This window comes from Pseudomonas sp. EA_65y_Pfl1_P113, assembly GCF_963970525.1.
GTDB classification, from domain to species: Bacteria; Pseudomonadota; Gammaproteobacteria; order Pseudomonadales; family Pseudomonadaceae; genus Aquipseudomonas; species Aquipseudomonas tritici.
The window spans coordinates 113,491-168,968 of the sequence record NZ_CAXAQM010000004.1; the positions used below are offsets into that span (position 1 = coordinate 113,491).

57 protein-coding genes (1 of these 57 running past the window's edge) are annotated in these 55,478 nt (G+C 59.9%); 34 read left to right on the forward strand and 23 right to left on the reverse strand.

Translation table 11 applies throughout. The annotated features are described in order from the left end of the window. Positions 1–92: 92 nt before the first annotated feature. From livH to AACY52_RS06030, 8 genes are all read left to right on the forward strand, one after another. The gene (livH, locus tag AACY52_RS05995; protein ID WP_339415022.1) at positions 93–1,016 is read left to right on the forward strand and encodes a high-affinity branched-chain amino acid ABC transporter permease LivH; all 924 of its coding nucleotides are present in this window, start codon (positions 93–95) and stop codon (positions 1,014–1,016) included. Further along, the gene (locus AACY52_RS06000) at positions 1,013–2,266 is read left to right on the forward strand and encodes a high-affinity branched-chain amino acid ABC transporter permease LivM (protein WP_339415023.1); all 1,254 of its coding nucleotides are present in this window, start codon (positions 1,013–1,015) and stop codon (positions 2,264–2,266) included. Before livH ends, AACY52_RS06000 begins: the two co-directional genes overlap by 4 nt. Beyond that, on the forward strand, positions 2,263–3,030 hold the full coding sequence (gene livG / locus AACY52_RS06005; protein ID WP_339415024.1) for a high-affinity branched-chain amino acid ABC transporter ATP-binding protein LivG: 768 nt from the start codon (positions 2,263–2,265) through the stop codon (positions 3,028–3,030). Before AACY52_RS06000 ends, livG begins: the two co-directional genes overlap by 4 nt. 1 nt (position 3,031) lies before the next feature. Continuing rightward, entirely contained in the window at positions 3,032–3,733 is a 702-nt protein-coding gene (locus AACY52_RS06010) for an ABC transporter ATP-binding protein (protein ID WP_122540346.1), read from the forward strand. A gap of 209 nt (positions 3,734–3,942) precedes the next feature. Then, complete coding sequence (locus AACY52_RS06015; RefSeq protein ID WP_339493555.1) at positions 3,943–4,239, forward strand: DUF2282 domain-containing protein; 297 nt, start codon at positions 3,943–3,945, stop codon at positions 4,237–4,239. 22 nt (positions 4,240–4,261) lie between these two features. After that, positions 4,262–5,140 (forward strand): DUF692 domain-containing protein, encoded by an 879-nt coding sequence (locus AACY52_RS06020; protein ID WP_339415026.1) that lies wholly within the window; start codon positions 4,262–4,264, stop codon positions 5,138–5,140. Continuing rightward, positions 5,137–5,913, forward strand: coding sequence for a DNA-binding domain-containing protein (locus tag AACY52_RS06025; RefSeq protein WP_339415027.1), 777 nt, complete (start codon positions 5,137–5,139; stop codon positions 5,911–5,913). Before AACY52_RS06020 ends, AACY52_RS06025 begins: the two co-directional genes overlap by 4 nt. Further along, positions 5,910–6,395 (forward strand): DoxX family protein, encoded by a 486-nt coding sequence (locus tag AACY52_RS06030; protein WP_339435909.1) that lies wholly within the window; start codon positions 5,910–5,912, stop codon positions 6,393–6,395. The genes AACY52_RS06025 and AACY52_RS06030 overlap by 4 nt, the downstream gene beginning before the upstream one ends. Here AACY52_RS06030 and AACY52_RS06035 read toward each other — a convergent pair. Beyond that, entirely contained in the window at positions 6,392–7,300 is a 909-nt protein-coding gene (locus AACY52_RS06035) for a LysR family transcriptional regulator (RefSeq protein ID WP_339415029.1), read from the reverse strand. The genes AACY52_RS06030 and AACY52_RS06035 overlap by 4 nt on opposite strands. Positions 7,301–7,403: 103 nt before the next feature. On the opposite strand from AACY52_RS06035, the gene AACY52_RS06040 reads away from it, so the two are divergent. The 3 genes from AACY52_RS06040 (at position 7,404) to AACY52_RS06050 (ending at position 10,490) form a co-directional block, all read left to right on the forward strand. Next, complete coding sequence (locus AACY52_RS06040; RefSeq protein ID WP_339435908.1) at positions 7,404–8,003, forward strand: short chain dehydrogenase; 600 nt, start codon at positions 7,404–7,406, stop codon at positions 8,001–8,003. 95 nt (positions 8,004–8,098) lie between these two features. Continuing rightward, on the forward strand, positions 8,099–8,770 hold the full coding sequence (locus tag AACY52_RS06045) for a hypothetical protein (RefSeq protein ID WP_339415031.1): 672 nt from the start codon (positions 8,099–8,101) through the stop codon (positions 8,768–8,770). Between the two features lie 106 nt (positions 8,771–8,876). Then, positions 8,877–10,490, forward strand: coding sequence for an NAD(P)/FAD-dependent oxidoreductase (locus AACY52_RS06050; RefSeq protein ID WP_339415032.1), 1,614 nt, complete (start codon positions 8,877–8,879; stop codon positions 10,488–10,490). Positions 10,491–10,583: 93 nt separating this feature from the next. Here the strand turns inward: AACY52_RS06050 and AACY52_RS06055 are convergent, their stop codons facing one another. Beyond that, positions 10,584–11,678 carry a PLP-dependent cysteine synthase family protein gene (locus AACY52_RS06055; protein ID WP_339415033.1) on the reverse strand — a complete coding sequence of 365 codons (1,095 nt, stop codon included), beginning with the start codon at positions 11,676–11,678 and terminating at the stop codon, positions 10,584–10,586. Between the two features lie 216 nt (positions 11,679–11,894). On the opposite strand from AACY52_RS06055, the gene nhaA reads away from it, so the two are divergent. Then, positions 11,895–13,088, forward strand: coding sequence for a Na+/H+ antiporter NhaA (gene nhaA / locus AACY52_RS06060; protein ID WP_339560348.1), 1,194 nt, complete (start codon positions 11,895–11,897; stop codon positions 13,086–13,088). Between the two features lie 405 nt (positions 13,089–13,493). On the opposite strand, the gene AACY52_RS06065 is transcribed toward nhaA, so the two are convergent. Next, positions 13,494–13,958 (reverse strand): glycine zipper 2TM domain-containing protein, encoded by a 465-nt coding sequence (locus AACY52_RS06065; protein WP_003189251.1) that lies wholly within the window; start codon positions 13,956–13,958, stop codon positions 13,494–13,496. A 157-nt stretch (positions 13,959–14,115) separates the two neighbouring features. Between AACY52_RS06065 and AACY52_RS06070 the strand changes: the two genes are divergently transcribed. Further along, positions 14,116–14,376, forward strand: a complete 261-nt coding sequence (locus AACY52_RS06070) for a hypothetical protein (protein ID WP_339560349.1) — start codon at positions 14,116–14,118, stop codon at positions 14,374–14,376. Positions 14,377–14,412: 36 nt separating this feature from the next. On the opposite strand, the gene pdxH is transcribed toward AACY52_RS06070, so the two are convergent. From pdxH to dinG, 5 genes are all read right to left on the reverse strand, one after another. After that, positions 14,413–15,060, reverse strand: coding sequence for a pyridoxamine 5'-phosphate oxidase (gene pdxH / locus AACY52_RS06075; RefSeq protein ID WP_339437981.1), 648 nt, complete (start codon positions 15,058–15,060; stop codon positions 14,413–14,415). Between the two features lie 27 nt (positions 15,061–15,087). Beyond that, positions 15,088–16,209: an OmpA family protein gene (locus AACY52_RS06080; RefSeq protein WP_339560350.1), complete on the reverse strand. Its 1,122-nt coding sequence runs from the start codon at positions 16,207–16,209 to the stop codon at positions 15,088–15,090. 143 nt (positions 16,210–16,352) lie between these two features. Then, positions 16,353–17,498, reverse strand: coding sequence for a serine hydrolase domain-containing protein (locus AACY52_RS06085; protein ID WP_339560351.1), 1,146 nt, complete (start codon positions 17,496–17,498; stop codon positions 16,353–16,355). An 82-nt stretch (positions 17,499–17,580) separates the two neighbouring features. After that, complete coding sequence (locus AACY52_RS06090; RefSeq protein ID WP_339560352.1) at positions 17,581–19,878, reverse strand: beta-galactosidase; 2,298 nt, start codon at positions 19,876–19,878, stop codon at positions 17,581–17,583. A gap of 88 nt (positions 19,879–19,966) precedes the next feature. Continuing rightward, positions 19,967–22,111, reverse strand: coding sequence for an ATP-dependent DNA helicase DinG (dinG, locus tag AACY52_RS06095; RefSeq protein WP_339418082.1), 2,145 nt, complete (start codon positions 22,109–22,111; stop codon positions 19,967–19,969). 99 nt (positions 22,112–22,210) lie between these two features. On the opposite strand from dinG, the gene AACY52_RS06100 reads away from it, so the two are divergent. Further along, positions 22,211–22,675 (forward strand): CopD family protein, encoded by a 465-nt coding sequence (locus AACY52_RS06100; RefSeq protein WP_339418084.1) that lies wholly within the window; start codon positions 22,211–22,213, stop codon positions 22,673–22,675. 57 nt (positions 22,676–22,732) lie between these two features. On the opposite strand, the gene AACY52_RS06105 is transcribed toward AACY52_RS06100, so the two are convergent. Further along, on the reverse strand, positions 22,733–23,491 hold the full coding sequence (locus AACY52_RS06105; RefSeq protein WP_339418086.1) for a collagen-like protein: 759 nt from the start codon (positions 23,489–23,491) through the stop codon (positions 22,733–22,735). A gap of 169 nt (positions 23,492–23,660) precedes the next feature. Then, on the reverse strand, positions 23,661–24,356 hold the full coding sequence (locus tag AACY52_RS06110; protein WP_339418088.1) for an OmpA family protein: 696 nt from the start codon (positions 24,354–24,356) through the stop codon (positions 23,661–23,663). A gap of 190 nt (positions 24,357–24,546) precedes the next feature. On the opposite strand from AACY52_RS06110, the gene AACY52_RS06115 reads away from it, so the two are divergent. From AACY52_RS06115 to AACY52_RS06175, 13 genes are all read left to right on the forward strand, one after another. Then, positions 24,547–25,044 carry a DUF6231 family protein gene (locus AACY52_RS06115; RefSeq protein WP_339418089.1) on the forward strand — a complete coding sequence of 166 codons (498 nt, stop codon included), beginning with the start codon at positions 24,547–24,549 and terminating at the stop codon, positions 25,042–25,044. Positions 25,045–25,048: 4 nt separating this feature from the next. Continuing rightward, positions 25,049–25,519, forward strand: a complete 471-nt coding sequence (locus AACY52_RS06120) for a YchJ family protein (RefSeq protein ID WP_339418090.1) — start codon at positions 25,049–25,051, stop codon at positions 25,517–25,519. 19 nt (positions 25,520–25,538) lie between these two features. Then, positions 25,539–26,021, forward strand: coding sequence for an LEA type 2 family protein (locus AACY52_RS06125; RefSeq protein ID WP_339418091.1), 483 nt, complete (start codon positions 25,539–25,541; stop codon positions 26,019–26,021). Continuing rightward, entirely contained in the window at positions 26,018–26,218 is a 201-nt protein-coding gene (locus AACY52_RS06130) for an SEC-C metal-binding domain-containing protein (RefSeq protein ID WP_003189235.1), read from the forward strand. Before AACY52_RS06125 ends, AACY52_RS06130 begins: the two co-directional genes overlap by 4 nt. A gap of 193 nt (positions 26,219–26,411) precedes the next feature. Next, positions 26,412–27,056 carry a glutathione binding-like protein gene (locus AACY52_RS06135; protein ID WP_339418093.1) on the forward strand — a complete coding sequence of 215 codons (645 nt, stop codon included), beginning with the start codon at positions 26,412–26,414 and terminating at the stop codon, positions 27,054–27,056. Positions 27,057–27,294: 238 nt separating this feature from the next. Then, positions 27,295–29,736 (forward strand): penicillin acylase family protein, encoded by a 2,442-nt coding sequence (locus AACY52_RS06140; protein ID WP_339560353.1) that lies wholly within the window; start codon positions 27,295–27,297, stop codon positions 29,734–29,736. Positions 29,737–29,876: 140 nt separating this feature from the next. After that, positions 29,877–30,881: a ligase-associated DNA damage response exonuclease gene (locus AACY52_RS06145; protein WP_339418097.1), complete on the forward strand. Its 1,005-nt coding sequence runs from the start codon at positions 29,877–29,879 to the stop codon at positions 30,879–30,881. Then, positions 30,878–32,512, forward strand: coding sequence for an ATP-dependent DNA ligase (locus AACY52_RS06150; RefSeq protein WP_339455712.1), 1,635 nt, complete (start codon positions 30,878–30,880; stop codon positions 32,510–32,512). The genes AACY52_RS06145 and AACY52_RS06150 overlap by 4 nt, the downstream gene beginning before the upstream one ends. Before the next feature lie 249 nt (positions 32,513–32,761). After that, a complete protein-coding gene (locus tag AACY52_RS06155; RefSeq protein ID WP_339418100.1) occupies positions 32,762–33,541 on the forward strand; it encodes a transporter substrate-binding domain-containing protein in 780 nt (259 codons plus the stop codon). Positions 33,542–33,597: 56 nt separating this feature from the next. Further along, positions 33,598–34,326, forward strand: a complete 729-nt coding sequence (locus AACY52_RS06160) for an ABC transporter permease (protein WP_339435899.1) — start codon at positions 33,598–33,600, stop codon at positions 34,324–34,326. After that, positions 34,323–35,033, forward strand: coding sequence for an ABC transporter permease (locus AACY52_RS06165; protein WP_065872420.1), 711 nt, complete (start codon positions 34,323–34,325; stop codon positions 35,031–35,033). The genes AACY52_RS06160 and AACY52_RS06165 overlap by 4 nt, the downstream gene beginning before the upstream one ends. Positions 35,034–35,042: 9 nt before the next feature. Further along, positions 35,043–36,161: a succinylglutamate desuccinylase/aspartoacylase family protein gene (locus AACY52_RS06170; protein WP_339427095.1), complete on the forward strand. Its 1,119-nt coding sequence runs from the start codon at positions 35,043–35,045 to the stop codon at positions 36,159–36,161. 13 nt (positions 36,162–36,174) lie between these two features. Further along, positions 36,175–36,939, forward strand: coding sequence for an ATP-binding cassette domain-containing protein (locus tag AACY52_RS06175; protein WP_339418106.1), 765 nt, complete (start codon positions 36,175–36,177; stop codon positions 36,937–36,939). Here the strand turns inward: AACY52_RS06175 and AACY52_RS06180 are convergent. Both AACY52_RS06180 and AACY52_RS06185 read right to left on the reverse strand, forming a co-directional pair. Further along, a complete protein-coding gene (locus tag AACY52_RS06180) occupies positions 36,932–38,080 on the reverse strand; it encodes a HAMP domain-containing sensor histidine kinase (protein ID WP_339418108.1) in 1,149 nt (382 codons plus the stop codon). The genes AACY52_RS06175 and AACY52_RS06180 overlap by 8 nt on opposite strands. 40 nt (positions 38,081–38,120) lie before the next feature. Then, positions 38,121–38,798 carry a response regulator transcription factor gene (locus AACY52_RS06185; protein ID WP_339418109.1) on the reverse strand — a complete coding sequence of 226 codons (678 nt, stop codon included), beginning with the start codon at positions 38,796–38,798 and terminating at the stop codon, positions 38,121–38,123. 125 nt (positions 38,799–38,923) lie between these two features. Here AACY52_RS06185 and AACY52_RS06190 point away from each other — a divergent pair, with 125 nt between their 5' ends. The 5 genes from AACY52_RS06190 to pdeM are packed head-to-tail and all read left to right on the forward strand — an operon-like array spanning position 38,924 to position 44,820. Further along, positions 38,924–39,310, forward strand: coding sequence for a GtrA family protein (locus AACY52_RS06190; RefSeq protein WP_339560354.1), 387 nt, complete (start codon positions 38,924–38,926; stop codon positions 39,308–39,310). Next, entirely contained in the window at positions 39,282–40,217 is a 936-nt protein-coding gene (locus tag AACY52_RS06195) for a glycosyltransferase family 2 protein (RefSeq protein WP_339560355.1), read from the forward strand. Before AACY52_RS06190 ends, AACY52_RS06195 begins: the two co-directional genes overlap by 29 nt. Positions 40,218–40,240: 23 nt before the next feature. After that, positions 40,241–41,632 carry a phospholipid carrier-dependent glycosyltransferase gene (locus tag AACY52_RS06200; RefSeq protein WP_339560356.1) on the forward strand — a complete coding sequence of 464 codons (1,392 nt, stop codon included), beginning with the start codon at positions 40,241–40,243 and terminating at the stop codon, positions 41,630–41,632. A gap of 57 nt (positions 41,633–41,689) precedes the next feature. Further along, on the forward strand, positions 41,690–44,170 hold the full coding sequence (locus AACY52_RS06205) for a ligase-associated DNA damage response DEXH box helicase (RefSeq protein WP_339560357.1): 2,481 nt from the start codon (positions 41,690–41,692) through the stop codon (positions 44,168–44,170). Then, complete coding sequence (gene pdeM / locus AACY52_RS06210) at positions 44,170–44,820, forward strand: ligase-associated DNA damage response endonuclease PdeM (protein ID WP_339435893.1); 651 nt, start codon at positions 44,170–44,172, stop codon at positions 44,818–44,820. Before AACY52_RS06205 ends, pdeM begins: the two co-directional genes overlap by 1 nt. Positions 44,821–44,835: 15 nt before the next feature. Here the strand turns inward: pdeM and AACY52_RS06215 are convergent, their stop codons facing one another. Then, positions 44,836–45,036 carry a hypothetical protein gene (locus AACY52_RS06215; RefSeq protein WP_049709645.1) on the reverse strand — a complete coding sequence of 67 codons (201 nt, stop codon included), beginning with the start codon at positions 45,034–45,036 and terminating at the stop codon, positions 44,836–44,838. Between the two features lie 108 nt (positions 45,037–45,144). Continuing rightward, a complete protein-coding gene (gene dcd, locus AACY52_RS06220) occupies positions 45,145–45,711 on the reverse strand; it encodes a dCTP deaminase (RefSeq protein ID WP_010212421.1) in 567 nt (188 codons plus the stop codon). A gap of 386 nt (positions 45,712–46,097) precedes the next feature. Here dcd and AACY52_RS06225 point away from each other — a divergent pair, with 386 nt between their 5' ends. Further along, positions 46,098–46,307: a cold-shock protein gene (locus AACY52_RS06225; RefSeq protein WP_002554837.1), complete on the forward strand. Its 210-nt coding sequence runs from the start codon at positions 46,098–46,100 to the stop codon at positions 46,305–46,307. A 221-nt stretch (positions 46,308–46,528) separates the two neighbouring features. On the opposite strand, the gene rpoS is transcribed toward AACY52_RS06225, so the two are convergent. The 8 genes from rpoS to AACY52_RS06265 form a co-directional block, all read right to left on the reverse strand. Next, the gene (rpoS, locus tag AACY52_RS06230; RefSeq protein WP_339418116.1) at positions 46,529–47,533 is read right to left on the reverse strand and encodes an RNA polymerase sigma factor RpoS; all 1,005 of its coding nucleotides are present in this window, start codon (positions 47,531–47,533) and stop codon (positions 46,529–46,531) included. 106 nt (positions 47,534–47,639) lie between these two features. Next, positions 47,640–48,476: a peptidoglycan DD-metalloendopeptidase family protein gene (locus AACY52_RS06235; RefSeq protein ID WP_339560360.1), complete on the reverse strand. Its 837-nt coding sequence runs from the start codon at positions 48,474–48,476 to the stop codon at positions 47,640–47,642. A gap of 207 nt (positions 48,477–48,683) precedes the next feature. Then, positions 48,684–49,319 (reverse strand): protein-L-isoaspartate(D-aspartate) O-methyltransferase, encoded by a 636-nt coding sequence (locus AACY52_RS06240; protein WP_010563544.1) that lies wholly within the window; start codon positions 49,317–49,319, stop codon positions 48,684–48,686. A gap of 41 nt (positions 49,320–49,360) precedes the next feature. After that, the gene (gene surE / locus AACY52_RS06245; RefSeq protein ID WP_339418117.1) at positions 49,361–50,110 is read right to left on the reverse strand and encodes a 5'/3'-nucleotidase SurE; all 750 of its coding nucleotides are present in this window, start codon (positions 50,108–50,110) and stop codon (positions 49,361–49,363) included. Then, a complete protein-coding gene (gene truD, locus AACY52_RS06250; RefSeq protein ID WP_339418119.1) occupies positions 50,098–51,156 on the reverse strand; it encodes a tRNA pseudouridine(13) synthase TruD in 1,059 nt (352 codons plus the stop codon). Before truD ends, surE begins: the two co-directional genes overlap by 13 nt. Then, positions 51,153–51,626, reverse strand: a complete 474-nt coding sequence (gene ispF, locus AACY52_RS06255; RefSeq protein ID WP_025855145.1) for a 2-C-methyl-D-erythritol 2,4-cyclodiphosphate synthase — start codon at positions 51,624–51,626, stop codon at positions 51,153–51,155. The genes truD and ispF overlap by 4 nt, the downstream gene beginning before the upstream one ends. 54 nt (positions 51,627–51,680) lie before the next feature. Next, on the reverse strand, positions 51,681–52,526 hold the full coding sequence (fghA, locus tag AACY52_RS06260) for an S-formylglutathione hydrolase (RefSeq protein WP_370468013.1): 846 nt from the start codon (positions 52,524–52,526) through the stop codon (positions 51,681–51,683). Between the two features lie 88 nt (positions 52,527–52,614). Then, positions 52,615–53,727: an S-(hydroxymethyl)glutathione dehydrogenase/class III alcohol dehydrogenase gene (locus tag AACY52_RS06265; protein WP_065880066.1), complete on the reverse strand. Its 1,113-nt coding sequence runs from the start codon at positions 53,725–53,727 to the stop codon at positions 52,615–52,617. A 109-nt stretch (positions 53,728–53,836) separates the two neighbouring features. Here AACY52_RS06265 and AACY52_RS06270 point away from each other — a divergent pair, with 109 nt between their 5' ends. After that, positions 53,837–54,733, forward strand: coding sequence for a LysR substrate-binding domain-containing protein (locus AACY52_RS06270; RefSeq protein ID WP_339418121.1), 897 nt, complete (start codon positions 53,837–53,839; stop codon positions 54,731–54,733). Between the two features lie 122 nt (positions 54,734–54,855). Here the strand turns inward: AACY52_RS06270 and ispD are convergent, their stop codons facing one another. Beyond that, positions 54,856–55,478 carry the 3' portion of a 2-C-methyl-D-erythritol 4-phosphate cytidylyltransferase gene (gene ispD / locus AACY52_RS06275; protein ID WP_339418124.1) on the reverse strand. 85 nt of this gene lie beyond the right edge of the window, so the window shows 623 of its 708 coding nt (coding positions 86–708); its start codon lies beyond the right edge, outside the window — the gene reads right to left on this strand; the stop codon is at positions 54,856–54,858.

The following is a 55,478-nucleotide window of genomic DNA, read 5'->3' on the forward strand; positions in this document are numbered from 1 at the left end:
CAAACGCTTTGTGCAACCTGCTCACAGAACAGGGCACGGGCCGGAAATGACTCCACCAGTGAAATGCGTATCGGGTTTTTAGGAGCGCTGTAATGCCTGAGATCTATCATTTTTTCCAAACGCTGGTTAACGGCATGACCGTTGGCAGCACCTATGCCTTGATAGCCATTGGCTACACAATGGTTTACGGCATCATTGGAATGATTAACTTCGCCCATGGCGAGGTCTACATGATTGGTTCCTACGTGGCCTTCATCGCCCTTGCCGGGCTGGCCATGCTGGGTATCCACTCCCTGCCGCTGTTGATGACCGCCGCGTTCCTGGCGTCGATCGTCGTGACCAGTGCCTATGGCTACAGTATCGAGCGCGTTGCCTACCGTCCCTTGCGTGGCAGCAACCGTTTGATCCCGCTGATTTCTGCTATCGGCATGTCGATTTTCCTGCAGAACACCGTATTGCTGTCCCAGGACTCCAAGGACAAGTCCATTCCCAACCTGATCCCGGGGAGCTTCTCCTTCGGCCCAGGCGGCGCACAAGAAGTGCTGATTTCGTACATGCAGGTCCTGGTCTTCGTCGTTACCCTAGTGGCCATGCTGGGCCTGACCCTGTTCATCTCCCGTTCCCGTCTGGGGCGCGCCTGCCGGGCCTGTGCCGAAGACATCAAGATGGCCAACCTGTTGGGCATCAACACCAACAACATCATCGCCCTGACCTTCGTGATCGGCGCCGCATTGGCGGCCGTCGCGGCCGTGCTGCTGAGCATGCAGTACGGCGTGATCAACCCCAACGCCGGTTTCCTGGTAGGTCTCAAAGCCTTTACCGCAGCGGTATTGGGCGGCATCGGCAGCATTCCGGGCGCCATGCTCGGTGGCCTGGTGCTGGGTGTGGCCGAAGCCTTTGGTGCCGATATCTTCGGCGACCAGTACAAGGACGTCGTAGCGTTCAGCCTGTTGGTTCTGGTCCTGTTGTTCCGTCCGACCGGCATCCTGGGCCGTCCGGAGGTTGAGAAAGTATGAGCAAATATCTTAAATCGGCGTTTTTCAGCGCCTTGCTGGTATGGGCAGTGGCCTTCCCGGTACTCGGCCTCAAGCTGAGCATTGTCGGCATCAACCTGGAAGTGCATGGTACCGGTCCCGTGACCCTCACCATCATCGCCCTGTGTTCGGTACTGTTGTTCCTGCGCGTGCTGTTCACCCAGCAGGTCAGCGCCTTGCTCAAGGGCAACCGTGGTCCGTTGGTGTCGCCTAAGGTCAGTCAATTCCTGACCCTTCCACGCACCCAGCGCTACATCATCATCGGCCTGATCGTGGCCGCGTTGATCTGGCCGTTCTTTGGCTCGCGCGGCGCGGTCGACATCGCCACCCTGATCCTGATCTACGTGTTGCTGGGCCTTGGCCTGAACATCGTGGTGGGCCTGGCCGGCCTGCTCGACCTGGGTTATGTGGGCTTTTACGCAGTGGGTGCCTACACCTACGCGCTGCTCTCGCACTACCTGGGTTGGGGCTTCTGGATCTGCCTGCCGTTGGCGGGCATGGCGGCGGCGACGTTCGGCTTCCTGCTGGGCTTCCCGGTGCTGCGTTTGCGCGGTGACTACCTGGCGATCGTGACCCTGGGCTTCGGTGAAATCATCCGTCTGTTCCTGCGTAACCTCACCGATATTACCGGCGGCCCCAACGGCATCAGCAGCATCCCCAAGCCCACCTTCTTCGGGCTGTCGTTCGACCGCACCGCAGCAGAGGGCATGCAGACCTTCCACGAATACTTCGGGATCGACTACAACCCGGTGAGCAAAGTGGTGTTCCTGTACCTGGTGGCGCTGTTGCTGGCACTGGCCGCACTGTTCGTGATCAACCGCCTGCTGCGCATGCCGATCGGCCGCGCGTGGGAAGCACTGCGCGAAGATGAAATTGCCTGCCGTGCACTGGGCATGAACCCGACAATCATCAAGCTTTCGGCCTTCACCCTCGGGGCAACATTCGCCGGTTTCGCCGGCAGCTTCTTCGCCGCTCGCCAAGGTCTGGTGACGCCGGAGTCGTTCACCTTTATCGAGTCGGCGATCATCCTCGCCATCGTGGTACTGGGTGGCATGGGCTCGCAACTGGGCGTGATCCTGGCGGCGATCGTGATGATCCTGCTGCCGGAAATGATGCGTGAGTTCAGCGAATACCGCATGTTGATGTTCGGCGCCATGATGGTGCTGATGATGATCTGGCGTCCTCAAGGCCTGCTGCCCATGCAACGTCCACACATGGAGCTGCGCAAATGAGCCGCGAGATCCTGAAAGTCGAAAATCTGAGCATGCGCTTCGGCGGCTTGCTGGCGGTCAACGGCGTGGCCCTGACCGTGAAAGAGAAACAGGTTGTGGCGCTGATTGGCCCGAACGGCGCCGGCAAGACCACGGTGTTCAACTGCCTCACCGGTTTCTACAAGCCGAGTGGTGGCAGCATCCTGCTGGATGGCCAGCCGATCCAGGGTTTGGCCGGTCACGAGATCGCCCGCAAGGGCGTGGTGCGGACCTTCCAGAACGTGCGGTTGTTCAAGGACATGACGGCGGTCGAAAACCTGCTGATTGCCCAGCACCGTCACCTGAACACCAACTTCTTCGCAGGCTTGTTCAAGACCCCGGCGTTCCGCAAAAGCGAGAGCGAGGCCATGGAATACGCGGAGTACTGGCTGGACAAGGTCAACCTCACCGAGTTTGCCAACCGCCCTGCCGGCACCTTGGCTTATGGCCAGCAACGTCGCCTGGAAATCGCCCGCTGCATGATGACCCGCCCGCGGATCCTGATGCTCGACGAACCGGCCGCGGGTCTGAACCCCAAGGAAACCGAAGACCTCAAGGCGCTGATCAGCGTGTTGCGTGAAGAAAACAACGCCACCGTGCTGTTGATCGAACACGACATGAAACTGGTCATGAGCATTTCCGACCACATCGTGGTGATCAACCAGGGCACGCCGTTGGCCAACGGCACGCCGGAGCAGATCCGCGACAATCCTGAAGTGATCAAAGCCTATTTGGGGGAAGCGTAAAATGCTGCAATTCGAAAACGTTTCCACTTTCTACGGCAAGATCCAGGCCCTGCACAGCGTCAACGTGGAAGTGCGCCAAGGCGAGATCGTTACGCTGATCGGCGCCAACGGTGCCGGTAAATCCACGCTGCTGATGACCCTGTGCGGTTCGCCCCAGGCTCACAGCGGCAGCATCCGCTACATGGGTGAGGAACTGGTGGGCCAGGCCTCTTCCGAGATCATGCGCAAGAGCATTGCCGTGGTGCCGGAAGGCCGTCGGGTGTTTGCCCGCCTGACCGTGGAAGAGAACCTCGCGATGGGCGGGTTCTTCACCGACAAGGGCGACTACCAGGAGCAGATGGACAAGGTGCTGCACCTGTTCCCACGACTCAAGGAACGCTTCAGCCAGCGCGGCGGCACCATGTCCGGCGGCGAGCAGCAAATGCTCGCCATCGGCCGGGCGCTGATGAGCAAGCCCAAGCTGTTGCTGCTGGACGAACCTTCGCTTGGCCTGGCGCCGATCATCATCCAGCAGATCTTCGACATCATCGAACAACTGCGCAAGGACGGTGTGACGGTGTTCCTGGTGGAGCAGAACGCCAACCAGGCCCTGAAGATTGCTGACCGGGCCTACGTGCTGGAAAACGGCCGGGTGGTGATGCAGGGTACGGGCGAGCAGTTGTTGACCGATCCGAAGGTGCGCGAGGCCTACCTCGGCGGTTAAAAAACGGTTGCTGGATGAACCGGATCAAAAACGTGGGAGCGGCGGTGCGAGCAAGTCGCACCGCCGCTCCCACATTTGCTTTGTGTGATCCCTGGAATTACGTTGTTTGAAACTATTTTCGGCTGATTTGTAACGAACCCCACGCCCCTCTCTCTAGTGCTACAAGCAGGCATTCAAGCCCGCCAACCCACCCCACTAGGAGATACACCATGACCACCAAACTGTCCGCTGCCACCCTCGTCCTGGCCCTCGGTTCCGCGCTGAGCCTGTCTGCCCTGACCACCACCGCCCACGCCGCCGACGACATGCAAAAGTGCTTCGGTGTCGCCGAAGCCGGCAAGAACGATTGCGCCGCAGGCGCTGGCACTTCCTGCGCCGGCACCTCGAAAACCAAGGACCAGGCCAACGCCTGGAATCTGGTTCCAACCGGCACCTGCCTCAAAACCCCAAGCTCCACCTCGCCGACCGGTTTCGGCCAGGAAGCGGCCTTCACCGCCAAGTCCTGAACCTCATAAAACCTGAGTACTGATGATGACTCTTTCATCCCTGCAAGCCGTCTCCCAGGCTCAGGCGCCCGGCCTCCCACGCCGGGTCGGGCTGGGGCTCAAGCATGAGCACTTCACTGCAGTGCTGGAGACCTCACCCGACATCGGTTTTTTTGAAGTGCACGCCGAAAACTACATGGTGGACGGCGGCCCGTTTCATCACTACCTTGGGTTGATCCGCGAACAGTACCCGCTGTCATTGCACGGCGTAGGCCTGTCCATCGGCGGAGAAGGCCCGCCGGACCGTGAGCACCTGGCGCGGTTGGCAACGCTGATCGAACGCTATCAACCCCACTCTTTTTCTGAACACCTGGCCTGGTCAAGCCACGGCCCGGTGTTTCTCAATGACCTGCTGCCCCTGGCCTATGACAGCGCGACCCTGCAACGGGTGTGCGAACACATTGACCACGTGCAAAATACCCTCAAGCGGCCAATGCTGCTGGAGAACCCGTCGACTTACCTGCAATTCCAGCGCTCAACCCTGGATGAGACCGACTTCATCAGTGAGATCATCCGCCGTACGGGCTGCGGTTTGCTGCTGGACGTGAATAACGTCTATGTGTCGTGCATCAACCATCAACGCGATCCGGTTGCCTACATCGACGGCCTGCCGATGCATGCGGTGGGCGAGATTCATCTGGCCGGTTTTGCCGAAGACACTGACAGCCTCGGTGATCGCTTGTTGATCGACGATCACGGCGCACCTATCGACAACGCCGTGTGGCAGCTCTACGAAAAAGTATTGGCGCACGTAGGCCCGATAGCCACGCTGATCGAACGGGACAACCAAGTGCCGGCGTTCAGCGTATTGCTGGCTGAGGCTCAACAGGCCGAACTGCATCTGTCGCAGGTGAGCCCATGAGCCTTCATGACGAGTTTGCCGCAGCGCTGCTGGCGCCGGACCAGGCATGCCCCAATGGCCTGTTCAGCAGCAACGGTGCCGACCCGGCCAGCCGTTTTGCGGTGTATCGCAACAATGTGCACAGTTCGTTGATCAACGCACTCGCAACGGCCTACCCCGTGACATTGCAATTGGTGGGCGAGGACTTCTTCCGTGCGATGGCCGGCCTGTTTATCCGGGCTTGCCCACCCACCAGCCCGCTGATCAGCGAGTACGGCAGTGCGCTCGCCGCATTTATCCAGGACTTTGAGCCAGCCGCCAGCGTGCCCTACCTGGCCGATATGGCGCGTTTGGAACGACTGCGTGTGCGCGCCTATCACGCGGCGGACACCCAGCCACTCGACCAACCGACTGTTCTTCAAGCACTGCAAGGCCAAACAGACCTGGGGAAATTGCGCCTGCAACTGCATCCATCCCTTGCCACCTTGAATTCTGCCTACGCGGTGGTGGCGGTATGGGCCGCGCACCAGACCGAAGGCGGCCTGGCCACCCTGAATCCCTGGCACGCCCAGAGTGCGCTGGTAGTACGTCAGGGGCTGGAGGTCAGGGTATTTGCTACCGACAGTGGCTCAGTGGCGTTTATCAACAGCCTGGCCCATGGCAATGCCTTGGAAAAAGCCGTGGAGCATGCGCTTGACGCAGCGGCCGAGTTCGACCTGCACCAATGCCTCACGCTGCTGATCAGCCACAACGCCATTACTCATTTGCATCTAGAACAAAAGGTATCGCCATGAACACTCGTCCATCAGGCCTGATCAATCGGGTCATCGCGCTTTTCGAACAAATCCCTTACAGCCTGATTGCCTTTGTCGCGCGTTTTTCGATTGCCGCAGTGTTCTGGAAATCCGGGCAAACCAAGGTCGAAGGATTCGTTATTGATTTGGTCAGCGGCACCTTCCAACTGGGCGAACCGAAACTGGCCGCCTCGACATTGCCGTTGTTTCGCAGCGAATACCACGTGCCGCTGCTATCACCGGAGGTGGCGGCGCATATGGCGGCGTTTGCCGAGCACTTCTTCCCGGTGTTGATCCTGGTAGGCTTCGCTACGCGCTTCTCGGCCTTGGCCCTGATCGGCATGACCCTGGTGATTCAGCTGTTCGTCTACCCGGACGCCTACCCGACCCATGGCACCTGGATTGCGCTGCTGTTGATACTCGTAGCGAAAGGACCGGGGCGCCTGTCCATCGATCACTTGATCGCGCGTCGCTACGCTTAGAGTCGGTCGAGGGCCTTGCCGCTGCGCTTGAACCCGTCCACCAAGTAGTCAGCCAGCACCTGGGTGCGACGCGGCAGACCGCCCTGATAGGGATGCACGAGGTACATCGGCATGCTTCGCGTCTGATAATCACGCAGGAGCCAGCGCAAGCGGCCGTCAGCCAATTCTGCGGGCAGAACGTAGGACGGCAAGCGTGCGATACCTGCGCCCACTAACGCAGCCTTTTTCAACAAGTTGTAGTGATTGGAGGCAAAGGTACCGCTCACCCGCACCCGCAGCAGTTCGTGCTGCTGGTGGTACAACCACTCTTCACGGCCGCTGTAGTGGCTGTTGAGCAGGCAGGTGTGGGCGGCCAAGTCGGCCGGTGTCTCCGGTTCGCCATGCTTCTCAAGGTACGCCGGGCTGGCGCAGGTCATTTCATGCCAGGCCAGCAGAGGCTTGACCACCAGGCGCTCGTTTTCAATCGCGCCTGAGCGTACCCCCAAGTCAAAACCATCCCGCGCCAGGTCCCGGTAACTGTTGTTGAGCTCCAGCTCGATCTGCACCTGCGGGTACTGTTTGGAAAACTCCAGCAACAAGCCATCAAAGAAGGTTTCGCCCAAGGAGACCGGAACCGTCATACGCACCGGCCCGGCCAGATCGTCCTTTAGCCGGGCCAACGCCTGACGGGCGCGATCCACCTGCACCACCAATGCCTGAGCCTGGGGCAGCAATGCCGCACCGGCTGCAGTCAGGCTGAGCTTGCGCGTCGTGCGGTGCAGCAGCACCACACAATGCTGTGCTTCCAACTGGCTGATTCGCTTGGACAACTGCCCTTTGCTACAGCCCAGTTTCTCCGCGGCCACGGTAAAACTGCCGGCGTCGATCAGCACGGCGAAGGCCGCCAAGTCATCCATTTCGCTCATGGATTGTTTCCATTTGAAAACCAAAGGTTGCCCATTAGTGCGTTTATCCGCTTAAAAAGCCACTCTACACTGAACCTTCACTTACCCTTGGAGGAACAGCACCATGAAAATCCTATTGATTGGCGCCAGTGGCACCGTCGGCTCGGCAGTCAAGGCGGAACTGGCTCAGCGCCACGAAGTGATCAGCATCGGCCGCAGCAGCGGCGACTTCCAGGTGGATATCAGCGACAGCGCGTCAATCCGCAAACTGTTCGAGCAGACCGGCACATTCGATGCCCTGGTCTGCGCAGCCGGCAGCGTGAACTTCGTCGCGCTGGGCGACATGAGCGAAAGCGATTTCGAGCTGGGCCTGCGTGACAAGCTGATGGGCCAGGTCAACCTGCTGTTGATCGGTCGTGAATACGCCAACGATGGCGCCTCGTTTACCTTCACCAGTGGCATTCTGAATCGCGACCCCATCCCCACCGGCGCCTCGGCTGCGCTGGTCAACGGCGCCATTGACGCCTTTGTCAAAGCGACGGCAATTGAATTGCCGCGCGGCCTGCGCATCAACGCCGTGAGCCCGACGGTCCTGCTCGAAGCCATGGACAGTTACGCGCCATATTTTCGCGGCTACAAACCAGCTCCAGCCGCCGACGTAGCGCTGGCCTACGCAAAAAGTGTTGAAGGTTTACAGACAGGTCAGACCTTTATGGTGGGTTGAATCGGATACCTGTCAGATTTGACTGAATCTGGCAGCCGGGGTTGTGGTGCAACGCCGGCGTGCGTAACGTGGCGGCACTTGTCTGGAGACCGATAATGCGCGCCGCCCACACCCTAACTCTACTTGCCTTGCTTCCCCTGTTCGCCGCCTGCCAGATGTTCGACAGCGACCCGGCCAAGCCGTCTCTCGCCGGGCTGACCCGTATGCAGGGCGAACTCACGGCAGTCGGCGACAAACTGCTGTTCCAGCCGTGCAACGACAAACGCAACTACGTGGTCAACGACACCGGCGGCACCAGCATCCTGCAGGAAGCGGCCTCCCTGGCCGGCCAGCAAGGCGCGTTGTTTGCCGACCTGCGCGGCAAGTTCTCGGGGGTTGCCAGCGGCACCCAAGGCAGCGTGGACCTGCAACAACTGTATCGTGTTGAACGTTCGACCTCGGCCTGCGACGATCCGGACTTCAAGCGCATGATCCTGCGCGCCAACGGCCACAAACCGGCCTGGGCAATGAACGTGACGGCCAAGGGCATGGTGCTGGAACGTGAAGGCCAGCCGCCACTGGCAGTGCCTTATGTGGAAGAGCAGATCGGTGACGGCCGCTTCAACCTGATGACTGAAGCCAACAACCAGCACGTCGAACTGTGGGTGGCCCCGCAACGTTGCATCGACAGCGTGAGCGGCAGCCTGCAACACATGACCGCCGAGTTGCGCGTCAACGGTCAGGTACAGCGCGGTTGCGCCTCGTTTGGCGGCTCGCGCGACGACTGACTCGGCACTGCGTTGTTTTAACATGACGGGAATCGGCCATTGGGGCTTATAATCGCCGGTTTGCAAAACAGCCGGCCAATCAGCCAGCCGCCTACCGGATCCTGTCATGTTACGAATCACCGAACTCAAGCTGCCTATCGACCATCCCGAAGAAGACCTGCGGCCCGCCATCGTGCAGCGCCTGGGCATCGCCAGTGATGACCTGCTCGATTTCACCCTGTTCAAGCGCAGCTACGACGCCCGCAAGAAATCGTCGGAGCTGTGTTTCATCTACACCATCGACTTGAACGTGAAGGGCGAAGCGGCGCTGTTGCTCAAGTTCGCCGATGACCGCAACGTCAACCCGGCGCCGGATGTCAGCTACACAGTGGTCGGCCAGGCGCCGGAAGGCCTGACAGAACGTCCAATCGTCGTCGGCTTTGGCCCGTGCGGCATTTTCGCCGGGCTGTTGCTGGCGCAGATGGGCTTCAAGCCGATCATCCTCGAACGCGGCAAGGAAGTGCGCCAGCGCACCAAGGACACCTGGGGCCTGTGGCGCAAAAATGTGCTCAACCCCGAATCCAACGTGCAATTCGGTGAAGGCGGCGCCGGGACCTTTTCCGATGGCAAGCTATACAGCCAGATCAAGGACTCGAAATTCCACGGCCGCAAAGTCCTGCACGAGTTCGTCAAGGCCGGTGCGCCGGCAGAAATTCTCTACGTCAGCAAGCCGCATATCGGTACGTTCCGCCTGACCGGCGTGGTGGAGAACATGCGCGAGCAGATCATCGCCCTGGGCGGTGAAGTGCGCTTCGAGCAGCGGGTTACCGACGTGCTGATCGAAGACGGCCAGTTGAACGGCGTGGTCGTCGATGGCGGCGAGCAGATCCCGTCCAGGCATGTGATCCTGGCCCTCGGCCACAGCGCCCGCGATACCTTCCGCATGCTCCACAGCCGTGGGGTTTACATGGAAGCCAAGCCGTTCTCGGTGGGATTCCGTATTGAACACCCGCAGTCGCTGATCGACGCTGCGCGCCTGGGCAAATACGCCGGGCACCCAAAACTCGGCGCCGCCGACTACAAGCTGGTGTACCACGCCAAGAACGGCCGCTCGGTCTACAGCTTCTGCATGTGTCCAGGCGGTACCGTGGTTGCTGCGACCTCCGAGCCGGGCCGCGTCGTCACCAACGGCATGAGCCAGTACTCGCGTAACGAACGTAATGCCAACTCCGGCATCGTGGTCGGCATCACGCCTGAAGTGGATTACCCAGGTGGCCCGCTGGCGGGTATCGAGTTGCAGGAACGTCTGGAGTCCCACGCCTACATCCTCGGCGGCAGCAACTACGAGGCCCCGGCGCAATTGGTGGGCGATTTCATCGCCGGCAAGCCGTCTACCGCTATCGGCAGTGTGCAACCTTCCTACAAGCCTGGCGTTGCTCTCGGTGACCTGGCCCTGGCGTTGCCGGACTTCGCCATCGAGGCGATCCGCGAAGCGTTGCCAGCGTTCGAGAAACAGATCAAGGGCTATTCGCTGCACGACGCGGTGTTGACCGGTATCGAGACGCGCACCTCGTCGCCGCTGCGGATAACCCGTAACGAATCGATGCAGAGCTTGAACGTAAAAGGCCTGTTCCCGGCCGGTGAAGGCGCCGGTTATGCCGGGGGGATTCTGTCGGCGGGTGTGGATGGGATTCGGATTGCTGAGGCGTTGGCGCGGGATATGTTGGGCAGCCAGGGCTGAAGCTTCGCGTTGTAAGCCTCAAGCTGCAAGCTAAAAGCGGATAGGTAACCTGCTTTTTCTTGTAGCTTGGCGCTTACAACTTGCCGCTGCGACTTAGATATTTGCGCGCAGGATGCTGTCCGGTAACGGCTCACCCCGCTCCACACTGGCCGCAACGGCCGCAATCAGCCCGCCCAATTCATAGCCCTGCCCCGCCAGCCACGCTTGATCGTAATAGGTGGTGGCATACCGCTCACCCCCATCACACAAGATCGCCACGATCGAGCCCGACTCCCCCGCCGCTTTCATCTGCTGGGCCGCCACCAGCGCGCCAATCAGGTTGGTCCCGCTGGAACCGCCGACCCGCCGTCCAAGCCGTGCAGCAAGGTAATGCATGGCCGCCAGCGAGAGCGCATCCGGCACCTTGACCATCGCATCAATCACCTTTGGCAAAAAGGATGCCTCGACCCGAGGCCGACCAATCCCTTCGATGCGCGAGCCACAGTCCAGGCGCAAACTCGCGTCGCCACTCTGATAGAAATCAAAGAACACGGAGCGCTCGGCATCAGCACACAACACACGGGTGCAATGCTGGCGATAGCGCACATAACGGCCGAGAGTTGCTGTGGTGCCACCAGTGCCGGGGCTGGAGATCAGCCAGTTCGGTTCCGGATGCTGCTCGAAACGCATCTGCTGGAAGATCGATTCGGCGATGTTGTTGTTCGCACGCCAGTCGGTGGCGCGCTCGGCGTAGGTGAACTGGTCCATGAAATGGCCACCGCTTTCCAGTGCCAGGCGCTCGGACTCCGCGTAGATCTGCGTCGGGTCCTGTACCAGGTGGCTTTTACCGCCGTAGAAAGCAATCTGCGCGATTTTTTCCTGGGAGGTGGTGGCCGGCATCACCGCAATAAATGGCAAGCCGAGCAGACGGGCGAAGTAAGCTTCGGAAATCGCCGTCGACCCGCTGGACGCTTCGATCACCGGCGCGCCAGGCTTGAGCCAACCGTTGCACAGCGCATACAGGAACAGCGAGCGAGCCAGCCGATGCTTGAGGCTGCCCGTGGGGTGGCTGGACTCGTCCTTGAAGTACAACTCGATACCCGGCAACCCCGGCAATGGCAAGGGAATCAGGTGCGTGTCGGCGCTGCGCTGGAAGTCTGCTTCAATGATACGAATGGCTTCGCGGGCCCAGGGACGTTGGTCGCTCATGGAGAGTTTCTCTGATGGTGTAAGCCCTGATTTTATGGGGTTTCCTACACACCACACAGATACAGTACCGGCTCAATTGAGGACACAATTGCGAGGGTTCGACGTAACGTCATCGCGAACCACCGTTTATAACAAATAAGAATATAAATTTTGTTTTAACAGCTAACGGTACGGGTTAGGGTACCCACCTATTGAACTTGGATTGGAGAGCGTCCCTTGCCTCTGCGTAGCACTTTCACCCGTTTCTTCCAGCTGGAAGCCGCCAGCGGTCTGATGTTGATCGCGGCAGCCGCCCTGGCCCTGATCATCAATAATTCGCCTTTGTCGCAACTGTACAGCGCGTTTCTCGACGTACCGGTAGTGGCGCAGATTGGCGCGTTGAAAATCGCCAAGCCCGCCTTGCTTTGGATCAACGATGGCCTGATGGCCTTGTTCTTCCTGCTGATCGGCCTTGAGGTCAAGCGCGAGCTGCTCGACGGCCACCTGTCCAAGCCCTCGCAAGTGGTGCTGCCCGGCGCAGCGGCCATCGGCGGCATGGTGGTGCCAGCGCTGATCTACTGGGCGATCAACAAGGACTATCCCGCGGCCCTTTCGGGTTGGGCGATCCCGATGGCCACCGACATTGCCTTCGCCCTCGGCGTGCTGGCCCTGCTGGGCAAACGTGTGCCGGTGTCGCTGAAGCTGTTCCTGATGACCCTGGCGATTATTGACGACCTGGGCGCGATCATCGTGATCGCCATTTTCTATTCCGCCGACCTGTCCGGCGCCGCCCTGGCAGGTGCAGGTGCCTGCTTGATCGCCTTGGTTGCGATGAACCGCTTGGGTGTTATCAAACTCGGACCGTATCTGATTATTGGCCTGATCCTGTGGGTGTGTGTACTCAAGAGCGGCGTGCACGCGACGCTCGCCGGTGTAACGTTGGCATTCTGCATCCCGATGCGCACCAAGTACGCCGAGTCGTCGCCATTGCTCACGCTGGAGCACGCCCTGCACCCGTGGGTGGCCTACGCCATCCTGCCGCTGTTCGCCTTCGCCAACGCCGGGGTCTCGCTGACGGGTGTCAGCCTGGAAAGCTTCACTCACCATGTGCCTATGGGCATCGCCACGGGCCTGTTGATCGGCAAGACCGTTGGTGTGTTCGGGCTCACTTGGCTGGCCATCAAGACCGGCATCGCTGCCCTGCCCAACGGCGCAAACTGGGGTCAGGTGTTTGGTGTGTCGATCCTGTGCGGCATCGGCTTCACCATGAGTTTGTTTGTGGGCTCGCTGGCATTCGTGCCGGGTGCCAGTGAGTTCGCGGGTGAGGACCGCATGGGGATTTTGACCGGTTCGATATTGGCGGCGTGTATTGGTTATGCGGTGACAGCGATGGCGAGTCGCAAGAAGGCCGTAACGTCAGGTTTGAACTGACAGCCCTGAAAACCAAAAAGCCGCCTCGGCTTAAACCGAGGCGGCGCCACTTCTCAGACCTACAGGTCATCGAAGCTGTCCCGCAGAAATACCCACACGTGGTAGAAACGCAGGATATTCACTACGAGGTTCCACGTACGTTGTGCAAACATCGACAGACTCGGCCCTCCTAAAGTCAGGCCTTTCCTCCAGCGCACTTAACGGAACACGTGGGCCTTTGAATGCAGGTCAATGCATCTTTGAAGTCGCAGCCCAGTCGATAATTGGGTTTGCAATAAAAAACCGCCCTACTAAGGCGGTTTTTTATTGCCTGCATTTTTTGCAGTTCAAACCGGCCACCCCCCATAAAACCAAAAAACCCCAACCGGTCACGCGGCTGGGGTTTTGTATTTCTACAACCAGCGCTTAGCGCGTAACGCGGCTAGTACCATCAACGGTCATGATGCGTACACGGTCGCCAATGCGGAAGATTTCATTCTCCTGCACAGCCTGCACATAGGCGCGCATGCTGCCGTCGTCTTCGCGTACGGTGATTTCCACACCCTGGGTGCGGGTCAGGCCTTCTTCGGTGGCCGAGCCCAGCAACCCACCAGCAACGGCACCGATCACGGCAGTCACGATGCTGCCACGACCGCCACCGATAGCGCTGCCGCCAACGCCGCCGATGACTGCGCCAGCAGCGCCGCCGATTGGGGTCTTGGTGCCTTCGATTTTCACGGGGCGCAGGGATTCGATGGTCCCCATGCGCACGGTCTGAACACGACGCGCTTCGTCGCGGGAGTACGAGTCACCGGTCAGACTCGAGGCGCAGCCACCCAGCAGCAACGACAGGGTGGTAAAGCAGGCAACCAGTAAAACGGACTTACGCATAGCATCAACTCCAAAGGACAGGTGTTCATTAAACGCTGCAGCTTGACGCCTGTCACGGCAAGCGCCGCAGAAAATTGCTTTCATTCAGCCTGAGTACAGACAGCCCGTACCAGAAAACTCGACGAACGGTAGCACTCCACGCCTAGCCAGGACCTCCATGGATTACTTCATCATTGTAGTCACAACGCTTGCCGGCCTGTATTTTCACGGCTGGCTGTACCTGCGTATCAGGCGCTGGATCGACCGTGACCTGGCGCTATTACTGGCGGGCAATGATCTGCACAAGCGCGCATTTATGCTGCGACAGCTGGAACAGGCTCGCGCGCTGAAAATCAGGCGGTCCGATTTGCCGAACTGGTTGAAAAAAGCCGCGCAGCAGCAAACGCCCGAAGCCTCTGCGATAGAGACTTCGGAGTGATCGGCAACATTCAGGTGAGGTGACGAAAGGTGCGGCTCAGGGCGCCAGGCGTTCGCGGGTCCAGTCGGTCCCTTGCAAGCGATAGTTCAAGCGGTCATGCAAGCGGCTGGCGCGACCTTGCCAGAACTCGATGCGCTCCGGCAGCAAACGATAGCCACCCCAGTGCTCGGGGCAATCGGGTTGGGAATCGCTGAAGCGTTGTTCGGTGGCCTTGAGCAGGTCCTGCAGTTCTTCGCGGTCACGGATGACCTGGCTCTGCGGGGACGCCCACGCCCCCAGGCGGCTGCCCAGCGGGCGGACCTGGTAATAAGCGTCCGACTCCTCAGGCGTGACCTTGACCACCCGACCCTCGATGCGCACTTGGCGTTCGAGGGTCGGCCAGAAAAAGGTCATGGCCGCAAACGGCCGAGCCGAGAGCTGTTCGCCCTTGGCACTCTGATAATTGGTGAAGAAGGTAAAGCCCTGCGCATCCAGGCCCTTGAGCAACAGGATGCGGCAGTGCGGGCGACCGTCCTGGTCGACCGTGGCCAAGGTCATGGCATTGGCTTCCACCGGGGGCTGCTCGGTTGTCACCGCGTCAGCAAACCACTCGTGGAACAACGCAAACGGCTCGCTCGGGGCCTGGGCCTCGCTCAAACCATCCCGTGTGTAGTCACGGCGCATATCGGCCAGTGCCTGGGTCATGCGGCTTTATCCTTCTGGTTCAACAGATCAGTTTTTCGCCTGGTCGTTTGCCGGTGCAGCGGCCTTGGCTTTGGCTGGAGCAGGCTTTTTGGCAGCAGGCTTAGCCGGTGCTTTTTTAGCGGCTGGCTTGGCAGCGGCTTTCTTGGCGGCTGTAGCCTTCTTGGCCGGAGCTTTGGCAGCCGGGGCCGGGGCTGGAACGTTGTGTACTGCAACCATTTCAGCCACCGGTGGAGTCTTGCCCGACTGATACTTGCTCAGCAAAGCCAGCATGGTGGTGCGCTGGGTAAACATGATTTCCATACGACGGTTCAGTGCGCGACCCTGAGTGCTGTCGTTGGCGGCACGTGGCATCATGTCGCCCATGCCGCGCAGCATCAGGCGGTCTTGCTTGAGGCCGCTGAGGCTGAAGATAGAGGCGATGGATTGTGCACGTTCCTTGGTCAGCACCTGGCTGGCCGGGGCGGTGCCGGTGGCATCGACGTGGCCCAATACCAGTACGGCGGTCTTCGGATCGGCTTCAACGGCCTTGGCAACGCGAGTGAACGGGCCGAGGGTGACGGGCAGCAGCATCGCTGGGCGTTTCGGGTTGTAGGAGCCGTCTACCGGTGCAATCACCACCAGCACATTGTCACGACGCTCCAGTTGCAGGTTGCTGTCCTTGATGGCGGCGCGCAGGCGTGGCTCATAGTCGTCCAGCCAGGCCTGAGTGATTTTCGGGTCGGGCATTGGTACGTTGGTCACGTCGACCTTGGCCAATGGCTTAGGTTTGCTTTCGAAAGGCCACCACCATTTGGTGTCGGTCTTGGCGACGACTGGGGCGGCGGCAGGTGCTGGCTCCGCGGCCTTGAGGTCGGCTTTCAGGTCAGCCTTGGCATCGGCAGCCTTTTCGTCGGCGCTTTTGAACGAGAACGGCCACCAACTGGAGCCGGTGTCAGCCTTTGCAGTTGGCGCTGGGGCTTGCGCAGCAGCAGCAGCGGCCGCTACCGGTGCTGCAGGCTTGGCGTCGGTTTGGGTCACTGCGTCCTTGGTAGCGGCCTTATCAGATCCAAATGACCACCAATGCCCGCCCTCGGCATCATTTTGTGGAGTTTGTGCGCAGCCGGTAATAGTGAGGCACAGCGCCAGTGCCAAGGACTTGTTCGATAACATGAGATATCCACAAAATGAGAAAAGAAACGGGGGTCTGGGTGACCCGTTAAACAGACGCTTACAGAACATTAAAGTTACATCATTTCGTTCAGCGTCTTCTTATAGTTGCCTTTGTAACAAAAAAACGTGAAACAGCAAGGGGTTTACAGACAACCGGCCAATATTCCGACCAACTTCTGTGCCCGCGGGTCCATTAGTACATAAGGCCCCAATGTATTAGTCACGAAACCAAACGCTACATCATGCTCGGGATCGGCAAACCCGACCGAGCCACCCGCACCGGGATGCCCGAAAGCACGCGGGCCAAGGCCGAAGGTGGCGTTGGGCAACTGCGGTTGGTCCAACATGCAGCCCAGGCCAAAACGGGTTTGTGTCAATAATGTTTTATCCGGCCCGATACTGTGTTCACGGGTCAATTGTTCAAGCATGTCGGCCTCCAGCAAACTACCGTCCAACAATCCACTATAAAAACCCGCCAGGCTACGTGCATTACCGTGACCATTTGCCGCTGGCTGCTGCATACGCCGCCATTCAGGTTTATTAGTGCTGGTCAGAATAGACGGAGGATTGGCAAAAGCACGTGTAGTCATGGCCTCAGGTTCACGCATCATTACTTGCAGTAAACGTTGTGCGGCCTCATCGCCCCTATTGCCTTTGCTGCGCGCTATATGTGCGACGCGATAAAACTCTTCATCGGCCAAGCCCACATGAAAGTCCAGCCCCAATGGCCGTGCAACCCGCGCCACGATGGACTCTCCCGGCCCGCGCCCATCAGCGCGACGCAGCAATTCACCCACCAACCAGCCGTAGGTGATCGCCTCGTACCCATGGCCTTGGCCCGGCGTCCACCACGGCGCTTCGGCCGCCAGTGTGTCAACCATCAGTTGCCAATCGTACAGGGCTTCAGTGGGCAGCATCTGGCGGATCGCCGGCAACCCGGCCTGGTGGCAGAGCAACTGGCGCAGGGTGATGGCTTCTTTGCCTGACGCCGCAAATTCCGGCCAGTAGTTGGCGACCGGTGCATCCAGTTGCAATTTGCCTTCAGCCACCAGTTGCAGGGCCGTAACGGCGGTAAAGGTCTTGGTGCAGGAAAACAAGTTGACGATCGTATCGCTGTGCCAGGCCTCGCTACCGTCCTTGTCGGCGGTACCGGCCCACAGGTCGACGACGGTTTCACCGCCGATCTGGATGCAGAGCCCGGCCCCGTGCTCTTGCGGGTCATCGAACAACGCGGCAAAGGCTTCACGTACCGCTTCGAACTGGAGTTCGTAATGACCCTGGATCTGCACCTGAACACCCTCGGACAACACAGCAAAAAGTGGCCGACATTGTTCCAGCCCTTGTGGGTTTTGTGAACCCGTCAGCACTCAATCAATGACCATTTCCGGAGTGCCCACCGGCATTCCCGGCGCCCTGCACCGGGCCTTTGCCTCCGTGCACGGCCCTGCCCCCTTCGCTTTCGCGCACGGCACCGGCCGCCTTGGCCTTTTCTGCCTCTTTGCCGAGTTGATCGACCGCCGCCAGGTTACTTTTGCGCACGCTTTCAACAAAACCCTGGAACGGTACGTCGGTGATGCCCACCAGGCCAAAGTGGCCATTTTCACCGTCGAGCAATCGACCGGTCACCGGCTGGTCCAGGTACTGGAACCAATGCACGCCGACAATCGACGGCTCGGCCATGGCCTGCTTCAAGAAGTTGCCGTAAGCCGTGCCACGGTCTTCTTCCTTGGCCAACTGCGTCACGCCGCCCCAGAACGGCCCACGATCGGCCGAGCCAAAGTTGAATTCGGTGATCAGCACCGGCTTGTCCAGCGCACGCAACGCGGCAAAGTCATAGCCGTCCTGTGGCTTAAGCGCGTACATGTTGAAGCTCAGCACATCGCAATACTGCGCGCAGGAGGCCACGGCTTCCGGCGTGCTGACCGCATAACGGCCACCCAACAGCAGTTGGTTGGGGGCGTGCCATTTCAGCGAGTCGGAGATGGTCTTGAAGTAGGCATCCGCAAACGTCTTCTGGAAGTATTGGAAGTCAGCTTCGATTTCCGGGTGCTCAGGGTTGGGAATCGGCGGTTCGAAGCCCGGGTCTTCCATCAATTCCCAGCCCTTCAACTCGATGCCCCAGGCTTTCGACAGGCCTCCTTCGTTACGGTATTTGTCACGCAGTTGTTTGAGGAAGGCGCGCTTGGCCGGTACGTCGGTGGTCATGCGCAAGGTGCCGTAGGCCAAGGCGTAGCGGGATTTAGCATCATCGCCGGGACCGGCCCAGGCCAGCTCGTTGTCGGCAAAAAAACCGACCAACCACGGGTCGTTACGGTGATCGCGGGCGGCGATAGCCACGGCGCGTTCGGTGGCCATGGCGAAACGCGGGTCGAACGGGTCGGGCATGCCACCCCACCAGTCGGTGCCGGTGCTGATGCTGGCGTAGTCACCGACGATCGACAGCGGCAAGGTGTAGGGCACACGATTGGCAGTGGTCAAATCCTCGTCGCTCCAGTTGCCTACGGTGTTGAAACCCCAGGCTTGCAGGCGGTCGAGGGCATGGGTGACCCAGCGTTTTTGGTCGAAACCGTCGCCGCCATAGGTGCGTTGCAAGTTGGCGCCGTAAAAGTCATACCAACGACCGGCACCAAAGCTACGCCCTTCGCCTGCACCGTTACCGGTACGGTTGTCGCCGCTGCCGTAGTACTTGTCGAAGGGTTCGCCACCTTTAGGCAGCGCCGCGAACATCCATTCACGGCCGGCCACATAAGTCTGGCTGTTGTCCGGGGCCACAGTATTGACGCCCAAGGAGTAGAACGGATGCCCCTCCGGCGTCACCAGGTACCAGCGGCCGTCGCGTTTTTCGGTGCGGAAAAACCCACTGGCGTCGAACGCCGGGCCTTTGTTCCAGCCGCCGTACTGGTCCAGGGCGGACTTATCCCGCGTGGCCAGCCAGCCCTGAAGTTGCTGTTGCTCCTTGGCCGCGGCGGCTTTGAGTTGCCCGTCGCCGCTGACTTTTTCCGGCCAGCGCGCCCGGGTGGATTGACCATAGGCATCCACCAACTCGCTGTAGGCCGCCTTCAACACCGGCTCGCTGTCCTGCACGCCAAAGCGCTCCAGCAAGATGCTCTGGGCGGCGTTAGGCTTGAGCATTGACAAGGTCACCGAAACCACCTGGCTGCGGTCAATTTCACCCACGCTGCCGGCCAGCAATACGCGCTGGCCGTCCACCGTGATCGGCATCGGCGGGCCAGCCTTCATGCCCTGGCTCAACGGCGAATTGGCTTGCAGCGGGATCAGCAAGGTCTGGGCCGGACCGGCTGGCAAGTCAATGCGACTGACCAGGGTGCGGCCATCGCTGCTCTGCACCTTGACATAGAGGGTCAACGCCCAGTCCATCGCACTCTGGATACGCAAGCTCATAGCGCTCGATTGCGACCAGTCCCAGGCGCCGCTTTGCGGGCTGAGCACCAGGCTCGGTTCGGCCGCCGGGTTGAAGGTGATGCGACGCAGCACTTCGCCTTCGGCGGTCTGTTCGGCGTTGTATTGCGGCAGGCTGGCGTCCTGGGTCGCCACCTTGACCACATCGGCAGGCCGGACGAAATTGAACAGCGTTTGTTGCCCCACAGGCGCAGCCATCAAGGGCGCTGTAAACAGCAGGGCAAAAAGAGCGGGCAGCGTGCGAATCATACGAGCAAGGTTCTCCCAGGCGGCTGGTGAATGGCCTGATGACATAATTGAGATAGACCACGAAGTGGGCGAATCCGCCCACGGTGGCTCAAGAAATTTCGCGCCTGAACGGCGGCAAGGCATTAAGGATAGCCTTGCCATAGCGTTGGGTGACCAAACGGCGGTCGAGCAAGGTGATGGTGCCCCGGTCTTCTTCGGTACGCAGCAAGCGACCGCAGGCCTGGACCAGCTTCAAGGAAGCATCCGGCACCGAGATTTCCATGAACGGATTGCCACCCCGTGCTTCGATCCATTCGGCCAGCGCCGCCTCGACCGGATCATCCGGCACCGAGAACGGGATCTTGGCGATCACCACGTGTTCGCAGTAGGCACCGGGCAAGTCCACACCCTCGGCGAAACTCGCCAGGCCGAACAGCACGCTGGAGTCTCCACCGTCGACCCGCGCCTTGTGCTTGTTCAGGGTTTCCTGCTTGGACAGGTTGCCCTGGATAAACACTTGCTTGCGCCAGTCACGGTCGAGGCCGTCGAAAACGTCCTGCATCTGCTTGCGCGACGAGAACAGCACCAGGGTGCCCCGCGAGCCTTCTACCAGCTCCGGCAGGTCGCGGATGATCGCGGCCGTGTGGGCGGGGGCATCCCGCGGGTCGGCCTTGAGGTCCGGCACCCGCAACACACCCGCGTCGGCGTGATGGAACGGGCTTGGCACTACCGCCGTAACCGCTTTTTTTGGCAGGCCGGCACGCATGCGGAAGCGATCAAAAGTACCCAGTGCGGTCAGCGTGGCCGAGGTCACCAGGCAGCCGTAGGCCACGTTCCAGAGGTTGCGCCGCAGCATTTCGGCCGCCAGGATCGGGCTGGCGTTGACCTCGATATCAAACAGTGCCCCGCTTTCGGACAGGGTCAGCCAGCGGGCCATGGGCGGGTTGTCTTCCGGGTCTTCGACGGTAAAGGCGGTCCACAACTCCCAGTTGCCTTGGGAACGGGAAAGCAGACTGCCGAACAGCGGGTACCATTCTTCGGCCTGGTTGCTGGCGATGCCAATGTTGACCTCGCCGTCCATGCCTTCCTTGAGCAGGTCAGTAAGGCGGGTGAACAGGTCGGTCAGGCGCGAGAAGCCCTTCTTTAACTCGATGCCCATTTCACGCATGTGTTCGGGGATCAACCCACCGACGAAACGATGACGGGGTCGCTCACGGCCCTCGACGTCTTCACCGGGCTTGAAGTCAGCCACCTGTTCGCAGGCGCTGAACATGAATTGCTGTTGGGTCTTGATCTCCCTCGCCAGCTCCGGCACTTGTTCGATCAGCTTGCCCAGGTCGCCGGGCAGCGGGTGCTGGGCCAGCAACTTGGTGAGGTTCTTCGCAGTGGTTTCAAGCCAGTCGGCGGTTGAGCGCAGCCGCGTATAGTGGGCGAAGTGGCCGATGGCCTTGTCGGGCAGGTGATGACCTTCGTCGAACACATAGAGGGTGTCGCGCGGGTCAGGCAGCACGGCGCCACCGCCCAGGGCCAGGTCGGCCAGGACCATGTCGTGGTTAGTGACGATGACATCGACCTTGCCCATGCCTTCGCGCGCTTTGTAGAAAGCGCACTGGCCGAAGTTGGGGCAATGGCGGTTGGTGCACTGGCTGTGGTCGGTGGTCAGGCGCGCCCAGTCGGCGTCTTCCAGCGCGGTGGGCCAGCTGTCGCGGTCGCCGTCCCATTTATTACCGGCCAGCTTCTCGATCATGCTGGTGAACAGCTTCTGGCTGACTTCATCCACTTCGATCTTGAAGCCTTCTTCTTCAAACAGCGACGCCGTGGCGGTTTGCGCGTGGCCTTCCTGCAACAGCACGTCGAGCTTGGACAGGCACATGTAGCGGCCACGGCCCTTGGCCAGGGCGAAGGTGAAGTTCAGGCCGCTGTTGCGCATCAGGTCAGGCAGGTCTTTGTAGACGATCTGCTCTTGCAGGGCGACGGTCGCGGTGGCAATCACTAAGCGTTTGCCGGCAGCCTTGGCGGTAGGAATCGCGGCCAGGCTGTAGGCCACGGTCTTGCCGGTACCGGTGCCGGCCTCAACGGCCACGATCGCCGGGTCGCCACTGCGCCGGCCTTCGTCGTCGGTGTCGATATCCCCGAGGACCTTGGCCACTTCGGCGATCATCAGGCGTTGGCCGTAGCGCGGTTTCAAGCGCTTGGCTTCGAGAAAACGCGTGTAGGCGCCCTGGATCGTAGTTTTGAGTTCAGTGCTGATCATGGATAGTCGGGCGCAAAAAACGCTGGATAAATTTTCAGTGGTTCGGATCGGCCGCTATCATACCCCGCTAATTAATCCTGCGCAGAACGGAGTACCTCAATGACTGTGTTTAGCCTCGTTTATACCCTGCATGTACTGGCTGCCCTGATCTGGGTCGGCGGCATGTTTTTCGCCTGGATGATCCTGCGCCCCGCCGCTGTGGCGGCGCTTGAAGGCCCTGCCCGGCTTAAGCTGTGGGCAAATGTATTTCAACGTTTTTTCGTTTGGGTGTGGGTCGCGGTGGCGATTTTGCCGATCAGCGGAATTGGCCTGTTGCACCTGCGCTTCAGCGGGTTTGAGACGGCACCTCGCTATGTGCAGGTGATGATGGGGTTGTATCTGGTGATGACGGCGCTGTTTATCCGTATCCAGGCGTTGAAACTCCCGGAATTGCGCACGGCAGTGGCGGCTGAGGATTGGCCGGCGGGTGCGGCGGTACTGGGTCAGATTCGCAGGTTGGTGGGGATTAACTTGATTGTGGGGTTGGTGGTGGTGGCGATCGCTTCGGCTCGGCCGATGTTCTAATAGTGTGCTTTAGGGCTTCTTCGCGGGCAAGCCCGCGAAGACGTCAGCCCCAACGACTCACAGCCGCTGAATGGTCACAGTACCCGCAGGCCCCGTCGGCCCAGGCTGCCCTTCCAACCCTGGGCGGCCCTTCTCGCCGCCATCAGCGCGGTACACCACACAGCCTTTGGATTGCCCGCCTTTGCCGGGTTTACCCGCCGTGCCCGCTAAACCACCGGCGCCACCGTCGACCCAGACCTTTATCTGCTCAGTCGGAAAACTCTGCGGCAATTCGACCCGCACCTGTGCACCCGCCGCTCCCGGAAGGCCATCCCCGCCGTTATCACCATTGAAACCCCGGCCCGCCGAACCCCAGGTGCAACCTGGGTCTTCACCATTGGCACCATCCAGCCCGGCATAACCCTGGGCACCGGCGCCGCCACGGGCGTCCACCGAGAGCTCTTCAGCGTTCAGCGAATTGATGCGCAAGATCAAATCACGCCCAGCCTTGGCAGGCTTTTCATGGGTACCGGGAGCACCGCGCGAAGTGATCTGGCTGCCGTGATCCAACTGCGCATGGCGCACCTGCAATTGCAGCGCAGTGCCGCCGGGCACGATGGCGATACGAGCGTCACGCCCCAGGTGCAACTCATCCACCGTGACTTGGCTGATGGTGGAAGGCACCAGCAAGGTGCCGTAGTCCGCCACGTCCAGGCGCTCCAGTTGCAACACGCTGGTGCTGCTGGGCAGGCGCATCAACGAGTTGGTTTCAACACTGACGCTTTGCGCCAGGGCAACGGGGCTGACCAACACGGCCAACAGTAAAACCTTACGCATATGAAGCTCCCCGGAATTATTACAAAAGCTATTTCAACTTATTCTTTGGACGCACAGTAACGACTTCTACCGGCGTTTTGCCAGTGAAGGATCAAAAAAGTTAACAAAGGGGAGACTTCAGCGAAAGTTGCCAGCAATGCCCCTGTGGAACCCACAGGGGCAAGGGCCGTCAGCGGTTGATCTGGATTTCCGTACGGCGGTTCAAGGCACGGCCTTCAGCGGTTTTATTGTCAGCCACCGGCTGGCTCTCACCCGCACCCGTCACCGCCACAAAAGCGCTGCGTGGCACACCCGAGCCGACCAGGTAATCCGTCACCGAATGCGCGCGCTTATCCGAGAGCCGTTGGTTGTAGGCGTCTTTGCCCACGCTGTCGGTATGGCCGGTGACACGCAGTTGAGCGCTTGGGGCTTCCTGTTTCAGGCGGGTGGCGATGATGTCGAGCTCGGTTTTATCCGCCGCAGTCAGCCTGGCCGAGTCGAATTCAAAGTGCACATCGCGAATCACGATGGTTTCTTCCTTGACCACCACGACCTCCTCAACCACGGCCGCTGGCGGCGCAGGCGGGCACCCATCGGCATTTACCTGCACGCCTTTTGGCGTGCCCGGGCACTTGTCGCGGCTGTCTGGCACGCCGTCGCCGTCTTCGTCGCCATCGCCGTGCACCCAGCAATAGGCGCCGGCCATGCCACCGATCAGCAGCGCACCATAGCCTGCATAGGCCGAGCTTTCAGTGGCACCGATCGCCGCGCCGGTCACACCGCCAACGGCGGCACAGGTGGGCCAGTCGGTTTTTTGCAAACCTGCGCAACCTGTCAATACTCCGGTTAGCAGAACCAAGGGTAGAGCTGTCCGCATGATGCTCATCTGATTTCTCCTGAGGGGATCGGCGGGGGCCGATGGGTGGAGTAAAGACGGCTCTTTTCATCTTCGCCACTGCGCCGTCCCCCTGTATTCATTGAGGTTCGTTGCTACTGTCGGACTTTTCGCTGCCGCCCGCTCTAGGCCCGCACGCTCAGCCGCGCTAGTCTCTACGGTCCTGATGTGAGGATCTCTGATGACCGCTGGTATTTCTGCTCGTACACCCCAGCAAGCCTTGGCCGCCTTGCTTGATCTGCACCCGCCAAAACGCCTGTTGCTGTTGGGCGCCAGCCAGTTCCCGGCGCTGGAGGCTTTTAAAAAGGCGCACCCGGATACCCAGGTGTCTATCGCGGCACCGGGAGCCTTGCCGGCGGAGCTTGCCGCACAGCGGTTTGACCTGGCGCTGGTGGTGGACTGCCTGGAGCACCTGTCAAAACCACAAGGCCTGACGCTGCTGGGCGGCATCCGCAACCTCAATGCCAGCCGCATCGCGGTACTGGTGGACCTGGGCGCCTGTGACTGGAAAGACACCGACTTCTTCTCCCTGGCCTTGCAGGCTGGTGAGCGTTTCCAGCGTGATGAGCAGGTTCTGACGCTGTTTACTTATGATCTGCTTGACTATAAACAAGTACCGGACTGGCTCAACGCCCGCTTTTGGGCCAACCCGGAAAACTTCGGAAAGTACTGGTGGTAACCCGATGAGCACACCCATTTGCCCCTGCGGCAGTGGCAACCTGCTGGATGCCTGCTGCGGCCATTATCACGCCGGGCACCCGGCACCTTGCGCCAGCGCGCTGATGCGCTCGCGCTACAGCGCCTACGTGCTGGGCCTGGTGGACTATCTGGTCGCCACCACCCTGCCCGCCCAACAGCCGGACCTGGACCGCAATGCCATCGGCGCCTGGAGCGCGCAGAGCACCTGGCTCGGCCTTGAAGTGGAAAGCTGCGAGGTGTTTGGCGGCCAGCCGGAACACGCCTTTGTGACCTTCACCGCACGCTGGCATGACAGCACCGGCGAACATAGCCACCGCGAGCAGTCCTCTTTCGTACAGAATGACGGGCGCTGGTACTTCATCGACCCGACAGTGCAAGTGAAGGCCGGACGCAACGATCCGTGCCTGTGCGGCAGTGGGCAGAAATTCAAGAAGTGTTGTTCCAGCTATCTCTAGCCACCACAGGACTCACGCCATGCTCCGGATGTACAGCTTGATGCTGGCGTTAACCCTTGGTTTGAGCGGCTGCGCGTCGTGGTTCGAAGACGACTCACCGCCGCCGCACGTGTCCCTGGTGAAAGTCGAAGTGGTGCGCGCCAAGCTGCTGGAGCAGAAGTTCAAGCTGTTCTTTCGCGTGGACAACCGTGACGACGCCGACCTGACCGTGCGCGGCCTGATCTACAAGGTCAGCCTGGGCGACTTCGTGTTGACCGAGGGCGAGTCCGACGAGTGGCTAACCGTACCGCCGCGCAGTCATAAGTTTTTCCGGGTGTCGGTACGCACCAACCTCTGGCCGCAGATCCGTGATGTGGTGCAGATGCTGAAAAACCCCAACAAGCCTGTGCCGTATCGCCTGGAAGGTGAGTTGAAAACCGGATTATTCATCGGTTATGACGTGCAGGTGAACCACAATGGCGAGATAATCCCCGGCGATTTTATTCCGGAGCGACATCAATGACTCAGCAACCCCATGTCCATGGTCCTGACTGCAACCATGATCACGATCACCATGATCACGACCACGGCCATGTCCACGGCCCGAACTGCGGCCACGCTCACCAGGAGCCTGTGCGCAATGCGTTGAAGGACGTGGGTCGCAATGACCCTTGCCCGTGCGGCAGCGAGAAGAAATTCAAGAAGTGCCACGGGGCGTAAGCCACGCTGAAGATCCAAATGTGGGAGCGGCGGTGCGACGATTCGATTTGCTCGCTCCCACATTGGGTTGGTGGATGGGGCCGTATAAATTGCTTCTAAGATTATGCGCAAATGTTTCATTGAATTTTTGCGCACTGAACATCACCTATACCTACAGGCATCCGCTCAAGCATTCCCCTTTTAGGAGAGCTTCATGATCGACCTGTATTACTGGACCACCCCCAACGGTCACAAAATATCGCTGTTCCTGGAAGAAGCCGGTCTCCCCTACGAGGTGCACCCGATCAATATCGGCCAGGGCGAACAGTTCAAGCCTGACTTCCTGAAGATAGCCCCCAACAACCGCATTCCGGCGATCGTCGATCAGAACCCTGCCGACGGCGGCGCGCCGATTTCGCTGTTTGAATCCGGTGCAATCCTGCTGTACCTCGCGGAAAAAACTGGCCAGTTCATTCCAAAAGACCTGCGCGGTCGTCAGGAAGCCTTGCAATGGCTGTTCTGGCAAATGGGCGGATTGGGGCCAATGGCCGGTCAGAATCATCACTTCAGCCAGTTCGCGCCGGAGAAGATTCCCTACGCAATCAAGCGTTATATAGATGAGACCGCCCGGCTTTACGGCGTGCTGGACCGGCGCTTGGCGGATCGGCCGTGCGTGGCAGGCGAGGCCTACAGCATCGCGGATATGGCGATCTACCCGTGGATTGTTTCCCACAAGTGGCAGAGCCAGCGGCTGGAAGATTTCCCACACCTGGAGCGCTGGTTCAACCGCATCAAGGAACGGCCGGCGACGGTCCGCGCCTATGAACTGGTGCAGAAGATCAACCCGCCCAAATCCTGATCTTAAGTCGCACTCAATCAAAATGTGTGGGGTTGCTCGCGAAAGCGGTGTATCAGTCGGTACGTGTGTGACTGACCGACCGCCTTCGCGACCAAGTCGAATCGTCACACCGCAGCCCTCACATTGGTCTGCGCAAGACTCAAGATCTCACGCTTTCCCCAAACTCCCGCTTGCGTCGTTTAGCCGCGCTCACTAACGTAGCGCCTTTACTGACGCTACCCCCCGCAGGAGCTTTGCCATGGCCTCGCCAGCCCTCTCACATTTTCTTCCCCGGTTCGGCGTTGCCGCGGCAGTGGCCAGTGCGTTAAGCCTGGCCGGTTGCCAGCTCCAGAACACCCAGGACACCCTGCCGCCGGTCGCCGGTGTGCTGCCGATCAAAGGCCTGGCTCAAAACGTTTCCGTGCGTCGCAATGCCCAGGGCATGCCGCTGATCGAAAGCAATACCTTCCATGACGCGCTGTTCAGCCTCGGTTACGTGCACGCCAGCGATCGCATCACCCAGATGGTCACCCTGCGCCTGCTGGCCCAGGGTCGCTTGGCGGAAATGGCGGGTGCTGAAGTGCTGGACGTCGACCGTTTCATGCGTGCGGTCAACCTGAAAAAAAGTGCCGGCGAGCTGTATAACGCTTCGTCGCCGCGCCTCAAACGCTTCTTTGAAGTGTATGCCCGTGGCGTCAACGCCTACCTGTTCCGCTACCGCGACAAGCTACCGCCAGACCTGGCCCAGACTGGCTACAAGCCGGAATACTGGAAGCCGGAAGATTCGGCGCTGCTGTTCTGCCTGCTGAATTTCAGCGAGTCGGCCAACCTGCAGGAAGAAATTTCATCCCTGGTGCTGGCGCAGAAAGTCGGCGTCGACAAACTCGCCTGGCTCACCCCAAGCGCGCCGGATGAAGCGGTCCCGCTGGCCGAAGCCGAGAAACTCAAGGGTGTGAGCCTGGGCCAGATCACCGGCCTGGCCGGGCTGGACGCGGTCAGCCAGCAACTGAGTCGCCTCAACTCACTGGCGGTCACCACCTCGAGCAACTGGGCAATCGGTCCGCAACGCAGCCGCAGCGGCAGAAGCCTGTTGGCCAACGACCTCGCCGCCCAGCCGCAAGCCCCGTCGCCATGGGGCTACGTGCAGATCCGTGCACCTAAATACCAGGCCGTGGGCGCCTCGATTGCCGGCTTGCCGACGCTGCTGTCCGGCTTCAACGGCAAGGTCGCGTGGAGCATGAGCACGGTAAAGGGCGACACTCAGGACCTGTTCCTGGAAAAGGTCAAACGCCAGGGCAACGCGTTGTACTACGAGAACAACGGGAAATGGCTACCGGCAGGTGTGCGTAACGAAACCTTTTTCGTGAAAGGCCAGCGCTCGATTCGTGAAGTGGTGTACGAAACCCGCCACGGTGCCCTGCTCAACAGCAGCCAGGCGCTGACCACCGGCCTGGGCCTGGCCCTGCACACCGCCGACTTCAAGGACGACAAGAGCCTGGATGCGTTCTTCGACCTGTCGCGCGCGCAAAACGCCGCCAAGGCCTCGGACGCAACCCGCGAGATTCGCGCCATTGCGCTGAACATGGTCTTCGCCGACGCCAGCAATATTGGCTGGCAAGTCACCGGCCGCTTCCCCAACCGTCGCGAAGGCGAAGGTTTGCTGCCGTCGCCGGGCTGGGACACGCGTTTCGACTGGGACGGTTACGCCGACGCGATGTTGCACCCCTATGACCAGGACCCGGCCCAAGGCTGGGTCGGCACTGCCAACCAGCGCACCGCGCCACGCGGCTATGGCATGCAGTTGTCCAATTCCTGGGACGCCCCGGAACGTAGCGAGCGCCTGGCGCAGTTGGCCAATGCCGGCAAGCATGACAGCCGCAGCATGATCGCCATGCAATACGACCAGACCACCACGTTTGCTGCCAAGCTAAAGACCATGTTCCAGGCCCCAGGCATGGCCCAGCCACTGAAACAGGCGATCGATGCGTTGCCGGCGGCTGAGCAGGTCAAGGCGCGGGAAGCACTGAATCGCTTGATGGCCTTCGATGGTCGACTGGTGGCAACGTCCGCCGACGCCGCGATCTACGAACTGTTCCTGCAGGAAAGCACCCGTCAGATCTTCCTCGACGAACTCGGCCCGGAAAACAGCACCAGCTGGAAGGCTTTCGTCAGCAATGCCAGCCTGTCCTACGCCGCCCAGGCCGATCACTTGCTGGGCCGCGAAGACAGCCCATTCTGGGACGACGTGCGCACCCCGCAGAAAGAAGACAAACCTTTGGTCCTCGCCCGCAGCCTGGCTGCGGCGATCAGCGCCGGTGACAGCCAACTGGGTACCGATCACAAGGCCTGGCAGTGGGGCAAGCTGCACACGACTACCTGGAAAAACACCAATGGCCAGGTGATTCGTGGCCCACTGGCGTCCGGCGGCGACCACAACACCTTGAACCCGGCACCGTACAACTGGGGCCAGGATTTCACCACCACCCGAGTGCCGGCGCTGCGCATGATTGTCGATTTCGGCCAGGTGGAACCGATGATGGGCCAGGGGGGCATCGGCCAGTCCGGCAACCCGGCCAGCCCGAACTATGCCAATGGCATCGACCCGTCGCTCAAGGCGCAATACCTGAGTTTCCCGATGCAGCCGCAGAACTTTGAGAAGGTGTATGGGAAAACAAGGTTGACCCTGACGCCGGGTAAATAACCCGGGGCCTTACTGAAGAACCCGGACCAGAATGTGGGCGCTGGCAAGCCTGCGCCCACATTTGTTCTGTATACATTCCGATCGAACTTCTGCGTTCAGCTCCGCCTCATAAGTAACAAGCCCACTTCCCCGGTCATTCCATGGACCTCGTCATCGCCCGCCCCGAAGGCCTTTATTGCCCCGCCGGAGATTTCTACATCGACCCCTGGCGCCCGGTGGAACGTTCGGTCATCACCCACGCCCACGGCGACCATGCCCGCACCGGCAACCAGCACTACCTGGCGGCGGCTCCCGGCGAAGGCATCCTGCGCTCGCGGCTGGGGCAGGACATCAACCTGCAAACCCTGGCCTACGGCGAACAACTGGTCCATCACGGCGTCACCCTGAGCTTCCACCCGGCCGGGCATGTATTGGGATCGGCCCAAGTGCGCCTGGAATATCAAGGCGAAGTCTGGGTCGCATCCGGCGATTACAAAGTCGAGCCCGACGGCACCTGCACCCCCTTCGAACCGGTGCGTTGCCATACCTTCATCACCGAATCCACCTTCGGCCTGCCGATCTACCGCTGGCAACCCCAGGCGCAGATTTTTGCCGGGATCAACGATTGGTGGAAGGCGAACATCGCAGCCGGCAAGGCCAGCGTGTTGTTCTGTTATTCCTTTGGCAAAGCCCAGCGAATCCTGCATGGGATCGACGCCAGCATCGGCCCGATCCTCAGCCATGGCGCAGTCGAACCGCTGAACCGGGTGTACCGCGAGGCCGGGATCTACATCCCCGAAACCCTGTATGCCGGTGACTTCAAAAAGACCGACCCGTTGTTGCGCCAGGCCTTGATCATCGCCCCCCCCTCCGCCGGCGGCAGCAGTTGGATAAAGCGCTTTGGCGACTATAGCGATGCCTTCGCCAGCGGCTGGATGCGCCTGCGCGGTACCCGTCGGCGGCGGGGGGTGGATCGAGGTTTTGTGCTGTCAGACCACGCCGACTGGCCCGGTTTGTTGTGGGCCATCGAGCAAACCGGCGCCGAACGGGTGATGGTCACCCACGGCTCTGTCGGTGTATTGGTGCGCCATCTGCGGGAAAAAGGTCTGGATGCCCAAGGCTTCACCACTGAATACGGCGATGACGAAGAGGAGGCCAGCGCATGAAGGCCTTCGCCGAGCTGTACGCCAACCTCGACGCCACCACCTCCAGCAACGCCAAGCTTGCTGCACTGCAAGCCTACTTTCTGCAAGCGCCACCGGCCGATGCCGCCTGGGCGGTGTACTTTCTGTCCGGGGGTCGCCCTCGCCAGTTGGTCCCCACGCGCCTACTGCGGGACATGGCCACCGAAGCGTCGGGCATAGAACCTTGGCTGTTCGAAGAAAGCTACCAGTCGGTGGGTGACTTGGCGGAGACGATTTCCCTGCTGTTACCGGAATCCACCTACACCTCAGAAGACGGCCTTGCCGTGTGGCTGGAAGAAAAACTCCTGCCCCTGCGTGGCTTGCCTCCGTTGGAATTGGCTGAGCGCCTACCGGCGTTATGGGCGCAACTGGATCAGCCCAGCCTGATGGTATGCATCAAGTTGATCACCGGCAGTTTTCGCGTGGGCGTGTCCAAGTTGCTGGTCACGCGAGCCCTCGCTGCCATGGCCGACCTCGACAGCAAGCGCGTGGCGCAGCGGCTGGTGGGCTACACGGACTTGTCCAACCGTCCTACGCCTGAGGGCTACCTCAAGCTGATCGCCGCCGAATCGTCCGACGAACATGCACAAAGGGGTGGGCAGCCCTATCCGTTTTTCCTCGCCCACGGTTTGGCGCAACCGGTGGAGCAGTTCGACACCCTGCTAGGCTCGCCCGCCGACTGGCAGGTGGAATGGAAGTGGGATGGTATTCGTGCGCAACTGGTGAAACGTGAGGGCCGCCTGTGGATCTGGTCCCGGGGCGAAGAACTGGTCACCGAGCGTTTCCCTGAACTTCACAGCCTGGTCAGTGGCTTGCCCGATGGCACCGTAATCGACGGCGAAATCGTGGTATGGAAAGACGCGGTGCAACCCTTCGCCTTGCTGCAACAGCGGATCGGCCGCAAGACCCTGAGCAAAAAAGTACTGAAGGACGCCCCGGTCGCAGTCCTGGCCTACGACCTGCTGGAACATCAGGGTGACGACTGGCGCAACCACACTCAGGCTGAGCGCCGCGCGCAACTTGAGCAGGTGATTGCCCAGTGCAACCAATCCTTGTTGCAGGCATCACCCTTGCTGACGGGGAGCAGTTGGCAGGACCTCGCCGAACAACGCGAAGCCTCTCGCAGCCTCGGGGTGGAAGGCATGATGCTCAAGGACCGCAAAGGTCTCTACGGCGTGGGCCGTACCAAGGATAGGGGTCTATGGTGGAAGTGGAAGGTGGACCCGTTCAGCATCGATGCGGTGTTGATCTATGCCCAGCGCGGTCATGGTCGACGCGCCAGCTTGTATAGCGACTACACCTTTGCGGTGTGGGACGGTCCGCCCGGTACCGAACGCACGCTGGTGCCGTTTGCCAAGGCGTATTCAGGGTTGACCGATGAGGAAATGCGCAAGGTCGACGCGATCGTGCGCAAGACCACGGTGGAGAAGTTCGGGCCGGTCAGCAGCGTCACGCCGAGCATGGTGTTTGAGCTGGGGTTTGAGGGGATCGCCCTTTCCAGGCGGCATAAAAGCGGGATTGCGGTGAGGTTTCCGCGCATGTTGCGGTGGCGGCAGGATAAGGCGGTGGAAGAAGCCGATAGTTTGGCCTCACTGCAAGAGTTATTGGTCTGACACATACCCCCTGTGGGAGCGAGCAAGCCCGCTCCGACTTTTTGACCTGCACATGGCTCAAATTGGGGCGTCAGATTTTCCATGCCCATTTCCGGGCATCTCCTACACTCTAACTTCCCTCATCCCACCTTTTAAAACGCTCATTCGGAACTATGGTGCAGAAATTGCTACCAGTGATCCGTCTGACACCGTTCAGTAACAGTCCTAAACGCGCCACAAGCGCTTATCTTGGTTTCCAGGGATTACATAATGAAAAAAGCATTGCTGACCCTTTCTGCACTGGCTCTGTGCATGGCCGCCGGTTCCGCGCTGGCCAAGGAATACAAGGAACTGCGTTTTGGTGTCGATCCGTCCTATGCACCGTTTGAATCCAAGGCCGCCGACGGCAGCCTGGTCGGCTTCGATATCGATCTGGGCAATGCGATCTGCGCCGAGCTGAAAGTGAAGTGCAAGTGGGTCGAAAGTGACTTCGACGGCATGATTCCAGGCCTGAAAGCGAAAAAATTCGACGGCGTGATTTCGTCCATGACCGTGACCCCAGTGCGTGAAAAGGCCATCGACTTCTCTAACGAGCTGTTCTCCGGCCCAACCTCGCTGGTGTTCAAGAAGGGGGCTGGCTTCTCGACGCCCGAGTCCCTCAAGGGTAAATCCGTGGGCTACGAGCAAGGCACCATCCAAGAAGCCTACGCCAAGGCTGTATTGGATAAAGCCGGTGTGACCACCAAGGCCTACGCCAACCAGGACCAAGTGTATGCCGACCTGACCTCCGGCCGTCTCGACGCTTCCGTGCAGGACATGCTGCAAGCCGAACTGGGCTTTTTGAAGTCGCCAGCCGGTGCAGGCTACGAAGTCAGCGCCGCCATTGACGACCCACTGCTGCCGTCGAAAACCGCCATCGGTATCAAAAAAGGTAACACTGAATTGAAGGCGCTTTTGGATAAAGGTATCAAAGCGTTACACGATGATGGCACCTACGCCACCATCCAGAAGAAACACTTTGGCGATCTGAACCTGTACAGCGGCAAATAATGCCTGGAGCGCCCTTCCCTGGAAGGGCGCTTTTTTATCGCCATAGGTCCTGATTTATGTTCGAAGAACTGTTGCAAACCCTCGGGCTGAGCGCGCTCAGCTTGAAGGGTTTCGGCCCGCTGTTGCTGCAAGGCACGTGGATGACGATCAAGTTGTCGGTGCTGTCCCTGGCCGTCAGCATCGTGCTCGGCTTGCTCGGTGCCAGCGCCAAATTGTCCAGCCTGCCCTTTTTGCGCATCCCCGCCCAGCTCTACACCACGCTGATTCGCGGCGTACCCGACTTGGTCCTGATGCTGCTGGTTTTTTACAGCCTGCAAACCTGGCTCACCGGCTTCACTGACTTCATGGAATGGGAATACATCGAGATCGACCCATTCAGCGCCGGGGTGATCACCCTGGGCTTTATCTACGGTGCTTATTTCACCGAAACCTTTCGCGGCGCGATCCTCGCCGTGCCCCGTGGCCAACTGGAAGCCGCCACGGCCTACGGCCTAAAGCGCGGGCAACGGTTTCGCTACGTGACCTTCCCGCAGATGATGCGCTTTGCCCTGCCGGGTATCGGCAACAACTGGATGGTGATGCTCAAGGCCACGGCGCTGGTGTCGATCATCGGCCTGGCCGACTTGGTCAAGGCTGCCCAGGACGCGGGCAAGAGCACCTATCAGTTGTTCTACTTCCTGGTGCTCGCCGCGTTGATCTACCTGATGATCACCAGCGCGTCCAACTTCGTCTTGCGTCGCCTTGAACGGCGCTACTCCGCAGGCGCCCGGGAGGCAGTGCGATGATCGAACTCTTGCAGGAATACTGGCGCCCCTTCCTTTATAGCGACGGCCAGCACATCACCGGTCTGGCCATGACGATGTGGCTGCTCAGCGCCGCGCTGGTCATCGGCTTTCTGGTGTCGATTCCGCTGTCCATTGCGCGTGTCTCGCGCAATCGTGCCGTGCGTTGGCCAGTGCAGTTCTACACCTACCTGTTCCGGGGCACGCCGCTCTATATCCAGTTGCTGATCTGCTACACCGGCATCTACAGCATCGCCGCCGTGCGCGAGCAACCGCTGCTGGACGCGTTCTTTCGCGATGCGATGAACTGCACCATCCTGGCCTTCGCCCTCAACACCTGCGCCTACACCACGGAGATTTTCGCCGGGGCGATCCGCAGCATGGCCCATGGCGAAGTCGAAGCGGCCAAGGCCTATGGCTTGAGCGGCTGGAAGCTGTACGCCTACGTGATCATGCCGTCCGCGCTGCGTCGCTCGCTGCCTTACTACAGTAATGAAGTGATCCTGATGCTGCACTCGACCACGGTGGCCTTCACCGCGACGATTCCAGACATCCTCAAAGTGGCGCGGGACGCCAACTCGGCCACCTTCATGACCTTTCAATCATTCGGTATCGCTGCGCTGATCTACCTGACCGTGACCTTCGCGCTGGTCGGTCTGTTTCGTCTGGCGGAGCGCCGCTGGCTGGCGTTTCTCGGGCCGAGCCATTAAGGAGTGTGTATGCGTCACCAGGTTCATGAACTGATCGCGCCAGTGCCAGGTACGGCGCGGCAGGTTCACAGTTTTCACTTCGGCCCGGAGCAGGCCGAGGGCAAGATTTACATCCAGTCGTCGCTGCACGCCGATGAGCTGCCGGGCATGCTGGTGGCCTGGCACCTCAAAGTGCAATTGGCGAAGCTGGCCGCGGCCGGTCGCCTGCGCAGCGAGATCGTGCTGGTGCCCATCGCCAACCCGGTTGGCCTGGAACAGGTGTTGATGGATATCCCGCTGGGTCGCTATGAGCTGGAGAGCGGGCAGAACTTCAATCGCCTGTTTGTCGACCTCAGTGAAGCCGTCGGCAACCAGGTCGAAGATGTGCTCGGGGATGATCCTCGGCACAACGTCGAACTGATCCGCGCCGCGCTGTCCACCGCCCTCGCCGCGCAAAATGCCGACACCCAGTTGCAATCCCAGCGCCTGGTGCTGCAACGCCTGGCCTGTGACGCCGACATAGTGCTGGACCTGCATTGCGATTTCGAAGCCGTGGCGCACGTGTACACCACGCCCGAGGCCTGGCCGAAGGTGGAACCGCTGGCGCGGTATATCGGTTCAGAGGCCAATTTGCTCGCGACCGACTCCGGTGGGCAATCCTTCGATGAGTGTTTCACCTTGGTCTGGTGGCAATTGCAGCAACGCTTCGGCGAGCGCTTCCCGATCCCCATGGGCAGTTTTTCGGTGACCGTCGAACTGCGCGGGCAAGGCGACGTCAACCACGGCCTGGCCAGCCTCGACTGCCAGGCAATCATCGACTACCTGATTCACTTCGGCGCCATTACCGGTGATGCGGCACCGCTGCCCGACCTGCCCTACCCGGCCACACCGCTGGCCGGCGTTGAACCGGTGGCGACGCCAGTGGGTGGCCTGCTGGTGTTCAGCGCCCTGCCCGGTGAATACCTGGAAGCCGGGCAACTGATCGCCGAAATCATCGACCCCATTTCCGACCGCGTAACGCCGGTGCACTGCCAGAAGGCCGGCCTGCTTTACGCCCGTTCGCTACGCCGCATGGCCACTGCCGGGATGGTCATCGGCCATGTCGCAGGCACCGAGGCCTACCGCAGCGGCTATCTACTTTCGCCTTGAGGATGCACGCCCCATGTACAAATTGACCGTTGAAGGCCTGCATAAAAGCTATGGCGACAATCAGGTGCTCAAAGGTGTTTCGCTCAAGGCCAACACCGGTGACGTGATCAGCCTGATCGGCGCCAGCGGCTCGGGCAAGAGCACCTTTTTGCGCTGCATCAACTTCCTGGAAACCCCCAACGACGGCGCCATGACCCTGGACGGCCAGTCGATTCGCATGGTCAGCGATCGCCACGGCATGCGCGTGGCCGACGACGCCGAACTGCAGCGCCTGCGCACGCGCCTGGCGATGGTGTTCCAGCACTTCAACCTGTGGAGCCACATGAGCGTGCTGGAAAACATCACCATGGCCCCGCGCCGGGTGCTGGGTTGCAGCAAGAAAGACGCCGAAGACCGCGCCCGTCGCTACCTCGACAAGGTAGGGTTGCCGGCGCGTGTGGCCGATCAATACCCGGCGTTCCTGTCCGGCGGCCAGCAGCAACGGGTCGCCATCGCCCGCGCATTGGCCATGGAACCCGAGGTGATGCTGTTCGACGAGCCCACCTCGGCCCTCGATCCGGAACTGGTGGGCGAAGTGCTCAAGGTGATCCAGGGCCTGGCCGAGGAAGGCCGCACCATGATCATGGTGACCCACGAGATGAGCTTTGCACGCAAGGTGTCGAGCCAGGTGCTGTTCCTGCACAAGGGCCTGGTGGAAGAGCAAGGTGCCCCTGAGGATGTGTTGGGCAATCCCAAGAGTGAGCGCTTGCAGCAGTTTCTAAGTGGCAATCTCAAGTGAAGCAGATACGCGCATGAAACGTATGGCGTGTGCGTCGGGTTTCAAAGCGCCAGCCTGCCTGCGTGCAGGCACGCGAGACGATTTCCAGGCCAAAGCCGAACCCCGGCGACACGCGCTGTTCCACACGGTTATTGATGATCACCAGTTGCTGCTCAGTGAGGACAACCCGGACTTTGCCGGCGCCATGCTGAACAGCGTTGCCCAGCAGGTTCTGCACCACACTGCGGGCTATCGCCTCATTGGTCTGCACGCAGATCGTTGATGCTCCAGTCAGCACCCGCGCATCAGCCGCGAGAGGGTAAAGCAGCTGGTATTTTTCGATCTGCTCGGCGACAACGGCGCACAGGTCAATCGCCGCATGGGGTAATTGACGCGGTTCACGGGCCAGGGACAAAAACAGCTCAATGGTCATTTTCATTCCGGACAACGCGCCTTCCATGCGTAGCAGGCTGCGTGCGGATTTTTCGGCGTTGCAGCCGGGCAAACGCAGGATCGCCAGGCTGTTGTTCAAGATACCCAAGGGGGTGCGTAGCTCGTGGCTCACGTGCCGGGTAAAGGCCTGCTCGCGCAGCAGCGCGGCATTTTGCTGGGTCACCAGAGCCGACAGCGTACGGCTCAACGTGCCGATTTCATCCTGGCGCTCGAACCCGCTGAATCTGCACGGCCCACGCGGTTCAGAGGCCACGTCCTCCACCAATTGGCTGACGGGTTGGGCAATGGCACGGGCAATCGCGATGGCCAGGATCGTACCCAGGATCAGGATCAAGCCGGCCACCGCGCACAACAGCCCGAAAATCCGAGCGCCGTAGCCTTCGGTCTGGCTGAGTTCAGACTCGTTCAGCACCAGTATCAGCCACTGTGACGCACCCGGTACAACACTTACGAACACATGGACATCCTCTCCCTCCAGTTCATGGTGACCGGCTGGCAATTGGCGCATGACGGCCGGAACTTCAGCGTCCCCTGACCAGTAGCCTTGCAGGTAAATGCTGTTGGGCATCGCTGTCGCTGCCCCCTGCAGGCTATGCCGTTCCGTGAACGCCTGTGCCTCAAGCTTCAAATAGCTGGCAATGATGTTGTCCTCTGTCACGTTGACAGTGGCCCAGATCAGCACGCTGTAGAACAACGTGATGGTTGCCATGAACGGCAGCAGTGCAGAGAGGATTCGCGCAAAAAAGGAATCAGTAAGGAATCGCAAGACGATAGCCCTTACCGTGAACCGTGCGGATCAGTTCGTTACCGTATGGCTTGCCCAGGGCTTGGCGCAGCCGGTAGATATACGTGCGCAGTGCATCACTGTCTGGCGGATCACCCTCTGGCCACAACGCGGCCTCCAGTTTGCGCCGGCTGACGGGCTCCGGTGCCCCATCGGCAAGCAGGTTCAGCAAGGTGAATTGGAGGGCGGGCAACACCGTCATGACGCCGTTGTGACGCAACGCCTGCGAGACCGGATCAATCACCAGGTCGCCCAGTTGTTTGACACCGCGTGGCTGGCGCGGGGAGCCCCGGCGGATCAGCGCGCGGATACGCCATAGCAACTCTTGAGGCTCAAAGGGTTTGACCAGGTAATCGTCGCCGCCTGCGTCGTAACCCTCTTGTTTATCGGGCAGTGCATCGCGTGCCGTCAGGAATATAACGGGCGTGTGGTTCTGCTCGCACCGCAACTGGCGACAGGTGTCAAAACCACTCATGCGAGGCATTGCCACATCCATGACGATGAGGTCGTATTCATGGTGCTGGACACGCTCCAGACAACTTCGCCCATCGCGAGCGAAATCTACATCGAAACCAAATTCACCGAGATAATCCCCTAACGAGCCCGCCAACGCATGATCATCTTCAACTAGTAATATTTCCATCAGGACAAACTCCAAATTCTTACAAGCAACTAAGAACATCCCTTCAGCAAACAAATAAAACCCGACAACAAATATCGTTTCGCGACGTTACATTTGATTCACACTTCATCTTATACATTCTTGTCATGCAAAAAATACTTCGATTGTTCATCCGTTATCTGGGCGCAGGCTTCTTCGCGACACTGGTGCATTTCGTAGTGTTCGTCTGCGTGCTGCCTTACTACGGCCCAACACCATCCGTTTTTTTTGCAGCCGTTGCGGGGGCGCTGGTCGCCTATTGCCTGTCCAGGCATTGGGTATTTGCACAGCGAGACTGCAATAGAGGGCGATTTTTCATAACGGCCACCCGTCAGGTTTTATCTAGCACGCTTATTGTCACGCTACTGATCCACTGGGGCGTACCTGCACAACTTTCACAGCTCATGACAATGGTAGCCGTGACCCTTCAAGGTTTTACGATTAATTACCTCTGGGTATTCAAACATGACAGCAAACGCGAACCTCTTCAGTGAGTCCTTGCCTGCCACGAAACTTACAATACTGGTGCCTTGCTTTAACGAGCAGTGCGTAATAATGCAATTCCATTCGCGCCTGATGGCCATCATTGACCGCGTAAAAATCCGCACTGAAGTGTTCTACATCAATGACGGCAGTCAAGACCAGACAGCGGCTATGATCGATCAATTTTCTCAGGACCCGCGTGTCAGGTGTCTGCACTTGAGTCGCAACTTCGGCAAAGAAGCGGCCATGCGCGCAGGCATCAACGACATAGACAGCGGCGCAGTAATCATCATGGACTGCGACCTGCAAGACCCACCGGAGTTGATCCCGCTCATGGTGCAGGAATGGCACAAGGGCTATGAGGTCGTGAACATGCAGCGCCGTTCGCGGCACTGCGATTCCTGGATAAAACGCACGGCCGCAAGGCTCTATTACGCCACGCTGGACCAACTGATCGACAATTTCGAAGTCCCCCAGCAAGTCAGTGATTTCAGATTGATAGGGCCCAACGCCCTCGCGGCCATTCGCGCCATGGACGACAACGCCGGCGTATTGAAACTACTGGTCAGTTGGCTCGGCTACCCAAGTACCGAAGTGAACTACGACCGCAAGCCACGCCAAGCGGGCACAACCAAGTGGACGCCATTGTCATTGCTGGACCTGTGTGCGGACTCGATTCTTGCTTTCTCTACTCGCCCGCTGCGCCTGTACAGCTACTTGAGTGCCATGAGTTTTCTGGTTGGCTCACTGTGGGTTGCAGTCACCGCGACATTCGGTGAACTGACCCATGCGCATCTGCTGGTGCAATCGATTCTGTTGTTGTGCCTGGGTACCGCCGTGGTCGGCGAGTATGTCGGTCGGGTGCTGACAGTGGCGAGCCCCAGGCCCAACTCCCTGCATAAGCGCGATCAATCTTGAATCCCTTCATAAAGGCTGACGGCATGAATCATTCCGCGTCCGTGCGTTTGCTCTGGGGCATCCTGTTCGCGGTGCTGCTGGCGCGCCTGGTCACACTCGGGCTCTATCCAATCATGGATACCTCGGAGGCCCGCTATGCCGAAATTGCCCGAAAAATGCTCGTTTCCAATGACTGGATCACGCCGATGTTCGATCACGGTGTGCCGTTCTGGGGCAAGCCGCCTTTGTCATTCTGGCTACAGGCCCTGAGCATGAAAGTGTTCGGCATCAACGAGTTCTCCAGCCGTTTTTCAACCTGGCTGCTGCATGTCGCCAGCTGCGCGCTGATCGTGCACTTCGCCTGCCGCGAGCGCAGCCTGCGAGTCGGCCTGACGGCAGCGATTATCTACTCGACTTGCACACTCGGGTTCCTTTCCAGCGGTGCCGTGTTGACCGACGGCGCATTGGCGTTCGCCCTTTTGCTCGCCCACTTGGGCGTGTGGCACGGTTTGATGCACGGTGACCGCAGGTGGGCCATGGCGGGATTTCTCGGGCTTGGCCTGGGCCTGCTCGCAAAAGGCCCGCTGGCGCTTGTGTTGCTGGCGATGCCCGCGTCAATCTGGCTGGCGCTTACCGGGCATTGGCGGCGATTGCTGGGGCTGCCATGGTTGCCGGGGTTGGCACTGATGCTCGTCGTGGCCATGCCCTGGTATTGGCTGGCCGAACTGAAAACCCCGGGTTTTCTGGAGTACTTCATCGTCGGCGAACATTTCAGTCGCTACGTCATCAGCAAATGGCAAGGCGATCTATACGGCAGCGCGCATGCGCAACCCTTGGCGATGATTTGGGGGCACCTGCTGGGCGGGCTTTTGCCCTGGGCGCTGTGTTTACCGATGCTGGTCAAGCTGCGCGGGCAATTTGAAGGTCAGCGGGAGTACTTGATCTTTGTACTGGGGTGGGCTGTTTCAGCGCCCTTGTTCTTTACCATGTCCACCAACATTCTCTGGACCTACGTACTGCCCGCGCTGCCAGCCTGGGCGTTATTACTGGCTGAGGTGCTGTGCCGCAAAATACGCGGTACCGTCATCGCAGCCATGGCGTCGGCCTTGCCACTACTGGGCTACATCTTGATCATCAGCGGCGAGGTTGCCGACCGCCCACAAAACCAGAAAAACATGGTTGCGCTTTGGAAAGCGCAACAAGCCGCTGCGCCCGGCGACTTGATCTACCTGGGCTCACGCTCCTATTCGGCCGAGTTCTATAGCAGCGGCTGGGCACGGCACACCAAAAGCCCACAACAACTGCCGCTGTCGAAAGACTTTTACCTAGTCCGACGCAAAAACAACCAGCAACCGCTGCCGCCAACCTTGACCTGCAACGCAGTGGCCCAGGCCAATACCTACCAATTGCATTACTGTCGTGCTGCACCCGGTTAAACCTTTGGCAGGCGTTCAGGGTCTGTGCAATAAGCCCTTCAGAGCGTCAGCGCCCGCATGGCAAAACCTCTCGACTTCGCCCGGCAATGGTTCACCGCCAAAGGCTGGAAGCCGTTCGCCTTTCAAAAAGAAGTCTGGGCGGCGGTCAAGGAAGGCCGATCGGGTTTGCTGCACGCCAGCACCGGCGCCGGTAAAACCTATGCACTGTGGTTTGCCGCGCTCAACCGCTTCGCCATCACGCGCCCAGCGGCAACCGGTAAACGCAAACCGCCGGTTGAACCGCTGACGGTGCTGTGGATCACGCCCATGCGTGCGTTGGCCGCCGACACCGCCCGCGCCCTTGAAGCGCCGCTCGAGGCGTTACAGATTCCCTGGCGTGTCGGCCTGCGCACCGGCGATACCAGCAGCAGCGAACGCGCACGGCAGACCCGCCGCCAGCCCACCGCACTGGTCACCACTCCGGAAAGCCTGACGTTAATGCTCGCCCGCGCCGATAGCGAAGCCAGCCTGGGAAACCTGCGCATGGTGGTCGTGGATGAGTGGCACGAACTGATCGGTAATAAACGCGGCGTGCAACTGCAACTGGCGCTGGCACGCTTGCGGCGCTGGCATCCAGAGTTGATGGTGTGGGGTATTTCGGCAACTTTGGGTAATCAGTCTCACGCATTGGAAGTACTGGTCCCACAGGGTGACGGGATCAATGTGCAGGGGCTAACGACCAAGCAGTTGATCATCGACACGTTATTGCCACCCGTTACAGAACGTTTTCCCTGGGCCGGGCATATCGGCTTGAAGATGCTGCCCCAAGTGGTGGCCGAGGTGGAAAGCAGCAGCAGTTGCCTGGTCTTTACCAACACGCGAGCGCAATCGGAAATCTGGTACCAGGCATTGCTTGATGCCCGTCCCGATTGGGCCGGAGTGATTGCCCTGCACCATGGTTCGCTGTCGCGAGAGACCCGTGACTGGGTGGAGCGGGCGTTGAAAGACGGCCAGCTCAAGGCGGTGGTGTGTACGTCAAGCCTGGACCTTGGGGTGGATTTCCTGCCGGTGGAGCGCGTACTGCAGATCGGCTCGGCCAAAGGCGTGGCCCGCCTGATGCAACGCGCGGGTCGCTCGGGACACGCGCCGGGGCGGCCCTCGCGGGTGACATTGGTGCCGACCCACAGCCTGGAGTTAGTGGAGGCCGCAGCAGCGCAGGATGCGATTGCGCAGCGGCGCATTGAAGCGCGCGAGTCGCCGCACAAATCGTTGGATGTACTCGTCCAGCATCTTGTCAGCATGGCATTGGGCGGTGGCTTTACACCGCAAGCGCTGCTGGCCGAGGTACGCGGCGCCTGGGCTTATCGCGATCTGACGAATGAAGACTGGGCCTGGGCGCTGGGATTTGTGCGCCATGGTGGCCTTTCGTTGACGGCTTATCCGGATTACCGTCGCGTCGAGCCGGACGAGCACGGCATCTGGCGCGTCCCGGACGCAAGGCTGGCACGTCGGCATCGCATGAGCATCGGCACCATCGTCAGTGACGCGAGCATCCAGTTGAAGTTCTGGAGCAAGGGCGGCGGCGGCAAAAACCTCGGCAGCGTCGAGGAAGGTTTTATTGCGCGGCTCAAGCCGGGAGATGGCTTCCTGTTCGCCGGGCGCTTGCTGGAGCTGGTGCGGGTCGAAAACATGACCGCCTATGTACGCCGCAGCACCGCGAAAAAAGCCGCTGTGCCGCGCTGGAATGGTGGGCGCATGCCGCTTTCCAATGAGCTGGCCCAGGCCGTCGTCGTGCGCTTGGATGAAGCGGCCCAGGGACACTTCGAAGGGCCGGAGATGCAGGCGGTGCAAACCCTCTTGCAAACACAATTGCGCTGGTCCGGCTTGCCGACGCGCGCGCATTTGCTGGCTGAAGCCCTGAAATCGAGGGAGGGATGGCACCTGTTCCTCTACCCCTTCGCCGGACGCCAGGTGCACCTGGGGCTGGCGAGTGTGTTGGCGTGGCGGGTCAGCCGAGGGCAGCCGGTCACCTTCTCCATTGCGGTGAATGATTACGGGCTGGAGTTGTTGAGTGCCACGCAATTGGATTGGCCGGCGCTGTTGAACGACGCGCTGCTGAGTTCTGAAAACCTGCTGGATGATGTGGTGGCCAGCCTGAATGCCGGGGAGCTGGCCCTGCGCCGTTTCCGTGAAATCGCACGGATCGCCGGGCTGGTGTTCGCCGGTTACCCTGGCGCGCCGAAAAGTACCCGACAGGTGCAGGCGTCCAGCGGGTTGTTCTTTGAGGTGTTCAAGCAATATGACCCGCAGAACCTGCTGCTGACCCAGGCGGGGGAAGAAGTCCTGCGTGATGAGTTGGATATTCGCCGGCTGGAAGAGACATTACGTCATCTGTCGGCGCTGAAACTGGACCTGCATGAGATCGAACGGCCTACGCCGCTGGCCTTTCCCCTGTTGGTTGAGCGGATGCGCGAAAGCATGAGTTCGGAAAAACTCTCTGAGCGCATTGCGCGGATGGTCAAGGACCTGGAAAAAGTCGCGGATAACGGGAAGCGCTGATGGTTTGTTCGGTAATGCTAGAGGGAGAAGCGTTGTGGTTGCTGGCAGACAAGGCCGTCTATTGGCCTGCGCGTCAGTGCCTGTTGATTGCAGATGCGCATTTCGGCAAGGCGTCGGCGTATCGAAGCCTGGGGCAACCGGTGCCGCAGGGAACCACGACCGAGAATTTGCAACGACTGGACCGGCTGCTATCGACGCTACCGTGTGCACAGATGATCTTTCTAGGTGATTTCCTACACGGTCCAGGCTCTCATGCCAGCGGCACGCTGAGCGCACTGAGAACCTGGCGAGCACGCCATCCTGACCTGCCTATGACCTTGATTCGAGGCAATCATGATAAACGTGCGGGTGACCCGCCTGCGGATCTGAGGATCGAGGTTGTTGCGCAGCCGCTGCTGATGGCCCCGTTTGCACTGCAACACGAACCGGAAGCCCATGCGACCCACCATGTATTGGCAGGGCACGTGCATCCTGTGTATCGCTTGCGCGGCAAGGGACGGCAAAGTTTGCGCCTACCGTGCTTTCAGATCGGGACGCAGGTCAGCTTGCTGCCGGCGTTTGGCGCGTTTACCGGTGGCTTTGCCGTGGAACAGGCCAATGACCGCCGAATATTTGTCATCGGCGACCATCAAGTTTGGCCAGTGCATTGACTGGCTGACGAGGTGTCAGGCTACAGGCGCGGGAGGCGGCTCATCTGGAACAGTGGGCGAGCCCGGTTCTTCAATGGGCTGCGGGGAATCCGGGTCTGGCTGGCCGGGAATACCACCCGCATACGCAGGGTCGGCCATCAGGGACCAGGCCAGAACGCCAATCTGGTTGGGTTCAAGCCGGGCAATTTCTGCGCTGATTCGCGGGTCGATCTTCATAAAGTACTCCTCAAGCGTGGCTCGACGCGTTTTACACGCGCCGAGGCAGTACACCTAGATAGAGTCACTTTCTTCAGACTAATTCCCTTTACGCGTAAGACCTTTCTATCAAGCGCGTGGGAGAGTGACGCCGCGCTGGCCCTGATACTTGCCCGCGCGGTCTTTATAGGACACTTCACAGGCCTCGTCAGACTGCAGGAACAGCATCTGCGCCACGCCTTCGTTGGCGTAGATTTTCGCCGGTAGCGTCGTGGTGTTGGAGAATTCCAGGGTGACGTGGCCTTCCCACTCAGGCTCAAGCGGAGTCACGTTGACGATAATGCCGCAGCGCGCGTAGGTACTTTTACCCAGGCAGATGGTCAGCACGTCGCGGGGGATACGGAAGAACTCCACGGTGCGCGCCAGGGCGAAGGAGTTCGGAGGGATGATGCACACGTCGCTCTTGACGTCGACGAAGCTCTTTTCGTCGAAGTTCTTTGGATCGACGATGGCCGAGTTGATGTTGGTGAACACCTTGAATTCATCGGCACAGCGCACGTCGTATCCATAGCTGGAAACGCCGTAGGAAATCACCGGGGCATCGCCTTGGCCGCGGATCTGCCGCTCGACGAACGGTTCGATCATGCCGTGCTCTTGCGCCATGCGGCGAATCCACTTATCCGATTTGATGCTCATGGCGGTGTCCTGAATAGCGAGGTGAAAAATCTGTTGGGCATCTTACCGGGGCCGGCGTTGGGGTTCAAAGGCCACGGGACTTTTCTTAAAAAAACGCCGGTTGCTTACACGTCTTAGCCAACGGAGCCGGGCCCCCTATAGCGGTGGGAGGGGAATAGAAATACCACCCCCAGTCACGAAAATAGAGAAACCTTCGGAAATATCATTGGCACGTCCGAGAAAAACAGTTAAGGTGACGTCACTGTGTTGCTTGTGTCACTGAGAATCTCTACACGATATGTTGAATTTCGATCCAACCATCTCCAAGAATTTTTCCTGCTCTTTGCACTCAGTCTCGGCCAGGGCTTTTCCTGAGTCGCAGTTAACTTTGTTCAAGGAGTTACACCATGTCTAATCGCCAAACTGGTACCGTTAAGTGGTTCAACGATGAAAAAGGCTTCGGCTTCATCACTCCACAATCCGGTGACGACCTGTTCGTTCACTTCAAAGCTATCCAATCCGACGGCTTCAAAAGCCTGAAAGAAGGCCAACAGGTTTCTTTCATCGCTACCCGCGGTCAGAAAGGCATGCAAGCTGAAGAAGTTCAAGTTATCTAACTTGTACTGACTTAGTCGAAAAGACCCCGCCCTTAAAAGCGGGGTTTTTTTATGCCTGGGATTTCATGCCCATGACTCTGCGTGAAGTAGCAGCTGTCGAGCCTTCGCGAGGTTGCGTTAACGGTACCTCGCGAAGGCTCGGCAGCTGCTACGGCAGCAGAAAGCAAAACGCCCGGCGCACTCTCATGCACCGGGCGCTTTAATAGCGGCCTTAGGCGTCGTTACTGGAACAACGACTCACTCGACAAGCCATTCTTCTCCAGGATCTCGCGCAAGCGCTTGAGCCCTTCCACCTGGATCTGCCGCACCCGCTCACGGGTCAGACCGATCTCCAGACCTACGTCTTCCAGGGTGCTGCTCTCATGGCCACGCAGGCCGAAGCGGCGAATCACCACTTCACGCTGCTTGTCCGTGAGCTCAGACAGCCACTGGTCAATGCTCTGGGAAAGATCATCGTCCTGCAACAGCTCACAAGGATCCGTAGGGCGATCATCCGTCAGGGTGTCCAGCAGGGTTTTATCCGAATCCGGACCCAACGAGACGTCGACCGAAGACACGCGCTCGTTAAGACCAAGCATGCGCTTGACCTCCCCTACCGGTTTCTCCAGCAGGTTGGCGATTTCTTCAGGCGAAGGTTCATGATCGAGTTTTTGGGTAAGCTCACGCGCTGCCCGCAGGTAGACGTTGAGCTCCTTGACCACATGGATCGGCAACCGGATCGTGCGAGTCTGATTCATGATCGCCCGTTCGATGGTCTGACGAATCCACCAGGTCGCATAGGTCGAAAAGCGGAAGCCCCGCTCAGGGTCGAACTTCTCTACCGCCCGGATCAAGCCAAGGTTGCCCTCCTCGATCAAGTCCAGCAAGGAAAGCCCACGATTGACATAGCGTCGGGCGATTTTCACCACCAGGCGCAGGTTGCTTTCAATCATGCGCTTGCGCCCGGCCGGATCGCCCTTTTGCGACAAGCGCGCAAAATGGACTTCTTCTTCGGGGGTAAGCAGAGGGGAAAAGCCGATTTCATTGAGATACAACTGGGTCGCATCGAGCGCCCGCGTGTAGTCAATGTATTTGTGTTGCTTTAACGCGGTGGCGTTCTTGGATTTGGTGCGAACTGAAGGTACAGCAGGTCCCTCATTCGACATCGATTCCGTAGCAATGCCGGTCTCCATAAGGAGGACCTCATCGTCGATGTCAAACTCCGGCGCTTCTTTACTGAGAGCCATTGTTATAGTCCTTTGGTGAGTTCGACCTCAAGCTCAAGCGGCGCCTTTATCCTTGGCAACGCTGGAGCCTGTTCCTTCTACGTGAGGGAACAGGCTGTGCAACATATCAACGACGGGGTAAGAATTGCAGCGGATCTACAGGCTTCCCTTGTCGGCGAATCTCAAAGTGCAGTTTCACCCGGTCCGTACCAGTTGACCCCATTTCGGCAATTGTCTGTCCGACTTTGACCTGCTGCCCCTCCCGAACCAACAGCCTACGGTTATGACCGTAAGCACTGACGTAGGTATCGCTGTGCTTGATGATGATCAGCTCGCCGTAGCCCCGTAAACCACTCCCGGCGTACACAACCGTCCCATCAGACGCAGCTAAAACAGGCTGTCCCAAATCTCCGGCGATATCAATGCCTTTATTCAAACTACCGTTTGAAGAGAATTTTCCAATCAACACGCCGTTTGAAGGCCATCCCCAACCGGTCGGCGAAGGCCCAGCAGGTGGCAACGGCGCGGGTGCCGGCTTGTTCGCAGAGGCAGGCGCCGCAGTACCGGCAGGCCGGGTGAAGACGGTAGTTTTGCTTGAGGACGACGGCGAAGAACCACTCTTTGTCACGACTGCCGTAGGCGTTGAACCCGTGCGACCGTCGAAGCGAATCGGCTGACCCGGATGTATCGTGTAAGGCACAGGAATATTGTTACGCGCTGCGAGGGCCTTGTAGTCCCAGCCATAACGGAAGGCGATCGAAAACATCGTATCGCCCTTTCGCACCACATATTGCCCGGTGGTTACCGTCGGCCTTTGCGGTGCCGCATTATTACGATCAACCACCCGCGCGCCGCCGCTTGGCGAGCTGGAGCACCCTACCAACACAGAACTGAAGACGAGGCCAAGCACCAGTCGATGAAAGCTTGTTTTACTCATACGCTGCGCAAGACCTGTGAGACTCACCCGCCGCTCCCTTTGTGCTGGCTGAACATGAACGCCTGTATCAGGCTTGAAATATGACGCAAGTATAACTGGGCATTGGAGTTTTACCGGCACACGTCTGAAACGAATCGTCCAGCGTGTTGAATCGTCGCGCCAGTGATGTTGATTCAATAGACCCCGCCGTAAGACACATCCCCGCCAGCAGAATTCACCGCCGGAAAAAATTGATCAGGCCAGCGGGCCATTGAGCAGCGGTACAAAACGAACAGCGCCCAGTACATGCCGTGAAAAGCCTTCGTCCTCACGGATAATGAGCATCAATTGTTGCACTTCACCGGAGCCGACCGGAATCACCAGGCGCCCACCGGGGGCGAGTTGATCGAGCAGCGCTTGCGGAACATCGGTGGCCACGGCAGTAACAATGATGCCGTTGTACGGTGCCAGCGCCGGCCAACCTTCCCAGCCATCGCCCCAGCGAAACACCACGTTGCGCAGGTTCAACTCCACCAGGCGCTCCTTGGCGCGGTCTTGCAGCACCTTGATGCGCTCCACCGAGAACACCCGCTCCACCAACTGCGCCAGCACGGCGGTCTGGTAGCCGGAGCCCGTACCGATTTCCAGCACCTTGTCCAACGGACCCGCGGCCAGCAGCAGCTCGCTCATGCGCGCCACCATGTAAGGCTGGGAAATGGTCTGGTTATGGCCGATGGGCAGCGCCGTGTCTTCATAGGCACGGTGGGCCAGGGCTTCATCGACAAACAGATGGCGAGGCGTGCGCCGGATCACTTCCAGCACCTGGGCGTTGGACAAGCCCTCTTCGTACAGGCGCTGTATCAGGCGTTCGCGGGTACGCTGGGAAGTCATCCCGATGCCCCGGCGCAGCAAGTCGTCTTGTTCACGGCCCATCAGCGCAGCCCCTCCAGCCAGCCATCGAGACCACTGAAGGCATCACTGAAGGTGCGATCAAATTGCAATGGGGTAATCGATACATAACCTTGCATCACCGCATGAAAGTCCGTGCCCGGACCGCCATCTTCGGCGTCACCCGCTGCAGCGATCCAATAGCCTTCCTTGCCGCGCGGATCAATTACCTTCAACGGCGCCGCCGCGCGGGCGCGATGGCCCAGGCGCGTGAGCTGGATGCCGCGAATATGATCAAGGGGCAAGTTGGGAATATTGACGTTGAGCACCGTGCGCGGCGGCAAGTCCAGGGAGCCATGAGCCTCTACCAGCTTGCGCGCGAAATAGGCCGCGGTCGGCAGGTTATCCAATTGGCGCGAGGCAAACGAAAAGGCGAACGCGGTTTGGCCCAGGAAACGCCCTTCAAGGGCTGCCGCCACGGTACCGGAATACAGCACGTCATCCCCCAGGTTCGCACCAAGATTGATGCCCGACACCACCAGGTCCGGCTGGGGATCCAACAGGCTGTTGATCGCCAGGTGGACGCAGTCGGTAGGCGTGCCGTTCACGCTGATAAAGCCATTGGCCAGGACCTGCGGGTGCAGCGGACGGTCGAGCGTCAACGAACTGCTGGCGCCGCTCTTGTCCTGGTCGGGGGCAACCACCACGCACTCGGCATAATCTTCCAGCGCAGCATAGAGCGCGGCAAGACCGGGTGCGGTGGCACCGTCATCGTTTGATATCAGAATACGCATGGGTTGTCCGTCTGCCCCACCGGCACCAGATCAACAAGCTCGCGCACCAAGACAGTGGCGAAACATCCGGCCGGCAGGACGAATTCCAATTGCAGAATGTCCAGCGAGGGATAATGCCACGTCAAACCGCCAATGGGCAGTCGCAGAATGCGACGTTCCTGGCTCATGCCGGCATTCACCAGCCAATCGCGCAGGTCGGCTTCACCGGCGGCGACCGCCTGTTCCAGCTCGAAGGTTGCGCCACTGGCGGGTGAGTCACCTTCCCCCCACTGCGGCCCGGTCGGGTGCAGGTCCAGAATGGCCAGGCGCGGGTCGCTGCATTCCGCCTCCCCCGCCGGGAAAAAGCTGCGGCTGTCAGTAAACGCCAACAGGTCGCCGACCTGCGCGCGCTGCCAGGAACCGTCGGCCACGCGCGCCGCCAGCACCTTATTGAACAGGTAGCTGCGCGCCGTCGACAGCAGCCGTGAACGCACGTTGCGCTGTTCCGGCAAAGCCTTGCGTGCGGCCCACTCGCGGGCGTCAACCACGTTGCCACCATTGTGACCAAAACGCTGGGCGCCGAAATAGTTGGGGATGCCCTGCTGTGCAATCACTTGCAAACGCGCGTCGAGGGCGGCGGTATCACCGGCCAGCTGGGTCAGGCGCAAGGTGAAACCATTGGCCGAATGTGCGCCGCGCTGCAATTTGCGTTTATGACGGGCGGTCTTGAGAACCTTGAGGCTTTCGTTTTCCGCAGCGCTCATGTCCGGATCGGCTTTGCCTGGCAACTGCACGCTGAACCATTGGCGGGTCAACGCCTGGCGATCCTTGAGCCCGGCATAGCTGACAGTGCGCAACGGCACGCCGGCCGCCTTGGCGATACGCCGCGCGGCTTCTTCTGTATTGAGGCCACGCTTCTCAACCCACAACCACAGGTGCTCACCCTCGCCGGTCAGCGGGATATCCAGCACCTCATCAACCTGGAAGTCTTCAGCGGTCGCCTTCAGGACCGCGCTGCCCAAGGCTTCGCCATAGGCCCGTGGGCCCAGCAATTGCAGATCATTCATGCGCGCAGCAACAAGGCAACGGAGTGCACGGCGATGCCCTCTTCACGACCGGTGAACCCGAGCTTTTCGGTGGTGGTAGCTTTCACGTTCACTTGATCCAATTCAATGTGCAGGTCTGCGGCAATCAGTGCGCGCATCGATTCAATATGGGGCGCCATTTTTGGCGCCTGGGCCACGATGGTGTTGTCGACGTTGCCGACCTTCCAGCCTTTGGCATGGATCAGGCCAACCACATGGCGCAGCAATACACGGCTGTCCGCGCCCTTGAAGGTCGGGTCGGTGTCCGGAAAGTGCTTGCCGATATCGCCCAACGCCGCCGCGCCGAGCAAGGCATCGCTCAAGGCATGCAACACAACGTCGCCATCGGAATGAGCCAGCAACCCATGGTGGTGCGCAATGCGCACGCCGCCCAGGGTGATGAAATCGCCTTCAGCGAAACGGTGCACATCGTAGCCGTGGCCAATACGCATATAAAAACGCCCCGATTTAATTCAGGGCGTGATTCTACCTACTTTTGCCTCACATTAACCGAGCAAAGCACGACCATGGTGTCGCAAATGGTCTTCGATGAAGCTGGCGATAAAGAAGTAACTGTGGTCGTAGCCAGGTTGCAGCCGCAGTTCCAACGGATGGTTGGCTGCCTTGGCCGCTTGCTGCAGGGCTTCAGGCTTGAGTTGCACGGCAAGGAAATCGTCGCGATCACCTTGGTCCACCAGCAGTGGCAGCTTTTCCGCGGCTTCGCTGATCAGCACGCAGGTATCCCACTCGCGCCATTTCGAACGCTCTTCGCCCAGGTAGCGGGAAAAGGCCTTCTGGCCCCATGGGCAGTCCATCGGATTGCTGATCGGCGAAAACGCCGACACCGACAGGTAACGCCCGGGATTGCGCAACGCACACACCAGCGCACCGTGGCCACCCATGGAGTGACCGCTGATGCCACGTTTATCTGACGCCGGGAAATGCGCTTCAACCAACGCAGGCAATTCCTTCACAACGTAGTCATGCATCCGATAGTGCTTGGCCCAGGGCTCCTGCGTGGCATTCAGATAGAAGCCGGCGCCAAGGCCAAAATCCCAGGCGTTATCGGGATCACCCGGAACACCCGGCCCACGAGGGCTGGTGTCCGGCGCCACGATGATCAACCCCAGCTCGGCGGCCATGCGCTGCGCGCCGGCCTTCTGCATGAAGTTCTCATCGGTGCAGGTGAGACCGGACAGCCAGTACAGCACCGGCAACTTACCGCCCTGCTCCGCTTGCGGCGGCAGGTAGACGGCGAAGGTCATGTCGCAGCCGAGCACGAGGGAGCTGTGTTTGTAGCGTTTATGCCAGCCACCAAAACTCTTTTGGCAGGAAATATTTTCCAAGGTCATGGGAATGCTCCCAGCTAGAAGCTACAAGCTCCAGGCTGCAAGTAAGGCGCGCTCACTTGCAGCGTATGGCTTGTCGCTTGCCGCTGCTTCAAAAATGAATGACGGTACGAATGCTCTTGCCTTCATGCATCAGGTCAAACGCTTTGTTGATGTCTTCCAGGCCCATGGTATGGGTGATGAAGGTGTCCAGCGGGATCTCGCCGGTCTGGGCCATTTCCACGTAGCTTGGCAGCTCAGTACGACCGCGCACGCCACCGAAGGCCGAACCGCGCCAGACGCGACCGGTCACCAGCTGGAAGGGACGCGTGGCGATTTCCTGACCGGCACCGGCCACGCCGATGATCACCGACTCACCCCAACCTTTGTGGCAGCACTCGAGGGCAGCGCGCATCAGTTGAACGTTGCCGATGCATTCAAAGGAGAAGTCCACGCCGCCATCGGTCAGGTCGACAATCACGTCCTGGATCGGGCGATCGTAGTCTTTCGGGTTGATGCAGTCGGTCGCACCCAACTGTTTGGCGATCTCAAACTTGGCCGGGTTGATGTCAATGGCGATGATGCGGCCAGCCTTGGCCTTGACTGCGCCGATGACGGCGGACAGGCCGATACCGCCGAGACCAAAGATGGCCACGGTGTCGCCCGGCTTGACCTTGGCGGTGTTGATCACCGCGCCGATGCCGGTGGTGACGCCGCAACCCAACAGGCAGACCTTTTCCAGTGGCGCTTCTTTAGGAATCTTGGCCACGGAAATTTCCGGCAACACGGTGTACTCGGAAAAAGTCGAGGTGCCCATGTAGTGGAAAATCGGCTGACCCTTGTAGGAAAACCGCGTGGTGCCATCCGGCATCAAGCCTTTGCCCTGAGTGGAGCGAATGGCCTGGCAAAGATTGGTCTTGCCCGACAGGCAGAATTTGCACTGACCGCATTCCGGGGTGTACAGCGGGATCACGTGATCGCCGACGGCTACGGAGGTCACGCCTTCGCCGATCGCTTCAACCACTGCACCACCTTCATGGCCGAGGATCGACGGGAAGATACCTTCGGGGTCGGCGCCCGACAGGGTGTAGGCGTCGGTATGGCATACACCGGACGCGACCACGCGCAACAGCACCTCGCCAGCCTTGGGCATGGCGACATCCACTTCAACAATCTCAAGGGGCTTCTTGGCTTCGAAGGCTACGGCGGCGCGGGACTTGATCATCCGGGTTTCTCCATGGAGTTGAATACTGAGACGGTGAGTGTAAAACATGGCTAGCTGATTAATAATCCAAGCGAAAGCAAAACTTTATTGCTGTACAGGGATAATCACCGTGCTTGAAAACCGCTGGGAAGGCATCGATGAATTTGTCGCAGTGGCCGAATGCAGCCAATTCACTGCGGCAGCGGAACGCCTGGGCGTCTCTTCGTCGCATATCAGCCGGCAGGTGGCGCGCCTGGAAGAACGCCTGCAAACGCGGTTGCTGTATCGCAGCACGCGCAAGGTCACCTTGACGGAAGCCGGCCAGACCTTTCTGCAACATTGCCAACGTTTGCAGGACGGGCGCGAAGAAGCCTTGCGTGCGGTGGGTGACCTCACCAGCGAACCCAAAGGCATGTTGCGCATGACCTGCGCCGTGGCCTACGGCGAGCGTTTTATCGTGCCGTTGGTAACGCGGTTCATGGGCCTCTACCCGCAGTTGCGCGTGGATATCGAGCTGAGCAACCGTCAACTAGACCTAGTGCACGAGGGCCTGGATCTGGCGATTCGCCTGGGCCGTTTGCAGGATTCGCGCATGGTCGCCAGCAGGCTGGCACCGAGGCGCATGTACCTGTGCGCGTCGCCGTCCTACCTGGCGCGGTACGGTCGGCCACATAGCTTGTCGGAATTGAGTCGGCATAACTGCTTGATTGGTAGCTCGGATATCTGGCAACTGGCCCAGGACGGGCGCGAATTTTCCCAGCGGGTGCAGGGAAACTGGCGCTGCAACAGTGGGCAAGCGGTATTGGATGCGGCGTTACAGGGCGTCGGGTTGTGCCAGTTGCCGGATTATTACGCACTGGAGCACTTGCACAGTGGCGCGCTGGTGTCGCTGCTGGAGGCGCATCAGCCGCCGAATACAGCGGTGTGGGCGCTGTATCCGCAGCAGCGGCATTTGTCGCCGAAGGTCAGGAAGTTGGTGGATTACTTGAAGGAGGGGCTGGCTGAGAGGCCGGAGTACAGCCAGTAATTATTGGCTGTTTGTGCCGTCCTCTTCGCAGGCAAGCCAGCGCCTACATTTGACCGCGTTTATCCTGTTGGAACGCGGCAAATGTGGGCTTGCTCGCGAAGGGGTCGACTCGGTGCAACTGACTACCGGCGATTAGCCCACCGCAACCTGAGCCACTCCAGATCTTCCGGCCGCGTCACCTTGATATTGTCCGACCGCCCTTCGATCAGCCGAGGCGCCTGGCCGGACCATTCCATGGCAGAGGCTTCATCGGTGATGACGGCGTCCGCCACCAGGCTGTCAGCCAAAGCACGATGCAGCGGACCCAGACGGAACATCTGCGGCGTGTAGGCTTGCCAGATCAGGCTACGGTCGACGGTTTCGACGACACGCCCATGCTTATCGACTCGCTTGAGGGTGTCACGTGCCGGCACGGCCAGCAGACCGCCCACCGGGTCGTCCGCCAGTTCAGTCAGCAGTTTGTCGAGGTCATCGCGACTCAGGTTCGGCCGCGCCGCATCGTGCACCAGCACCCAATCATCATCACTGGCCCCCAAAGCGTTCAGCTGCAACAGCGCGTTGAGCACCGAACCGGAACGCTCAAAATCGCCGTCCGCACGGTGAATGCGCGGGTCCATGGCACACGCCAGGGTAGGCCAATACGGATCATCAACAGCAAGACTGACCATCAGCCCCTTGAGCGAAGGATGGTCGAGAAAACAGCCAAGGCTGTGTTCGAGAATGGTACGTCCGCCCAGTTGCAGGT

Excerpts from the sequence above, each read along its gene's own strand:
- livH (WP_339415022.1), top strand. The coding sequence starts at position 93 with ATGCCTGAGATCTATCATTTTTTCCAAACGCTGGTTAACGGCATGACC.
- AACY52_RS06000 (WP_339415023.1), top strand. The coding sequence starts at position 1,013 with ATGAGCAAATATCTTAAATCGGCGTTTTTCAGCGCCTTGCTGGTATGG.
- livG (WP_339415024.1), top strand. The coding sequence starts at position 2,263 with ATGAGCCGCGAGATCCTGAAAGTCGAAAATCTGAGCATGCGCTTCGGC.
- AACY52_RS06010 (WP_122540346.1), top strand. The coding sequence starts at position 3,032 with ATGCTGCAATTCGAAAACGTTTCCACTTTCTACGGCAAGATCCAGGCC.
- AACY52_RS06015 (WP_339493555.1), top strand. The coding sequence starts at position 3,943 with ATGACCACCAAACTGTCCGCTGCCACCCTCGTCCTGGCCCTCGGTTCC.
- AACY52_RS06020 (WP_339415026.1), top strand. The coding sequence starts at position 4,262 with ATGATGACTCTTTCATCCCTGCAAGCCGTCTCCCAGGCTCAGGCGCCC.
- AACY52_RS06025 (WP_339415027.1), top strand. The coding sequence starts at position 5,137 with ATGAGCCTTCATGACGAGTTTGCCGCAGCGCTGCTGGCGCCGGACCAG.
- AACY52_RS06030 (WP_339435909.1), top strand. The coding sequence starts at position 5,910 with ATGAACACTCGTCCATCAGGCCTGATCAATCGGGTCATCGCGCTTTTC.
- AACY52_RS06035 (WP_339415029.1), bottom strand. The coding sequence starts at position 7,300 with ATGAGCGAAATGGATGACTTGGCGGCCTTCGCCGTGCTGATCGACGCC.
- AACY52_RS06040 (WP_339435908.1), top strand. The coding sequence starts at position 7,404 with ATGAAAATCCTATTGATTGGCGCCAGTGGCACCGTCGGCTCGGCAGTC.
- AACY52_RS06045 (WP_339415031.1), top strand. The coding sequence starts at position 8,099 with ATGCGCGCCGCCCACACCCTAACTCTACTTGCCTTGCTTCCCCTGTTC.
- AACY52_RS06050 (WP_339415032.1), top strand. The coding sequence starts at position 8,877 with ATGTTACGAATCACCGAACTCAAGCTGCCTATCGACCATCCCGAAGAA.
- AACY52_RS06055 (WP_339415033.1), bottom strand. The coding sequence starts at position 11,678 with ATGAGCGACCAACGTCCCTGGGCCCGCGAAGCCATTCGTATCATTGAA.
- AACY52_RS06065 (WP_003189251.1), bottom strand. The coding sequence starts at position 13,958 with ATGCGTAAGTCCGTTTTACTGGTTGCCTGCTTTACCACCCTGTCGTTG.
- AACY52_RS06070 (WP_339560349.1), top strand. The coding sequence starts at position 14,116 with ATGGATTACTTCATCATTGTAGTCACAACGCTTGCCGGCCTGTATTTT.
- pdxH (WP_339437981.1), bottom strand. The coding sequence starts at position 15,060 with ATGACCCAGGCACTGGCCGATATGCGCCGTGACTACACACGGGATGGT.
- AACY52_RS06080 (WP_339560350.1), bottom strand. The coding sequence starts at position 16,209 with ATGTTATCGAACAAGTCCTTGGCACTGGCGCTGTGCCTCACTATTACC.
- AACY52_RS06090 (WP_339560352.1), bottom strand. The coding sequence starts at position 19,878 with ATGATTCGCACGCTGCCCGCTCTTTTTGCCCTGCTGTTTACAGCGCCC.
- dinG (WP_339418082.1), bottom strand. The coding sequence starts at position 22,111 with ATGATCAGCACTGAACTCAAAACTACGATCCAGGGCGCCTACACGCGT.
- AACY52_RS06100 (WP_339418084.1), top strand. The coding sequence starts at position 22,211 with ATGACTGTGTTTAGCCTCGTTTATACCCTGCATGTACTGGCTGCCCTG.
- AACY52_RS06105 (WP_339418086.1), bottom strand. The coding sequence starts at position 23,491 with ATGCGTAAGGTTTTACTGTTGGCCGTGTTGGTCAGCCCCGTTGCCCTG.
- AACY52_RS06110 (WP_339418088.1), bottom strand. The coding sequence starts at position 24,356 with ATGAGCATCATGCGGACAGCTCTACCCTTGGTTCTGCTAACCGGAGTA.
- AACY52_RS06115 (WP_339418089.1), top strand. The coding sequence starts at position 24,547 with ATGACCGCTGGTATTTCTGCTCGTACACCCCAGCAAGCCTTGGCCGCC.
- AACY52_RS06120 (WP_339418090.1), top strand. The coding sequence starts at position 25,049 with ATGAGCACACCCATTTGCCCCTGCGGCAGTGGCAACCTGCTGGATGCC.
- AACY52_RS06125 (WP_339418091.1), top strand. The coding sequence starts at position 25,539 with ATGCTCCGGATGTACAGCTTGATGCTGGCGTTAACCCTTGGTTTGAGC.
- AACY52_RS06130 (WP_003189235.1), top strand. The coding sequence starts at position 26,018 with ATGACTCAGCAACCCCATGTCCATGGTCCTGACTGCAACCATGATCAC.
- AACY52_RS06135 (WP_339418093.1), top strand. The coding sequence starts at position 26,412 with ATGATCGACCTGTATTACTGGACCACCCCCAACGGTCACAAAATATCG.
- AACY52_RS06140 (WP_339560353.1), top strand. The coding sequence starts at position 27,295 with ATGGCCTCGCCAGCCCTCTCACATTTTCTTCCCCGGTTCGGCGTTGCC.
- AACY52_RS06145 (WP_339418097.1), top strand. The coding sequence starts at position 29,877 with ATGGACCTCGTCATCGCCCGCCCCGAAGGCCTTTATTGCCCCGCCGGA.
- AACY52_RS06150 (WP_339455712.1), top strand. The coding sequence starts at position 30,878 with ATGAAGGCCTTCGCCGAGCTGTACGCCAACCTCGACGCCACCACCTCC.
- AACY52_RS06155 (WP_339418100.1), top strand. The coding sequence starts at position 32,762 with ATGAAAAAAGCATTGCTGACCCTTTCTGCACTGGCTCTGTGCATGGCC.
- AACY52_RS06160 (WP_339435899.1), top strand. The coding sequence starts at position 33,598 with ATGTTCGAAGAACTGTTGCAAACCCTCGGGCTGAGCGCGCTCAGCTTG.
- AACY52_RS06165 (WP_065872420.1), top strand. The coding sequence starts at position 34,323 with ATGATCGAACTCTTGCAGGAATACTGGCGCCCCTTCCTTTATAGCGAC.
- AACY52_RS06170 (WP_339427095.1), top strand. The coding sequence starts at position 35,043 with ATGCGTCACCAGGTTCATGAACTGATCGCGCCAGTGCCAGGTACGGCG.
- AACY52_RS06175 (WP_339418106.1), top strand. The coding sequence starts at position 36,175 with ATGTACAAATTGACCGTTGAAGGCCTGCATAAAAGCTATGGCGACAAT.
- AACY52_RS06180 (WP_339418108.1), bottom strand. The coding sequence starts at position 38,080 with ATGGCAACCATCACGTTGTTCTACAGCGTGCTGATCTGGGCCACTGTC.
- AACY52_RS06185 (WP_339418109.1), bottom strand. The coding sequence starts at position 38,798 with ATGGAAATATTACTAGTTGAAGATGATCATGCGTTGGCGGGCTCGTTA.
- AACY52_RS06190 (WP_339560354.1), top strand. The coding sequence starts at position 38,924 with ATGCAAAAAATACTTCGATTGTTCATCCGTTATCTGGGCGCAGGCTTC.
- AACY52_RS06195 (WP_339560355.1), top strand. The coding sequence starts at position 39,282 with ATGACAGCAAACGCGAACCTCTTCAGTGAGTCCTTGCCTGCCACGAAA.
- AACY52_RS06200 (WP_339560356.1), top strand. The coding sequence starts at position 40,241 with ATGAATCATTCCGCGTCCGTGCGTTTGCTCTGGGGCATCCTGTTCGCG.
- AACY52_RS06205 (WP_339560357.1), top strand. The coding sequence starts at position 41,690 with ATGGCAAAACCTCTCGACTTCGCCCGGCAATGGTTCACCGCCAAAGGC.
- pdeM (WP_339435893.1), top strand. The coding sequence starts at position 44,170 with ATGGTTTGTTCGGTAATGCTAGAGGGAGAAGCGTTGTGGTTGCTGGCA.
- AACY52_RS06215 (WP_049709645.1), bottom strand. The coding sequence starts at position 45,036 with ATGAAGATCGACCCGCGAATCAGCGCAGAAATTGCCCGGCTTGAACCC.
- dcd (WP_010212421.1), bottom strand. The coding sequence starts at position 45,711 with ATGAGCATCAAATCGGATAAGTGGATTCGCCGCATGGCGCAAGAGCAC.
- AACY52_RS06225 (WP_002554837.1), top strand. The coding sequence starts at position 46,098 with ATGTCTAATCGCCAAACTGGTACCGTTAAGTGGTTCAACGATGAAAAA.
- rpoS (WP_339418116.1), bottom strand. The coding sequence starts at position 47,533 with ATGGCTCTCAGTAAAGAAGCGCCGGAGTTTGACATCGACGATGAGGTC.
- AACY52_RS06240 (WP_010563544.1), bottom strand. The coding sequence starts at position 49,319 with ATGACTTCCCAGCGTACCCGCGAACGCCTGATACAGCGCCTGTACGAA.
- surE (WP_339418117.1), bottom strand. The coding sequence starts at position 50,110 with ATGCGTATTCTGATATCAAACGATGACGGTGCCACCGCACCCGGTCTT.
- truD (WP_339418119.1), bottom strand. The coding sequence starts at position 51,156 with ATGAATGATCTGCAATTGCTGGGCCCACGGGCCTATGGCGAAGCCTTG.
- ispF (WP_025855145.1), bottom strand. The coding sequence starts at position 51,626 with ATGCGTATTGGCCACGGCTACGATGTGCACCGTTTCGCTGAAGGCGAT.
- fghA (WP_370468013.1), bottom strand. The coding sequence starts at position 52,526 with ATGACCTTGGAAAATATTTCCTGCCAAAAGAGTTTTGGTGGCTGGCAT.
- AACY52_RS06265 (WP_065880066.1), bottom strand. The coding sequence starts at position 53,727 with ATGATCAAGTCCCGCGCCGCCGTAGCCTTCGAAGCCAAGAAGCCCCTT.